Below are 54,371 nucleotides of genomic sequence, written 5' to 3' on the forward strand. Positions count from 1 at the left end.
TGAACGAGCCCCTTGAAACACAGGACACCGTTTCCCCCTTACCATAAGGGATAGGCAAACGACTGTGTTTATGACTACCAGCAAAGACAAAACCATCGAAGTGCTCGGCCAGGAGCGGCGTCGCCGCTGGAGCGTCGAGGAAAAACTGGCCATGGTGCGCGAGAGTCTCGAGCCCGGGCAAAGCGTCTCGGTGGTGGCCCGGCGCAACGGCATCAACCCCAACCAACTGTTCCACTGGCGCAAGCTCTACCAGGACGGCAGCCTCTCGGCGGTCAGTGCCGGTGAAGCGGTGGTGCCCGCCTCCGAGTTGGCCGATGCCCTCAAGCAGATCCGCGAACTGCAACGGATGCTGGGCAAGAAGACCATGGAGGCCGAGATCCTCAAGGAAGCGGTGGAGATCGCCCGCTCGCGAAAATGGATTGCGCACTCACCCTTGTTGCCGGGGGACGACCAGTGAAGGCGGTCAGTGAGAGTCTCGGTGTGGCGCGCTCGCAATTGACGGCTCGACTCAAACAACCCGCTCCAGGGCTGCGGCCTCGTCGGCGCCGAGCGTTCAACGATGTGACCTTGGTCGAGCAGATCCAGCAGGCAGTCGGCGCCCTGCCCAGCTATGGCTATCGTCGGATCTGGGGTCTGTTGCGTCGGCAGCATGAGCAACAGGCCCTGCCACCGGTCAACGTGAAGCGGGTTTACCGCGTCATGCGTGATCACGATCTGTTGCTGGAACGCCGTCGCAAGCAGCCGGGTGTGGCGCGGCGTCACGAAGGTCGTGTCGCCGTGGATACAAGCAACACCCGCTGGTGTTCGGATGGCTTCGAGTTCCGCTGCGAGGATGGTGACAAACTGCGCGTGACCTTCGCTCTGGACTGCTGCGACCGCGAAGCCATCAGTTGGGTGGCCAGCCCACACGGCTACAGTGGCGACGATGTCCGCGACGTGATGCTGGAAGCCGTCGAGCAACGCTTCGGTAGCGAGCTGCCTGCGTCGCCGGTGCAATGGCTGAGCGATAACGGCTCGGCCTATACCGCCGAACAGACCCGGGTCTTTGCCCGGCAGATCGGCCTGCTACCTCTGACAACACCGGTGTGCAGCCCACAGAGCAACGGGATGGCGGAGAGCTTCGTGAAGACCATGAAGCGCGACTATATCCGCCACATGCCCAAGCCCGATCGAGCGACGGCCCTGCGCAACCTGGCCATCGCCTTCGAGCATTACAACGAGGAACATCCGCACAGCGCACTGAACTACCGCTCACCTCGGGAGTTCAGACGCTTGGCTGAGGCATCAACTTAACGGGGTACCGGTGTCCGGTTTGATAGGGGCAAGTCCAGTCGGAGAGCTTTCTCCCTGACACCAAGTCCTTTGATATCAAGGGGCTACAGTCTAAATAAAGCACTTGTGCCTGGTTTGACCAGCTCAAATCGACCCGCTTGCGGGGGTGTGGTAAATCCCCGTCAGGGGGTAACTACGCCTCGAATCCGACCTCCAATGGTTGAAATTCGTTCGGTTAGGCGCATCAAAAGGCAATTCCCACCCTGGGGATTGTTTCAAGATATTTCATGCCTCAAGGGTGATAAAGCGACCCTTAGGGGCTGCTCCCACCCATAAAGGCCTCTGGATAACTTGCCCGTAACCACCGTCGCGAGATGTTGGAGGCACCAAGTCCAAGCACGGAGCGTGAGCTCCAGACCGCATTGCTCAACTCCGCTGATTCAGGGAGCACCGAGCCTGATGTGTACCCATCAGTTCACTGGATCGGCATGCTCCGGGGACCAACCTCGGGGTGTGAAGCCCGATCGACAATGTCTCTCCCTTCCTAGGGAACCGCGCCCCGGCAACGGGGAGCGCAAGATCGCCGAATTGCCCGGCTTTCTAGAGGCTAGTGACCAAACCCGCATGGCTAACACATGTGAACCGTCGTCAGAACCTTCGTCAGTATCTTCGGGCCAACGGCAATTAGGCCCCGGCCAAAATGGCAACGTAGTCGGTCAGCGCAGTAGGACGATGCGCTGCGGTACCACCGCACTACCGGGGGAAAGACGGAGCCTAAACGGGGAATTGATGCGATCTGGGGAACGTGGCAATCCCGACCACCCGCCTAACCAGCAGTAACGGCGGCAGGCTACCCGCAAGGGGCGCTGATGGGTGTGGGGAATAGGAGGGTGCAAGAAGCGAACGGCCGCCTGTAATGGGGGGCATACCAGCTGAAACATCGCTGGCAGGGGTCAACCCTGGCCGACGTGCACCTGGTCTACAAGTGCGATATCAACCGCTGATTCCAGCGTAACAACGACCCTAGGGGTGAACCGCCCCCTAGGGGCGGTCCGTCCTGAAGGTCTCATTACCACCAGGAGGACAGTATGAAAACGACGCCAGCTACACCGGTGAAGTCTGCGTCCTTCGACGGGACAGAGGAATGGCACAGTCTTGACTGGGCCAACATCCAAGTCTCTGTTCGGAAGACGCAGCTGAAAATCGCGCAGGCTACTGGGGAGGGTAATTGGCGCAGGGTTAAACGCCTGCAACGGTTACTGACCCACTCGTTTCACGGCCGCTGTTTAGCAGTGAGACGAGTCACGGAGAACCGGGGTCGCAAGACTCCGGGCGTAGATGGAGCAACATGGGCAACGCCCAGCGCCAAACTACGGGCTGTGATGAGTCTGTCCAAGAAAAGGGGATACAGGGCCCAACCGCTCCGGCGGGTGTGGATTCCCAAACCCGGCAAGGCGGAAAGGCGACCGCTAGGCATCCCGACTATGTTGGATCGTGCCATGCAAGCGCTGTATCTACTTGCCCTAGAACCTGTCGTCGAAAGCACCAGCGACCCGAGGAGTTATGGCTTCAGGCCAGATCGGGCAACCACTGATGCGATGGTAGAACTCTTTCATCTGCTGGCCACGCCAGTGGCTCCGACTTGGGTGATGGAAGGGGACATAAAAGGGTTCTTTGACAACATCAACCATGACTGGCTGATCAAAAACGTCCCCATGGACAAGATGATGCTCAGGAAATGGTTGAGGGCCGGGGTGGTCGACCGGAGACAATTCGCAGCTACAGAAGCCGGGACGCCACAGGGTGGGATCATCTCTCCCTGTCTGGCGAACGTCACTCTGAACGGTCTGGAAACTCAGCTGAAGCGCCACCTGGCACAAAAGCTTGGGGTCAAAAAGGCCGAGAAGACGAAGGTTCAGGTAGTGAGGTATGCGGACGACTTTGTCATCACTGCAGACTCGAAAGAGCTGCTGGAGGACGAGGTCCGACCTTGGGTAGAACAATTCCTAGCGGTTCGAGGGGTTGAGCTATCCAGGGAGAAAACGCACATCACACACATCCTGGACGGATTCGACTTCCTAGGGTGGAACTTCAGGAAGTACGTGCCGAAATCGCCCAAACGGAAGACCAAGCTGCTCATCAAGCCCTCAAGGAAAAACGCCTCGGCGTTCTACCGGAAAGTGAGCGAGATCGTTAGAGACAGCGGGGCGCTAACGCAGGACGCGCTAATCGGCCAGCTGAACCCGGTACTGAAGGGGTGGGCACAGTACCACTCCCAAGTAGTGGCAAAACGCACCTTCAGCAAGCTAGATCACATGATTCACTGGCGAATCTGGAGGTGGGCGAAGCGCAGGCATCCTAAGAAGTCCGCCAAATGGATTAAGAAGAAGTACTTCCACTACATAGGCGGTCAAAAATGGGTGTTTGCGCACCCCTATAAAAGTGGCAACGGGAAAACCGGCTACCGGCAGTTGTTCTTGCTGGCTAGCACGGAAATAAGGAGGGGTAAGCGTCTACCGCTGGCGTACCAGCCTTATGACGCTGAACAGGAGTTGAAGTGGGAGGATCTGCGAGTCAAACGGATGCAGTACAAACTGCAATACCGGGGACAAATTCTCAGGCTCTTCCAGCGACAACGCGGGGTTTGCGCCCTATGCGGTCACGCGGTCAGTAAGGAAACCGGCTGGCACGACCACCACGTCATCCGACGAGTGGACGGCGGCTCGGATAAGCCGAACAACCGCGTACTCCTGCACCCCAACTGCCACTCGCTGATCCACAGTCGGCGACAAGAGGTAACTCTGCTCTACAGCGGCTTATAGTGGTAAAGTCGCGCGCAACACTCCGTGCGTACCGGTCAAGCTTCTTGACTTCATGTAGGCTTGAGCCGTGTGCGGTTAAAGTCGCACGCACGGTTCTTAGGGGGCTCCGGACCAGGTAATGGTCCGGGGCTACCCGACTTCCCGGGGCGGCGAAGCTGGCCGGCATAGAGCCAGTACGGCCGCTCCCTTGAGATGCAATCGACTCATGTTTGGTTCCAACGACGACAAGAAAGCTCCGGCCCAGGCCGGGGAAAAGAAATCCTTGTTCGGCTGGCTGCGCAAAAAGCCCCAGGAAACCGCTCCCGTCGCTCCGGCGGAGCCGGTTGCTCCTGTCGAGGCAGAGACGCCGGCCGCACCTGCGCCCACGCCTGAAATTGTTCCGGTTGCCCAGCCTGTCGCTGAGCCCGTAACGGCTCCGACCCCGGCCCCCGAAGCGGCTCCGGTCGTAGCCGAGGTCCCGGCACCAGCACCAGCACCGGCACCGGCGCCCGCGCCTGTCGAAGTTTCCGCGCCCGCTCCGGTCGTGACCGAAGCGCCCGCTCCCGTGATTGCCGAGGCGCCGGTAGTCGCCGAGCCTGTCGCACCTGCACCTGCACCTGCACCTGCACCTGCACCTGCACCTGCACCTGCACCCGTGGCAGAACAGCCGGTGCCGGTTATCGCGCCCGCTCCTGCAGTCGAGCCGGCCCCCGTTCCCCCCGTCCAGACCGAGCCCGCCAAGGCCAGCTTCTTCTCCCGCCTCAAGCAGGGACTGTCGAAGACCAGCGCCAGCATTGGCGAAGGCATGGCCAGCCTGTTCCTCGGCCGCAAGGCCATCGACGACGACCTGCTGGATGAAATCGAGACCCGTCTCCTGACCGCCGACGTGGGTGTGGAAGCCACCACCGCCATCGTCCAGAGCCTGACCCAGAAGGTCGCGCGCAAGCAGTTGGCTGACGCCGACGCCCTCTACAAGGCCTTGCAGGACGAACTGGCGGCTCTGCTGCGTCCGGTCGAACAGCCGCTGAAGATCGAGAGCGGCAGCGCGCCCTACGTGATCCTCGTGGTCGGCGTGAACGGCGTCGGCAAGACCACCACCATCGGCAAGCTGGCCAAGAAGCTGCAGCTCGATGGCAAGAAGGTCATGCTGGCCGCCGGCGACACCTTCCGCGCCGCCGCGGTGGAGCAATTGCAGATCTGGGGCGAGCGCAACAACATCGCCGTGATCGCCCAGCACACCGGCGCGGATTCCGCGTCGGTAATCTTCGATGCCGTGCAGGCCGCCAAGGCCAGGGGCGTCGATGTGCTGATCGCCGACACCGCTGGCCGTCTGCACACCAAGGACAACCTCATGGAGGAGCTGAAGAAGGTGCGCCGCGTGATCGGCAAGCTGGACGAGACCGCTCCCCACGAAGTGCTGCTGGTGCTGGACGCCGGCACCGGCCAGAACGCGATCAACCAGGCCAAGCAGTTCCACCAGGCGGTCAACCTGTCCGGCCTGGCGCTGACCAAACTGGACGGCACCGCCAAGGGCGGGGTGATCTTCGCCCTGGCCAAGCAATTCAGCCTGCCGATCCGCTACATCGGTGTGGGTGAGGGCATCGACGACCTGCGTACCTTCGAAGCCGACGCCTTCGTCAAGGCCCTCTTCGCAGAGCGGGAGTCCGCATGATTCGATTCGAGCAGGTCGGCAAGCGCTATCCAAACGGCCATGTCGGCCTGCACGAACTGAGCTTCCGCGTACGCCGCGGCGAGTTCCTCTTCGTCACCGGCCATTCCGGTGCCGGCAAGAGCACCCTGTTGCGCCTGCTGCTGGCAATGGAGCGTCCCACCACCGGCAAGCTGCTGCTGGCCGGGCAGGACCTGTCGACCATCACCAACTCGCAGATCCCTTTCCTGCGCCGCCAGATCGGCGTCGTCTTCCAGAACCACCAGCTGCTGTTCGACCGCAGCGTGTTCGACAACGTCGCCCTGCCGCTGCAGATCCATGGCCTGTCCAAGCCGGAGATCGCCAAGCGCGTGAGCGTAGCGCTGGAGCGCGTATCCCTGGCCGACAAGGCCGAGCTTTATCCGGCCGACCTGTCCACCGGCCAGCAACAGCGCGTCGGCATTGCCCGCGCCGTCGTGCACCGTCCGGCCTTGCTGCTGGCTGACGAACCCACGGGTAACCTGGACCCGCGCCTGGCTGCCGAGATCATGGGTGTATTCGAGGACATCAATCGCTTGGGCACCACCGTCTTGATCGCCAGTCACGACCTCGCGCTGATTGCGCGTATGCGCCACCGTCTGCTCACCCTGCAACGTGGCCGCCTGATTGGCGACGGGGAGGCGGTCTGATGAGCGCCAAGCAGATGCCGCCGCCGAAGCCCGCCGAGCGTGTAGGGGCTTCTCCCCGGCACGTCGATTCGCCGGAGAAGGGCGACGACGGCCCGGATTTCAAAACCCTGCTGCATGCCTGGCTGGAGAGTCACCGCGCCAGCCTGGTCGACAGCCTGCGTCGCCTGGGTCGCCAGCCCGTCGGCAGCTTCTTCACTTGCCTGGTGATGGCGATCGCCCTCAGCCTGCCCATGGGTCTGTCCCTGCTCCTCAGCAACGTGGAGCGGCTGGGTGGGTCCTGGCAGCGTGCGGCGCAGATTTCCCTGTTCATGAAAATGGATGCCAGTGAGTCCCAGGGGCAGAAGCTACGGGACGAAATCGCCGGTATGCCGGATGTGGCCGAGGCCGAATGGATCAGTCGCGAGCAGGCATTGGCCGAGCTGCAGCAGCAATCCGGTCTGGGCGAGGCGCTCAAGGAGTTGCCGCAGAACCCGCTGCCCGGTGTGATCCTGGTGACCCCCAAGGAAGTCGACAAGGCGGCCCTTGAGGCCTTGCGTCAACGTCTGTCGGAAATGTCCGGCATCGAACAGGCGCAACTGGACCTGGTCTGGGTCGAGCGCCTGTCGGCGATCCTCAAGCTGGGCGAACGTTTCGTCTTCGGCCTGGCGGTGCTGCTGATCCTGGCCTTGCTGCTGGTCATCGGTAACACCATTCGTCTGCATATCGAGAACCGCCGCACCGAGATCGAGGTGATCAAGCTGGTGGGCGGTACCGATAGCTATGTGCGTCGTCCCTTCCTTTATATGGGCGCGCTCTACGGTACCGGTGCGGGCCTCCTGGCCTGGCTGGTGCTCGCCTATGGCCTGGACTGGCTGAACGATGCCGTCGTCCGTCTGGCCGGTCTCTACGGCAGCGACTTCGCGCTCGTGGGCGTACCACTAGCCGATGGTCTATCCCTGCTTCTGGGCGCTGTCCTGCTGGGCTACATTGGTGCCTGGCTGGCCGTCGCCCGTCATCTCAGTGAGCTGGCGCCGCGTTAGGACCCATCGGTTTTCGCGGGTGTTGCGAGGGGTGTAAGGAAACTTTTACACCCCCTTGCAGTCATATAGGCCAGTGCTACACTGCGCGAGCTTTAGTGAATCGGAGGATTCGCATGACCACTTCCCTGCAACCTGTCTATGCCCTGGCCCCCGGTGCGAACCTGGAGGCATACGTGCATGCGGTCAACGGCATCCCGCTGCTGACTGTCGAGCGGGAGCGCGAACTGGCCGAACGCCTCTTCTATGAACAAGATCTGGAAGCGGCACGGCAAATGGTGCTGGCGCACCTGCGCTTCGTCGTGCACATCGCCAAGAGTTATTCCGGCTACGGTCTGGCCCAGGCCGACCTGATCCAGGAAGGCAACGTCGGCCTGATGAAGGCCGTCAAGCGCTTCAACCCCGAAATGGGCGTGCGCCTGGTGTCCTTCGCTGTGCACTGGATCAAGGCCGAGATCCATGAATTCATCCTGCGCAACTGGCGAATCGTCAAGGTCGCCACCACCAAGGCGCAGCGCAAGCTGTTCTTCAACCTGCGCAGCCAGAAGAAGCGTCTGAGCTGGCTGAACAACGATGAAGTCCATGCAGTGGCCAACACCCTGGGTGTCGAGCCCCATGAAGTGCGCGAGATGGAAAGCCGGCTGACCGGCCAGGACATGGCGTTCGACCCGGCGGCTGATGCTGACGACGATGCTGCCTTCCAGGCACCGGCGCACTACCTGGAAGACCATCGCTACGACCCGGCGCGCCAGTTGGAGGAAGCGGATTGGAGCGACAGTTCCACCGCCAACCTGCATGAAGCACTGGATGGTCTGGACGATCGCAGCCGCGACATCCTCCACCAGCGTTGGCTGGCCGAGGAGAAGGCGACACTGCACGACCTGGCAGCCAAGTACAACGTCTCCGCCGAGCGCATTCGCCAGTTGGAGAAGAACGCCATGAACAAGCTCAAAGGCTTCATTCAGGCGTGACGCAGAAACCCGGGAAAGCCGCACTTCGGTGCGGCTTTTTTCTGTCTGGAGAAAACCCCCATGCCCATGTCGTCCCTGCGCACCAGCCACTGGCTGCTGTTCGCCTCGGTTGCCGTGCTGTTCTTTTCCCTGGCGCTGTGGATGAGCAATCAGTCGGACCGTGCCGAGCCGCTACCCTGGCTGCAGGACTGGCAAGAATCGGTGATCGTGCCCATGGCCGAAGGCGACCTGCCCCTGGAGAAATTGGCGGAGCTGGCGCCGGGGGAGCTCTGGTTGCAACCGCGTGCTGAAGGTCCGCGTCTGGTCTACCGCACCGAGCAGGAGCGGGAAGAGGGCGTCTGGCGCCTTGAGGGCGAGCTGGAGCTGAGCGATGGCGAACGCAACAGCCTGTCCAAGGCTCTGGGCGCAGGCACTGACGAGCAACCTCTGAGTGGCGAGATGCTGGAGCAGTTGGGTGGGCACCGGGTAGCCGTGCTGAACATGGTGCCCATGGCCGAAGTATCGGCCGCACGGCTGGCCGCCAGCATCGGGCCTCCCCGACTGCGCCTGCGCACCGGTGAGGGCGAGGCGTGGATCTATCCCCAGCAGGGGCTCAGCGCGCACCTGTTGGAAGGCAAGGTGCAGCTCCTGCACCTGGTGCCGCGCGAGGCAATGAAGAACTGATCGGTGGAGGGCAAGGCCGCGGCCCTGTAGGAGCGAGCTTGCTCGCGAAGTGGGGCGGCACGTTTCTTCGCCTGGCTCCTACGTTCAGAGCTGTTGCAAGTAGGTGCTGCCGCCGAGTTGACTCATTTGTCGGCGAATCCAGCCAGCGCGGGTTGCGACATAACCGCTTGGCCTGGAAGGACTCCATTTGCGCGGATTCGGTAGAACGGCGGCCAGCAAGGCTGCCTGCTGGCGGGACAGGCGGGCAGCATGGACGCCGAAATGCTGGCGGGCTGCGGCCTCGGCGCCGAACACGCCGTTGCCCCACTCGACGCTGTTCAGGTAGACCTCGAGGATTCGGTGCTTCGGCCAGAAAAATTCGATCAGCCCGGTGAACCAGACTTCCAGCCCCTTGCGGACCCAATTGCGGCCGGACCAGAGGAACAGGTTCTTCGCCACTTGCTGGCTGAGGGTGCTGGCGCCGCGGACCGAACCGCCGCGCTCGTTGTGCGCAAAGGCCTTGCGAATGGCGGGGATGTCGAACCCCCAGTGCTCGGCGAACTTCTGGTCTTCGGCGGCGATCACCGCGATTTTCAAGTCATTCGGCAATTCGTCCCAGGACACCCAGTCGCGCTTGACGTCGATCGGCTTGCCGTCGATCCACGACTCGATCTTGCGCTCCACCATCAGCATCGAGCCGGGCGGCGGCACCCAACGGAACAGGATCACCAGCAACACGGACGCCGCCGCGAACCAGAGCAGCAATTTGAACAGGCGGCGGCGAATGGTGCTGAACATGCTGGCTTGGCCCAGGGAAATTTGCGCGCCATTATAGCGGCCGTCCTTCCTCTGTCTGGAGTCCCCATGGAGCGTCTGTTCCTGCTGCTTTCCGCTTTCGCCGGTTTCACCGGGGTGGCCCTTGGCGCTTTTGCCGCCCACGGGCTGAAAAGCAGGCTGACGCCCGAGTACCTGGCGGTGTTCCAGACGGGTACCCACTACCAGTTGATCCATGCCCTGGCGCTGTTCGGCGTGGCCCTGCTGGCGCTGCATGCTCCCGGTCGACTGGTGAACCTGGCGGGCGGCTTCTTCGTCCTCGGTATCCTGCTGTTCTCCGGCAGCCTCTACCTGCTGACCCTCAGTGGAATCGGCAAGCTCGGCATCATCACGCCCTTCGGTGGCCTGGCCTTCCTCGCCGGCTGGCTGTGCCTGGGCCTTTCGGCCTGGAGCCTGGCGAGTCGTTAACTTGACCGTGGCGTCAAATTGCGGGACGAATGGCGCCCTTTTGCCTTGGTGCCGCGCGGCTATCGGGCTAGAATGCCGTCCCCTTTTCCAGTTGTGACTGATCCGTCATGCGTATTCAGTTGAACGGCGAATCCTTCGAGCTTCCCGATGGCCAGACCGTCGCGGACCTCATTTCCCGCCTGGACCTCGCCGGCCGCCGCGTCGCGGTCGAGCTCAATCTCGATATCGTGCCGCGCAGCCTGCACGCCGCCACCGCCCTGTGCGAAGGCGACCGCGTCGAGGTGGTTCACGCCATCGGCGGCGGCTAGTAGAGCGGGTTTCAACCTGCCCAGCCGCACCATCCGCAGCACCTGTTTCGCGTATCAAGCAATTCCCTCTGCCCGCCAGGAGTCCAGCATGAGCCAAACGCCGATCGACAAGCCCTTCACCCTCGCGGGCCGCACCTATGAATCGCGTCTGCTGGTGGGCACCGGCAAGTACAAGGACCTCGAAGAAACCCGCGTTGCCATCGAGGCTTCCGGCGCCGAGATCGTCACCGTGGCCGTGCGCCGTACCAACATCGGCCAGAACCCGGGCGAACCGAACCTGCTGGACGTGATTTCGCCGGACAAGTACACCATCCTGCCGAACACCGCCGGCTGCTATAACGCCGAGGAAGCCGTGCGCACCTGCCGCCTGGCCCGTGAGCTGCTGGATGGCCACAACCTGGTCAAGCTGGAAGTCCTGGCTGACCAGAAGACCCTCTTCCCCAACGTCGTCGAAACCCTCAAGGCTGCCGAGCAGCTGGTCAAGGACGGTTTCGACGTCATGGTCTACACCAGCGACGATCCCATCATCGCCCGCCAACTGGCCGAGATGGGCTGCATCGCCGTGATGCCCCTGGCCGGCCTCATCGGTTCGGGCATGGGTATCTGCAACCCCTGGAACCTGCGCATCATCCTCGAAGAAGCCAAGGTTCCGGTGCTGGTGGATGCCGGTGTGGGCACTGCTTCCGACGCCACCATCGCCATGGAACTGGGTTGCGAAGCCGTGCTGATGAACACCGCCATCGCCCACGCGCAGAACCCGGTCATGATGGCCGAGGCCATGAAGCACGCTATCGTTGCCGGTCGCCTCGCCTACCTGGCCGGGCGTATGCCGCGCAAACTCTACGCCAGCGCGTCGTCGCCGCTGGATGGTCTGATCCGCTGAGGGCCGATCACGGTCGCAAGATCGTGAGCAGGTTCTGTAAGTTTCACTAACAGGTTTTCGCAATGATTGAAGAACAGGGCTCGCCGGCTGCCGCCGACGAAACGCGCCACCACCGCACCATCAAGAGTTTCGTGATGCGTGCCGGGCGCATGACCGAAGGCCAGCAGCGTGGCCTCGACCAGGGCTGGCCGAAGTACGGCCTGGAACTGGCTGACGGTCCGCAGGATTTCGACGCCCTGTTCGGTCGCAGTGCACCGCGTACCTTCGAGATCGGCTTCGGCATGGGCCATGCCACCCTGGAGATGGCCGCCGCTGCGCCCGAGCAGGACTTCATCGGTGTCGAAGTGCACCGTCCGGGGGTTGGTGCCCTGCTGAATGGCGCCATGACCCAGGGCCTGTCCAATATCCGCGTATACAGCTGCGATGCGCTCGAAGTGCTGCGTGACTGCGTTGCGGATGCAAGCCTGGACCGCGTGCTGTTGTTCTTCCCCGATCCCTGGCACAAGTCCCGTCACCACAAGCGGCGGATCGTCCAGCTCGCGTTCGCCGAACTGGTGCGGCAGAAGCTCAAGGTCGGCGGTGTGCTGCATATGGCCACCGACTGGGAGCATTACGCCGAGCACATGCTGGAAGTCATGAGCGTTGCGCCGGGCTACCGCAACCTGGCCGAGGACGGCCGCTACGTTCCGCGCCCGGAAGAACGCCCCATCACCAAGTTCGAGCGCCGCGGCGAGCGTCTTGGCCATGGCGTCTGGGATCTCAAGTTCCAGCGCATCGATTGATCGGGCGCCGCGCTAGCGGCGCACCGGTACACCTGACTAGACCGGGCTAACCCGGCACCTCACCTGATCCGACGATAGCAACGCCTGCCCATTGAGCGGGCGGCATAAGAATAAGAGCGACGTAATGCCCATTACGTCGTGAGGAGAAGGCTGTGTTGTTGAGAACATTCGGATATCTGCTCCTGGCCGGCTGCGCCCTGCAAGCCCAGGCCAAAGTCGACGCTACCCAGGCCGCCCGTCTCGGGCAGGACCTCACGCCACTCGGCGGTGAGCGTGCCGGCAATGCCGCCGGCACCATCCCGGCCTGGGACGGTGGCCTGGCCACCCCGCCGGCTGGCTACCAGCCGGGCATGCACCACCCTGATCCCTATGCCGGTGAAGCCCCGCGCTTCGTTATCGACGGCAGCAACCTCGCCCAGTACGAGCAGATCCTGACGCCGGGGTACAAGGCCCTGCTGCAGGAGCATCCGGAGTACAAGCTGCGGGTCTTCCCGACCCATCGCAGTGCCGCGGCGCCGCAGCGCATCTATGACGCCACCCGCTCGAATGCCGTGAACGGTACGCTGATCGCCGGTGGCAACGGTGTCGAGGGCGTTGCGGCCGGCATTCCCTTCCCGGTTCCGGCGAGCGGCCTGGAAGCCATCTGGAACCACATCCTGCGTTATCGCGGCGAGCAGATTCACTTCACCACCAACCAGGCGGCGGTCCTGGCCAACGGTAGCTACAACCTGCTGAAGCTGGAACGGGACATCTACTTCGTCTACGGCCGCGACGGCATGACTCCGGGCAACCTGGAGAACACGCTGTTCTACTACAAGTACCGTGTCGTTGCTCCGGCCAAGCTGTCCGGTTCGGCACTGGTGGTTCAGGAAACCCTCGACCAGGTGCTGTCGATCCGCAAGGCCTGGCGCTTCAATCGCGGCGAACGGCGTGTCCGTCGTCTGCCGATGCTGGCGTACGACACCCTGCAGCCCGACACCAATGGCCTGGCCACGGCAGACGTGGTGGACTCCTACAACGGCGCGCCGGATCGTTACGAATGGCAGCTGCTCGGCAAGCAGGAAATGCTGGTGCCCTACAACAGCTACGCCGTGCACCAGAAGGGCATCCCCTACGAGCAGGTCCTCAAGTCCAGCTACGTGAACCCCGACCTGCTGCGTTACGAGCAACATCGTGTCTGGGTGGTGGAAGCGACCCTGCGCAAGGGCTTCACCCATCCCTACGCCAAGCGTCGTTTCTACCTGGACGAGGACAGCTGGCAGATTCTGGCCGTTGATCTCTATGACAAGGACGGGCGCCTGAGCGGCATGCAGGAAAGCCATCCGATCAGCTATTACGATGTACCGATGTTCGGCAGTACGCTGGAAACCATCTACGATTTCGTGGGCGATCGTTACTTCGTCGACGGTCTCGACAACAACGAACCCATGTATGATTTCAACGCCCCGCTCAGCCCGAGGGATTTCACACCCCAGGCGCTACGACGCGAAGGCAACTGATTCCGGCCTGCCTGGCCATCCCAGCCGCCCCTCGGGGCGGCTTTTTAATGGGCGGTAATTGGGTCGCACTGGTAGGGGCGATCTCAATCGCGAATTCATTCGCTCACAGGGCACGGCCTTGCCCTGCTTGGCGAATAAATTCGCCCCTACAGGACTGCGCCGACGGCGAGCCGAAAGTCACCCCTCGCCCTCTGGGAGAGGGGCCGGGGGAGAGGGTAGTTTCCGGCGGCTCGCCCATCCGTAAGGTGGTGCTAATTGATCAGCTCCGCTCCAGTCAGCGTCGCATCCGGCAGGGCCGGGGGTGCGGGGCTGATCTGCATGTACTTGATGCTTTCCCGTGGAATCAGCAGCAGGTCGCCGTCCACCTCGATGCTGAGAAACGGGGACTCCAGTTGGCGGCGCAAACCCCTGGCCACTTCGACCGGGTCGGCAGTTTGCTGGGGGAAACGCAGGGCCAGGCGCTGGCCGTCCTGGAAGTGCAGGTAGAGGTGCTTGATCGGTTTCATGGGCGTGCTCCCGGAGGTGGCGGCCGGGAGCCGCCGATCCTAGTTGCGATCGGCGATCACACCGATCACGAAGAAGACTAGTAGCAGGACAGGCGCCAGGGTGTAGTTGTTGAAGTAGCCCAGCCCTTTGGCCAGCCAGGGCGTCAGGTAGATCATCGCCAGGCCGTAACCCACCGCGCAGAGCAGGACGAAGAGCAGGGTGCGGAAGAGGAAGTTGAGGCTACCGATGCGCTGTTGTACCCAGGCGTTGAGGGCGGGCCCGAACAGCACCAGGACGGTGGCCATGATGGCCAGGGCAATATCGTGCAGGTGGCCGCGGCTCCAGCGCGAAAGGGTGGCGATCAGATCCAGTACGACTTCCATCCAGAGGGTCCTTGGCGAAATGGTTCGGGGGCAGACGATTCCAAATCCGTGGTGCGCCCGTCAAGGCAGGAAATGCTGCAGCAGGTCGTTGAGGAACAGCTGGCCTTCACGGGTGGCAACCAGGCGTTGCGGGTCCTTCAGCAGCAGGCCACGAGTCTCGGCTTCGCTGCGCGCTGCCGCCAGGGCGGCCAGCGGCATGCCGGTGCGCTGAGTGAACAGATCCGCGGGCACGCCGTCCGTGAGGCGCAGCACGTTCATGAGGAATTCGAAGGGCAGCTCGTCGTGGTCAAGGTGGCGTTCGCCGGCCTGGAAGCGCTTGGCGGAATCCAGATAGTCCTTCGGCAGGCGGGTTTTCCAGCTGCGGATGATGCGTCCTTCCGGGCTGCTCATCTTGGCGTGGGCGCCGGCGCCGATGCCAAGGAAGTCGCCGAAGCTCCAGTAGTTGAGGTTGTGCCGTGCGCGCTGGCTGTCGCGGGCGTAGGCCGACACCTCGTATTGCGCGTAACCCTGTTCGGCCAGCAGTGCCTGGCCCGCCTCCTGGATGTCCCAGAGGATGTCGTCCTCGGGCAGCTCCGGCGGCTGGTTCCAGAACACGGTGTTCGGCTCCATGGTCAGCTGGTACCAGGAGAGATGCGTCGGACCCTGGGCGATGGCCGTGCGCAGGTCTTCGAGAGCATCGTCCATGGACTGGTCCGGCAGGCCGTGCATCAGGTCCAGGTTGAAATTGTCGAACCCGGCTTTGCGTGCCATGTCCGCAGCGCGCACGGCTTCGTCGCCGTTGTGGATGCGCCCCAGGGCCTTGAGCTTGGCTTCCTGGAAGCTCTGCACGCCAATCGAGAGGCGGTTGATGCCGAGCTGCCGGTAGGCGGCGAATTTGGCCTGCTCGAAGGTGCCGGGGTTGGCTTCGAGCGTGATCTCGATGTCGCGGGCGAAGGGCACCCGCTGTTCGACGCCATCCAGCAACCGGCCAATGGCATTGGCGCTGAACAGGCTGGGTGTGCCGCCACCGAAGAAGATCGACGTCAGCGAGCGACCGTGGACATGGCCGAGGTCGTGGTCCAGGTCCGCCAGCAGGGCATCGATGTAGGCCTCTTCAGGCAGCTCGGAACCGGCGGCATGGGAGTTGAAGTCGCAGTAGGGGCACTTGCGCACGCACCAGGGAATATGGACATAGAGCGCCAGGGGCGGGAGCTGGAAGCCGATGGCCTGGTTTCCGGCCGCCGGGTGCGACGCTGTGCTTTTCATATCCCCAGCCGCTGCTTGAGCAGGGCCATGGCACGGGCGCGGTGGCTGAGCTGGTTCTTGTCGATGGGGGACAGTTCGGCGCTGGAGCAGCCGCATTCGGGAACCCAGAACAGCGGGTCGTAGCCGAAACCGTGCTCACCACGGGCTTCGAACAGGATGCTGCCGCGCCAGATGCCTTCACAGAGGATCGGCAGCGGGTCATCGGCATGGCGCATCAGGGCCAGGCTGCAGATGAATTGCGCGCCGCGTTCGGCCTCGGGGACATCGCGCAGGGCGTCGAGCAGCTTGGCGTTGTTCGCCGCGTCACCCTGGCCGTCCGCGTAGCGTGCCGAATAGATACCCGGTGCGCCGCCGAGGAAATCCACCGCCAGACCGGAGTCGTCGGCCAGTGCCGGCAGGCCGGATACCCTTGCCGCGTTGCGGGCCTTGAGAATGGCGTTCTCAACGAAGGACAGGCCGGTTTCTTCCGGCTCGACGTCGCTGAACTCGGCGATGGAGCGCACTTTCACGCTCTCGCCGAGCATGGCCTGGAGTTCCTTGAGTTTGCCGGCGTTGTGGCTGGCCAGCACCAGTTCGTTGAAGGGCATCATTCGTCGGGGAAGAATTCCTGGTCGAAGCTGAAGCTGTGGGCCGCTTCGTCTCCGCGTTGCACGTTGAGGGTGAAATTGAGCATTTCACGCTCGTTGAAGGGGAACTGCGCGAGGTAGTAGATGGCCTCGCCCTCGCTGATCTGCTTGAACTGCAGCGGCGTGACCTGGCCCAGCAGATTCTTCACCTGGCCACTGACCTGCGCGGTGCTGGCCTTGCCGGCCTTGAGCACGGCCACGTTGACCACGCCCTGGGTCTTGCTGCGGGTCAGGCCCACGGCGGCGGCGATGTCCGGCTGCAGGAAACTGGAGTTGAACGCGTTGTAGTGCACGTCCAGGTCGCCGAAGGTCTGCTTGCGCTCAGCGGCTGCCGGCAGCGCCAGGCAAAGGGCGAAAAGGAACAGGGCTAGACGACGCATGGTTTGCCTCCTTTGATTCAGACCGCGATGCGGTGATCCGTCAGGCTCGGACCGCTGACGCGATAGATACCGATCTCACCCAACAGATTAGGCCAAACACGGCTGGGCAGGTTGTGTCGGTGCTCGTTGTCCACGGCGAGCCGGTCGAGCACTTTCACCTGCATTTCGCGGCACAGTGCCTCGAAGTCCTTGAAGGTGCAGAAGTGGATGTTCGGCGTGTTGTACCAGGTGTAGGGCAGGAACTCCGAAACCGGCATGCGGCCGTAGCGCGCCAGGTACCAGCGGCAGCGCCAGTGGCCGAAGTTGGGGAAGGTGATGATGCATTCGCGACCGACCCGCAGCATTTCCTGGAGGATGCGGTCGGGGTAGTGCACGGCCTGCAGCGCCTGGGTCATCACCACGACGTCGAAGCTGTTGCTGGCGAAGTTGCCCAGGCCCTTGTCCAGGTCCTGTTCGATCACGTTCACGCCCCGGTCGATGCAGTGGGCGATGTTTTCCGGATCGATCTCCAGGCCATAGCCGCTGACCTGCTTGTTGTCGCGCAGCCAGGCCAGCAAATCGCCACGGCCGCAGCCGAGGTCGAGCACCCGGCTGCCGGCGGGAATCCAGTCCTGGATGATTTCTAGGTCGGCACGCATGGGTTACACCGCAATCCTGTTCATGTAGCTGCTGAAGGCCTGGAGGTAGCGCGGAATCGGCATGAGGAAGGCATCGTGGCCCTGGGGGGCGTCGATTTCCAGGTAGTTGACGTTCTTCCGCGCCGCCATGAGGGCGTCGACGATCTCCCGCGAACGGGCCGGGGAGAAGCGCCAGTCGGTAGTGAAGGACATCACGCAGAAGTCCGCCTTGGCGCCGGCCAGGGTGCGTGCCAGGTCGCCGTCATGGGCGGCGGCCGGGTCAAAGTAATCCAGCGCCTTGGTCATCAGCAGGTAGGTGTTGGCGTCGAAGCGTCCGGAGAACTCCTCGCCCTGATAGCGCAGGTAGCTTTCCACCTGGAATTCCACGCTGTGGAAGTCGTAGTTGAGCTTCTCGCTCTTCAGGCCACGGCCGAATTTCTCACCCATCGCGTCGTCCGACAGGTAGGTGATATGGCCGACCATGCGCGCCAGCATCAGGCCGCGCTTGGGGATCACGCCCTGATCCTTGAAGTGCCCACCGTGGAAGTCCGGGTCCGTAAGGATGGCCTGGCGCGCCACCTCGTTGAAGGCGATGTTTTGCGCGGAGAGCTTGGGCGCCGAGGCGATGGCCAGGCAGTGGCGCACGCGGTCCGGGTAGCTGATGGTCCATTGCAGGGCCTGCATGCCGCCCAGGCTGCCGCCTACGACGGCGGCCCATTGCTGAATGCCCAGGACATCGGCAAGGCGCGCCTGGCTGTTCACCCAGTCCTCCACCGTCATCACCGGGAAGTCGGCACCGAAGGGGGTGCCGGTGGCCGGGTTGATGCTGGCGGGGCCGGTGGAGCCGTTGCAGCCGCCGAGGTTGTTCAGGCTTACGACGAAGAATTTCAGGGTGTCGATGGGTTTGCCCGGACCGATGCAGCTGTCCCACCAGCCCGGCTTGCGGTCTTCCATGCTGTGGTAACCGGCAGCGTGGTGGTGGCCGGAGAGCGCATGGCAGATCAGCACTGCGTTGCTGTGGTCGGCGTTCAGCTCGCCGTAGGTTTCATAGACCAGTTCGTAGTCGGCGAGGCTGCGGCCGCAGGCCAGTGCCAGCGGTTCGCTGAAGCGCTGTACCTGGGGGCTGACCAGGCCGACGGAATCTGCGGGAATGGCGGTGGGCATCGCGACCCTGCTCTCAATCTGGGAAGGGCGCCAGTCTAAAGAGCGCCGCCCCCTGCGGCAAGCGCAGGGGGCGGCGGCTAAAGCGTTGAATAATCAGGTGCGGCGGGCGTTCAGGCGGACTCGCCGCCCTGCTGTTTGCGGGGGGGCACCGGCAGGTTGACCACCTTGCCCATGCGCTGCATCGGCGAGGGCAGGCGGAAGGTCCGCAGCATTTCATTGGCTTCGCTGATCTGCTGCTCCAGTTCCTCGGTGTAGCGCTCCAGTTGCTGGCCGCGCTGGCGGGTGAGCTGGGTTTCCTGGGCCAGGGCCTTCAGGCGCAGCATGTGGGTTTCCAGGAGCTGCTTGTGCTCCAGGGTGTGCTGCATCAGCGGCATCAGTGCGTCGCCGGCCCATTGCGCGACTTCCAGGCGCAGGCGCTGGTGCATGCCGATGACTTCCTGCACCAGGGTGTCGAAGAAGCGCTTGCCGAGCTGGCGTTGCTCGGTCAGCAGGGTCTTGGGATGCAGGCGGAACTGGTCGGCCTTCGAGCGCAGCTGGCCGAGCTCGCGAAGATAGCGCTGCACGTTGAACTGCGGGGCGTCGACCCCGTTCAGCGGGTTCTCTTCGTTATGCCGGCGGTAGATGGCCGCAACCATCTTGTTGGCCATTTCGGCCTCGTGTTCGAGGTTGTGCAGGTCAAGCGCGACGGAGCGGAAGAAGTGCAGGATGCTCTGGTTGATGCCGACGGTGGTCCAGCTGCCGGTGAGCTCGCGGCGCAGCCGCGCCAGGTGTTCTTCCAGGCGCTCCGTGCGGGCGGCGTTGCGCAGGGCGTCGCCCTGGCGCTTGAGCAGGCGCTGGTTGGTCTTCAGGCCGAGCAGGCGACGGTGATGCTGGGCGTGATCCTGCTTGGTGCGCGCGGTCAGCTCGAAAAGCATCTGACCGTTGTCCTGCTGGTGGCTGTCGAGCATCGATTGCTGCTCGCGCACCTTTTCCAGGCGCAGGTTGAGCACGTGCAGGCTGTTCTGCAGCAGGGTCATCATCTGGTGCGCCACGTGATCTTCGATCAGGCGCTCCTTCTGCGTGACGATCCGGTCGCAGAGCAGCTCTTCCAGTGCGCCGATCTGGCTGCGCTGGAGCAGCTCCCCATCGTTGCGCACCTTGGCCAGCAGCGCCTGCTTGGCCGACAGCGGCAGCACTTCATCGCTGCGGATGCCGAGCTGGCGGGCAGTGGTTTCCTGGATGCGGCGGATGGCGTTCTGCACGAAGCTCTCGCCGGCGAGGTCGTCCCAGAGCACATCGATCTTGTTCAGCACCGCGAACAGGTGGGACTGGGTGTCTTCGTCCAGCTGGCGGATGTGCTGTTGCCAGACGTCCATGTCGCTGGCGGTGACGCCGGTATCCGCCGAGAGCAGGAAGACGATGGCCTGCGCGGCGGGCAGCATCGACAGGGTCAGTTCCGGTTCGCTGCCGAGGGCGTTCAGGCCGGGAGTATCGAGGATGCGCAGGCCCTGGCGCAGCAGCGGATGATCGAAGTTGACCATGGCGTGGCGCCAGGCCGGCACCAGCACTTCGCCGGGGCGGCCGGTGGGGTCGAGCATGTCCGGGTGGAAGCCGAGCTGGATGGCCTGTTCCACCGGCATCGGCTTGGTCCGCGCCACCTGGGTGAAGGCCTGGATCATGTTGTCCGGGTCGCTCGGGTCCAGCGGGATGTTCACCCAGTGTCGGGGCGCACGCTTGAACTGGGAGACGCTGGCCTCGGCCATGCGCGACTCGATCGGCAGCAGGCGGATGTAGGAGCGTTCGGAGCGCGGGTCAAAGAACAGCTCGGTGGGGCACATGGTGGTGCGCCCGGCCTGGGACGGCAGCATGCGCTGGCCGAACTCGGAGAAGAACAGGCAGTTGATCAACTCGGTCTTGCCGCGGGAGAACTCGCCGACGAAGGCCAGGGTGATGTGGTCGGTGCGGAGCAGGCGCTGGGCACGTTCCAGCTTGGCGGAGAGCGCGTCCGAGTTCAGCCGGTTGTGTTCCAGCCAGCTTCTATAGCGGGTGATCTCCCGCAATAGCTCACGCTTCCAGGCGACGTAGGCGTCGACTTGCTGACTGAGACGCTCCATGCTCATTCAGGCTCTCCTCGCGAACACGCTTCCTGCGTTACGGGAATGGATGAAACTCGGGGTTGTCGCGACGACTGGTGGTCGCACCACGCCCGCCGGAGATCGCTTCCGGGGCGAGGTAAAGGCACAGTGCCAGCCTGTCATTGATCGGCATTATGCGCCTTGGGGAATGGCCGTCAATTGCCGGGCAGACGATGCCCGCCTTAAGGTCGGTCAGGGTTGCCGAGCGGTCAGTCCGGGCAGATCGGGAAGGGTTCGCGGGCGCTGGATGCGCACCCGCTTCTGCCGATTCAGTTCACCGCTTTCCAGGCTCACCTGGCTCTTGGCGACCCCGAAGGCCTCCGCCAGGAAGGCCATCAGATGGGCATTCGCCTTGCCTTCCACTGGAGGGGCGGTAAGGCGGATTTTCAGGCGCTCACCGTGCAGCCCGGCGAACTCATCACGGCTCGCCTTGGGCTGCAGATGGCAGTCGAGGATCAAGTCCTCGCCTGCCCAGCGGTACCAGGTCACAGGAACGGGCTGAGGATCTGCGGCATGCCAGTCATGGCGGCCAGATTGCCGATCACCAGCATGTCCAGCAGTTTCAGCGCGATGAACGCGAAGATCGGCGAGATATCCAGGCCGCCGAGGTTCGGTAGCAGCTTGCGGAACGGCATCAGCAGCGGTTCGCAGATCTGGTTCACCAACTGCGCGCCGGGGTTGTAGCTGCCCGGTGCGACCCAGGAAAGGATCACGCTGATGATCAGGGCGAAGAAGAACACCTTCAGGAACAGCGAGGTGACGCCGATGATGGACCAGATCAGCAGTTGCAGCAGGTAGCCGCCGACACCGTAGCCCATCAGGGTCAGGGTGATGATCATCAGCAGCAGCTGGACCAGGATGGCGAGCACCAGGGAGGCGAGGTCCAGCCCGCCGAATCCGGGGATGATCTTGCGCAGCGGGTTGAGCAGCGGCTTGGTGGCGCGCACCACGAACTGGCTCAGGGGGTTATAGAAGTCAGCGCGCACCAGCTGCAGGATGAAACGCAGCAGGACGATCAGCAGGTAGAGGCTGCCGAGGGTCTGAATCACGTAGATGGCGGCGGTGTTGAGTCCGGTCATCGAAAGCTCCTTATTGGCCCAGTTGTTCAGCCAGTTCGGCCGAACGCCGGTCGGCGGCGTTCAGGGCCTGTTGCACCAGGGCTTCGAAGCCGCCGGCCTGGAAAGTCTTGATCGCCGCTTCGGTGGTGCCATTGGGCGAGGTGACACGACGGCGCAGTTCGGCGGCGTCGACGTCGCTGGAAACTGCCATGCGCGCGGCGCCCAGGGCGGTTTGCAGAGTCAGTTGTTCGGCGGTGGCACGGGGCAGGCCGAGTTTTTCACCGGCGGCGGTCATCGCTTCCATCAGCAGGAAGAAGTAGGCCGGGCCGCTACCGGAAACGGCGGTCACGGCGTCGATCAGCTTTTCCTCTTCCAGCCAGAGCGCGATGCCCACGGCGGACAGCAGCTGCTCGGCCTGCTCACGCTGGGCTGTGCTGACTTCGGCGTTGGCGTACAGGCCGCTGACACCCTGGCGCAGCAATGCCGGGGTGTTGGGCATGCAGCGCACGATCGGGCGCGCGCCGAGCCAGGTGGACAGGCTGGCACAGGTGATGCCGGCGGCAATGGAAACCACCAGTTGGCCGTCCACGAGGCTGGGCGCAAGGGCCTGGCAAACGGCTTTCATGACTTGCGGCTTGGTCGCCAGAACTACCACGTCCGCACCTTTAACGGCGTCGGCGTTGCTTTCCACCACTTCTATACCGTGCTCGGCGGCGACTTTCGCGCGCTGCTCCGCACCGGGGTCGCTGGCGCGGATGTGGTCGGCGGCGACGCCCTGGGCGCGCAGGCCGCCGATCAGGCTGGCGGCCATGTTGCCGGCGCCGATGAATGCAATGCGGGGAGTGCTCATCAATGCTTCCTTATGAATGCGAGGGCTGGCCGTAATCGCGGGCGCCGAACAGCGCGGTGCCGATCCGCACCCAGGTGGCGCCTTCGGCGATGGCCGCTTCGAGGTCATGGCTCATGCCCATGGACAGGGTGTCCAGGGAGGGGTTCAGTGTCGCCTGCAACTGGCGCAGGCGGGCGAAGGCGGCGTGTTGCTCCGCCTGATCATCAGTCGGTTCCGGGATGGCCATCAGGCCGCGCAAGCGCAGGTTCGGCAGTTCGCTCACCGCGGCGGCCAGGGCCGGCAGTTCTTCGGGCGTGCAGCCGGACTTGCTGGCCTCGCCGCTGACGTTCACCTGCAGGCAGATGTTCAGCGGCGGCATCCCGGCGGGGCGCTGGGCGGAGAGGCGCTCGGCGATCTTCAGGCGGTCCACCGAGTGCACCCAGTGGAAATGTTCGGCAATGGATTTGGTCTTGTTCGACTGGATCGGGCCGATGAAATGCCAGGTCAGCGCGAGGTCAGTCAGCTCGGTTTGCTTGGTCAGGGCTTCCTGCAGGTAGTTTTCGCCGAAATCGACGATTCCTGCGGCGAACGCATCGCGGATCGCGACTGCGGGTTTGGTCTTGCTCACGGCCAGCAGGCCGATACTGGAAAATTCTCGCCCGGAGGCTTGCGCCGCCTCACGGATACGCGCGCGAACCTTTGCAATATTGTCTGCTATCGTGGACATTACCTGCGCTCTACAGCCCGGCCTGAGTGGGGTCTGCGGCATTCTAACTGCCGCTGAAAAATGTAGCGAGCGACGGCCAGGTCGGTCGGCTTCGACAGCCGCGAGCCCGGCGCAGTGATCATTCAGCGGTCTGCAAACCGTTTGCTTCGAATTGGGGAGCCCCATGGACATTACTGAGCTGCTTGCCTTCAGCGCCAAGCAGGGCGCTTCGGACCTGCATCTCTCGGCCGGCCTGCCACCCATGATTCGCGTCGATGGCGACGTGCGCCGGATCAACCTGCCGGCCCTGGACCACAAGCAGGTCCACGCGCTGATCTACGACATCATGAACGACAAGCAGCGCAAGGATTTCGAGGAGTTCCTCGAAACGGACTTCTCCTTCGAAGTTCCTGGCGTCGCACGTTTCCGGGTCAACGCCTTCAACCAGAACCGCGGCGCCGGCGCCGTGTTCCGGACCATTCCCTCCAAGGTACTGAGCATGGAAGACCTGGGAATGGGCGAGATCTTCAAGAAGATCTCCGACGTTCCCCGTGGCCTGGTGCTGGTCACCGGCCCCACCGGTTCGGGCAAATCCACCACCCTGGCGGCAATGCTCGACTACCTGAACAGCACCAAGTACCACCACATTCTCACCGTGGAAGACCCGATCGAATTCGTCCACGAGTCGAAGAAGTGCCTGATCAACCAGCGGGAAGTGCACCGCGATACGCTCGGTTTCAACGAAGCCCTGCGCTCGGCCCTGCGTGAAGACCCGGACATCATCCTGGTGGGCGAGATGCGCGACCTGGAAACCATCCGCCTGGCGCTGACCGCCGCGGAAACCGGTCACCTGGTCTTCGGCACCCTGCACACCACCTCCGCGGCCAAGACCATCGACCGGGTGGTCGACGTGTTCCCCGCAGAGGAAAAATCCATGGTCCGCTCCATGCTCTCCGAATCCCTGCAGTCGGTGATCTCCCAGACCCTGCTGAAGAAGATCGGCGGCGGCCGGGTGGCGGCCCACGAGATCATGATCGGCACGCCGGCCATCCGTAACCTGATCCGCGAAGACAAGGTGGCGCAGATGTATTCTGCGATCCAGACCGGCGGCTCGCTCGGCATGCAGACCCTCGACATGTGCCTCAAGGGGCTGGTCGCCAAGGGGCTGGTCAGCCGCGAGAGCGCGCGGGAAAAGGCCAAGAGCCCGGAAAACTTCTGATCCGCCTGAGCGGAGTCGCCCCCGAACAGCGAGAACGCCATGGAATTCGAGAAACTACTGCGCCTGATGGTGGAAAAAGGCGGTTCCGACCTCTTCGTCACGGCGGGTGTGCCGCCGTCGATGAAGGTCAATGGCAAGATCATGCCGGTGACCAAGAACCCCATGTCGCCGGAAATGACGCGGGAAACCGTGCTGGGCGTGATGAACGAACAGCAGCGCCGCGACTTCGCCGAGAACCACGAGTGCAACTTCGCCATCAGCGCGCGGGGCATCGGCCGTTTCCGCGTCAGCGCCTTCTACCAGCGCAACCTGGTAGGCATGGTGCTGCGTCGGATCGAGACCACCATCCCCACCATCGACGAACTGAAGCTGCCGGAAATCCTCAAGAAGCTGTCGCTGACCAAGCGCGGCCTGGTGCTCTTCGTGGGCGCCACCGGTACCGGTAAGTCCACCTCGCTGGCGGCGATGATCGGCCACCGCAACAGGAACAGCAGCGGCCACATCATTTCCATCGAAGACCCGATCGAATTCATCCACCAGCACCAGAGCTGCATCGTTACCCAGCGTGAAGTGGGCATCGACACCGAGTCCTTCGAAGTGGCTCTGAAGAACACCCTGCGCCAGGCGCCGGACGTGATCCTGATCGGCGAGGTGCGGACCCGCGAGACCATGGATCACGCCGTCGCCTTCGCCGAAACCGGTCACCTGTGCCTGGCCACCCTGCACGCCAACAACGCCAACCAGGCGCTGGACCGCATCATCAACTTCTTCCCCGCCGACCGGCAGCAGCAGGTGTGGATGGACCTGTCGCTGAACCTCAAGGCCATCGTCGCCCAGCAACTGGTGCCGACCCCCGATGGCAAGGGCCGTCGCGCGGTGATCGAAGTGCTGCTGAATACGCCGCTGGCCGCCGACCTGATCCGCAAGGGTGAGGTCCACGAGCTCAAGGGCCTGATGAAGCGTTCTACCGAACACGGCATGCAGACCTTTGACCAGGCGCTCTATCACCTCTATTCCCAGGGCGAGATCACCTATGAAGATGCGCTGCTCTACGCCGACTCGGCGAACGACCTGCGCCTGATGATCAAGCTCGGCTCCGAGACCGATGGCGAGCACCTGCAACACATGAGCGACGGCCTGTCGCTGCAGGTGACCGAAGAAGACCCGGGGCGCCGCTTCCGTTAAGCTCGCACGATTGAAAAAGCCCGCCTAAGCGGGCTTCTTCTTGACCGGATACATCACCCCTGCAGGAGGCAGCATGAACACCCGTCAGGACACCCACAGCAAGGTCATCGGCTACCTGCTCTGGATCTTCGGATTCCTCGGTTCCCATCGTTTCTACTACGGCAAACCGGTGACCGGGACCATCTGGTTCTTCACCCTGGGCCTGTTCTTCATCGGCTGGATCATCGACCTGTTCCTGATCCCCTCCATGGACCGCGAGGCCGCCCTGCGCTTCAACTCAGGCCAGTACGACTACAACGTCGCCTGGATTCTGTTGACCTTCCTCGGCGTCTTCGGCGTGCATCGCATGTACCAGGGCAAGTGGATCAGCGGCATCCTCTACCTGCTGACTGGCGGCTTCTTCCTGCTCGGCGTGCTTTACGACTTCTGGACCCTGAACACCCAGGTTTCGGTGCTCAACGCCCGCTAAGCCAGTCCTTATCCTTGTGGGGGCGAATTCATTCGCTAACCGGACCGCCAGGTCCGGCCTGCAAGCCTTGCCGGGGACGCTGCGCGTCCCTTCGCGAATGAATTCGCCCCCACAAGATCAATTCCCCTCGGCCTGACCCCTTCGTCGGAACCCATGGCGGCACCTCGCCTTGCAGCCTATGTTCCAGCGTGGGGCGTCCGCTTCGCCCCCCTGCCTGGTCGCGCAAGGAGGTGACGCCATGAACAGTGTCAAAGATGTTCGTCCCGCAGTTCTCGACCTGATCGGCAACACTCCGCTGGTGCGGGTCACCCGCTTCGATACCGGCCCCTGCACGCTCTTCCTCAAGCTCGAATCCCAGAATCCCGGCGGTTCCATCAAGGACCGCATCGGCATCGCCATGATCAACAGTGCCGAGCGTGACGGCCGGCTGAAGCCTGGCGGCACCATAGTCGAAGCGACTGCCGGCAATACCGGCCTGGGCCTGGCGCTGGTGGGGCGCGCCAAGGGCTACCGGGTGGTGTTGGTGGTGCCGGACAAGATGTCCACCGAAAAAGTGCTGCACCTGAAGGCCATGGGGGCCGAGGTGCATATCACCCGCTCGGACGTCGGCAAGGGTCATCCGGAGTACTACCAGGACCTGGCCGGTCGGCTCGCTGCGCAGATTCCCGACGCCTTCTTCGCCGACCAGTTCAACAACCCGGCCAACCCGCTGGCGCACGAGTGCACCACCGGCCCGGAAATCTGGCAGCAGACCGGCCAGGATGTGGACGCCATCGTCGTCGGTGTCGGCTCGGCGGGCACCTTGACCGGCCTGACCCGCTACTTCCGCCGGGTACAGCCCGACCTGGAAATGGTCCTGGCCGATCCGGTGGGGTCCATCGTTGCCGAGTACACCCGCAGCGGCACCCTCGGCACACCCGGTTCCTGGGCGGTGGAGGGCATAGGCGAAGACTTCATCCCGGGGATTGCCGATCTCTCCAGCGTGGGGCGTGCCTACTCCATCAGCGACGAGGAAAGCTTCGGCCACGCCCGCGAACTGCTGCGCAACGAAGGCATCCTCGGCGGGTCGTCCACCGGCACGCTGCTGGCCGCCGCACTGCGCTATTGCCGCGAACAGAAGGCACCCAAGCGGGTGGTCAGCTTCGTCTGCGACACTGGCACCCGCTACCTCTCGAAGATCTACAACGACCAGTGGATGACCGACCAGGGCTTGCTGGCGCGCAAGCGCTACGGCGACCTGCGGGACATTGTCGCGCGGCGCTTCGAAGACGGCCGGGTGATCAGCGTCGGCCCGGACGACACCCTGCTCACTGCCTTCCAGCGCATGCGCCTGGCCGATGTCTCGCAGCTGCCGGTGCTCCGGGATGGGCACCTGGTGGGTGTGGTGGACGAGTCCGACATCCTGCTCGGTGTGCATGCCGATGCCACGCACTTCCGCCAGCCGGTGGCCAGCGTCATGACCGCTAGCCTGGAGACGCTGGCGCCCGATGCCAGCCTGGCGGAGCTGCAGGCCGAACTCGACCGCGGGCTGGTCGCCATCATCGCCGACGCGTCCGGCTTCCACGGCCTGATCACCCGTTCCGATCTGCTCAACCACCTGCGGAGGACCCTTGCATGAGCCAGCAGGACGACGCCGAAGCGCGCGCCTTCGCCACCCGCGTGATCCACGCCGGCCAGGCGCCCGATCCGTCCACCGGCGCGATCATGCCGCCGATCTACGCCAACTCCACCTATGCCCAGGAAAGCCCCGGCGTGCACAAGGGGCTGGACTACGGCCGCTCCCACAACCCCACCCGCTGGGCGCTGGAGCGCTGCGTCGCGGACCTCGAGGGCGGTGCACAGGCCTTTGCCTTCGCCTCGGGCCTGGCGGCGATCTCTACGGTGCTGGAGCTGCTCGACAGCGGGTCGCACATCGTCGCCAGCAACGATCTCTACGGCGGCACCTTCCGCCTGTTCGAGCGGGTACGCCGCGTCAGCGCCGGGCATCGCTTCAGCTTCGTCGACTTCAGTGATATCGGCGCAATTCGTGCGGCGATCCAGGACGACACGCGCATGCTCTGGGTGGAAACCCCGAGCAACCCGCTATTGCGCCTGGCCGACCTCGAAGCCATCGCGGAGCTGTGCCAGGGCCGGGACATCATCCTGGTGGCGGACAACACCTTCGCCAGTCCCTGGGTGCAGCGGCCCCTGGAACTCGGCTTCGACCTGGTGGTGCATTCCACCACCAAGTACCTCAATGGCCACTCCGATGTGATCGGCGGGATCGCCATCGTTTCCAGCGACAGCCGCTGCGACCCGTTGCGCGAGCGCCTGGGGTTCCTGCAGAACGCCGTGGGTGCCATCGCCGGGCCCTTCGATGCGTTCCTCACCCTGCGCGGGGTGAAGACGCTCGCCCTGCGCATGGAGCGCCACTGCCACAACGCCCAGGAACTGGCCTACTGGCTGGAGCAGCAGCCGCAGGTGGCGCGGGTCTACTACCCCGGCCTGCAATCCCATCCCCAGCACGCCCTGGCTCGGCGGCAGATGCAGGGTTACGGCGGCATGATCTCCCTCGACCTGCGCGCCGACCTGGCGGGCACCCGGCGCTTCCTCGAAGCGGTGCGCATCTTCACCCTGGCCGAAAGCCTGGGTGGCGTGGAGAGCCTGATCGAGCACCCGGCGATCATGACCCATGCCAGCATTCCGGCGGAGATTCGCGCGGAGCTGGGCATTGGCGATTCGCTGGTGCGGTTGTCGGTGGGGGTGGAAGACGTGGAAGACTTGCGCGCAGATTTGGGGCAGGCGTTGGGGAGGGTTTGAGGGCGTAAATGCTCAGATCGGGCAGCGTCGTGAGGTGGAATATCTCCCCCTCTCCCCAGCCCTCTCCCTCATGGAGAGGGGGCATTTCCGCGCAGGCAGGCCGGTCCTGAGTCACCCCTCTCCCTTCAGGGAGAGGGGCCGGGGGAGAGGGCCTCAGTCGCCCGGTTTCAACACCAGCGTCTCCTGGCTATTCGCCTTCACCTCATCCTCGGCGAAGTGCATCGGCACGTACTCCCCGCGCATGTACGGCTCGGCCTGGTCCTTGTAGTGACGGTCGAAGGGCACGCCGCTCTGGCCCACCGGGTTGATGCCCAGGGCATGTTCGGCGTCGGCCAGGTCGACCAGGCGGCGCGTCGAGGGACCGTGGAACACTTCCCAGGGCGCCGGGCCGACGCGGTGGGACAGGTTGTTGGGCACTTCGTGGCCACCCGGAGCGGCGAAGGGGCCGACATTGAACAGCAGGTTCAGCGGCTTCTGCTGACCCAGCGGATGGGCATGGGTCAGGGTATGGCCCTTGCCCCACTGCCATTTCGAGCTGTCATCACCCAGGGTCTTCTTCAGGTGTGCCAGGCTGGCCTGCCAGGCGGTCTTGACCACCTCCGCGCGGCTTTCCTTCTGCGGCGTATCGCGCTTGTCCCACCAGGGCGAGGCCGGGTCGCTGGCCAGGCGCGGCAGGGCGGAGTCCAGGATGCGCGTCTGCAGCAGGTTGTCGAAGAAGGAGTCGCCCAGCTCGTCGCGCATCAGTGCATTGGCCAGTTCATAGGTGAGCTGGTTGAACAGGGTGGCGGCGGTGGACTCCAGCGGGTGGTCGCCTTGCCAGTTGGCGAGCTGCTCCACCAGGGCGCGCTCGGCATCATCGCTGGCGGCCGCGCGCAGGTCGTCGAGGATCGGCGCGAGCAGGCGCGGACCATAGCCGGTGGCGGTATCCAGTTGCAGTGCCTGGCTGTTCTGCACATCCCACTTCACGCCCGGCTCGGCCAGGCGCTGGTTCAGGCGCACGCCGCGATCCGGCAGGTTGTAGTAGCCGGGAATGGCCACGCCGGTCGGCGACAGCGGTTGGTAGTTGGCCGACACGATGAAGCCGCGCTCCGGGTTCTCTTCGTGGGGGTTGGCGCTGAAGGGCAGGTAACCGGGCTTGTCGGCTTCGCCGGTGCTGCCGTCGAGGATGAAATAGGGATTCACGCCCTCCGGGCGCTGCGGCAGTTTTGCCGACGCCCACCAGCCGATGTCGCCGCTGGCGTTGGCCCAGATGACGTTGAGGCCGGGCGAGTGGATCTTCTCGGCGGCGGCACGGGCCTTGTCCAGGCTGTCGGCGCGGTTGAGCTGGTAGAAGGCGTCGAGGATCGGGTTCTCGGTTTCCAGGAAGGCCCACCACATGGCGATCGGCGTCTTGCCGGCCGCCGCACCCAGCGCGTCGTTGATGATCGGGCCGTGGGGCGAGCGGCGCAGCGTCAGTTTCACCGGCTCGCCATCCTTGACCTGTATGGTTTCCTCGCGGCTTTCCAGATTCACCCACTGGCCCTGGTACCAGACCTGGTTCGGGTTGTCCGGGTTGCTCTTTTCAGCGATCAGGTCGAGATCGTCGTTCTGGAACATGGTCAGGCTCCAGGCGAACTGGCGGTTGTGCCCGAGGGAGGCGACCGGGTTCAGCGCCTGATGGTGGCCATAGAGCTCGAAGCCCGGGTAGCTCAGCTGCGCCTCGTACCAAACCGCCGGAACGGCGAAGCGGATATGCGGGTCGCCAGCCAGCAGCGGCTTGCCGCTGGCGGTGTGGGTGCCAGCAACCGCCCAGGCGTTGCTGCCCTCGAACTGCGGCAGGCCGGCTTCGACCAGCGCCTGCTGGCTGAGCTGGGCAAGGCGGTTGAGATCCTGCCAGTCGCCCTGGGCGAGCGGCTGCCCGATCACGCCTTCGGGGTGCCAGTCGAGATCGAAGGCCTTCAGATAGTCGGCGCCCAGTTCGTCACGCACATAGGTGATGGCCGGCTCGGTGCGGAACGCAGCGGCGAAGCTGTAGGCCATGTAGCCGGCGACAGAGAGGGTGTCGGCGATGGTAAAGGGGCGTTTCTCGATGCCCAGCAAGTCGAATTCCACTGGCGCCGGGCGGCTGTCCTGGTACTGGTTGATGCCGTCGAGGTAGGCCTGCAGGGCCTTGGTGGCCGGGCTGTCCTTGTTGATCTTGCTGGCGTACGCGTCGGCGTGGGCGCGAATCCCCAGGGTGCGGAACAGGCGGTCGGTGTCCACCAGGCGGGCGCCGAGGATTTCGGCCAGTTCGCCACGGGCGAGGCGGCGCAGCATTTCCATCTGGAACAGGCGGTCCTGGGCATGGACGAAGCCCAGCGCGCGGTACATGTCGGCTTCGTTGGCGGCCTGGATATGGGGTACGCCGCGCTCGTCGTAGCGAACGGTCACCGGCGCCTGGAGGTGGGCCATGGCAAGCTCGCCGTCGCGCACGGGCTTCTTGCTCTCGCTGTACCAGGTGGCGCCGCCAGCGGCCGCCGCGATGACCACGGCCAGGACAGTCAGGGTGCGTTTCATGCACGAAATTCCTTGTTGTTTTGGTCGCGGCATTCTCCCCAAGGCAGGATTGGCAGGCATTGACCAAATACGCGCGAACTGAAAGTCTTCGGTCAATTTCGAGGAATCGCCATGTCCGCCACCGAGCCAGACGCCGCCCCCTTCGTCCCGCTGACCCACTCCGCCACCTTGCGCCGCCTGCTTTACGAGGCGCTGTCGGAACTCGGCCTGGACCCGGGCCGGGTCTACCTCGGCGTCAACCAGCACCGACGCCGAGGTCCACCGCCAGTGGACGGCCGCCTGCGCCATGACGATGCGCCGCAGTTCTGGCTGGCCGCCGACTCGTTGGTCGGCGACCCCGATATCGGATTGCATCTGGGCGAGGTCATGAAGCCGCGCCTGCTCGACGTGGTGGGCTATCTGCTGCTAGCCAGCCGTGACCTGGGCGAGGCGTTGGCGAGTTTCCTGCGCTTCCAGCACATCCTGTCCGGCGGCTTCGTTGCCCAGCTGCATGTGGAAGGCGCTGTGGCACGCCTGGTGATCGACCTCAACTACCTGGGCTTCTCTTCCCTGCGCCAGCAGATGGAATGCCTGGCGCTGCTCTTCATCAAGCTGCTGGGCTTCATCACCGATGGCGAATTCCGCCTGGATGGCGTGCAGTTCCGCCATGCCCGCCCGGCGCGAGTGAGCGAGCACCAGCGGCTGTTCGGCCTGCTGCCGGTTTTCGGCCGTGAGCATGACGCCCTGCTGTTCCCGGCGGCCCTGCTGAAGCGTCCGTCGCGCACCGCCAATCCGGAGCTGCACCAGCTGCTTTGGCAGCACGCCGAGGCGCAGATGGACGCGCTGGTGGGCAACGACCTGCTGAATCGCCTGCGCTACCTGCTGGGTGTTCGCCTAGGCAAGGCAGATTGCTCGCTGGAAGCCTGCGCGGCGGAACTGGGATTCAGCGCTGGCGGCTTGCAGCGAGCGCTGGCCGGGCAGGGCAGCAACCTGCGGCGGGTACGTGAGTCGGTGCAGCAGGCGCGCGCCATCGAACTGTTGCAGGAGGGCCGAACCATGCGCGAGGTCGCTCGGGATTGCGGGTTCTCCGAGCTGTCGCCTTTCTACCGGGCCTTTCGCCGTTGGTACGGAATGCCGCCGGAGGCCTGGCGGGCGCGTCTCGGAGTCGGCTAGGTCGGCTCGCGCCAGGCGCAGAAGCAGCCTGCCGCCAGGGTGCTGCTGGCACTCACCGGGCGGTTGTCGATCAAGGCTTCGAGAATCGGTTCGATGAAGCTATTGGCCGAGTTGCACACCGCGCCCTCGCTATAGGGGCCGAAGTAGGCCAGGCGGCCGTCGCGGTCCCAGATGCCCACCGCGGGCACCGCCGGCAACTGCTCGGAACCGGGCATCGTGGCCAGCGGCTGCAGGGCTTCCAGGCCCGGAGGAAGCTGGCCTTTGCTACCGGGTTTTTGCACCGCATGGAAGGTCACGCCCTGGGGCGCGAAGCGCTGGATCAATTCCGCAAGGTGCTGCTGGTTGCCGGCGTTGCAAGGGCAGGCCGGGTCCCAGAAGTGCACCAGGCGGATGGGGCCGGGGCCGGCCAGTTCGGCTGGCAAGCGCAGCTGCTCGCCGGAGAACACCGTCGCCTGGCTATTGAAGGGGCGCACATAGCGCGACTCGTACCAGCGCAGGGCCAGCAGGATGGCGCCGACGCAGGCGAGGAGGGCGAGGGCGGTAATCAGGGTCTTGGGATTGAGTGCACGCATGATCAAGGGCCTGTGCGGGGCGCGTAGCTTGCCACGTTGCGCCGGGCAGCAGAATATCGGCAGCCGGTCAGGGCCCCGTACGGTCCTGTGGACAGAATTGCCTCCTCCAGGGAAAGCCCGATGCCAGACCCGTTCCAGCCCGATCTCCTGCGCCCGTTGTTGCGACCCTTGGCCGCAGGCGCCGCTGACCTGCGTCAGACCCTGACCTATCGGGCCTTCTACCGGCTGGACTTCGCCGCGCGCCATCCTGGCGTTCAGGCACGTCTGGGCTGCGTCGAGGCGGCCGGGTATTCACTGGTGACCCAGCTCTGGCTGCCGCCCGAGCCGCGCGCCAGCCTGGTGATGCTGCACGGCTACTACGACCACATGGGGCTTTACGGCCATCTGGTGGATTGGGCGCTCGGCATGGGGTTCGCGGTGATCGCCTGCGACCTGCCCGGCCATGGGCTGTCCAGCGGAACGCGGGCCAGCATCGGTGATTTCGCCGAGTATCAGGCCACCCTCCAGGCCTTGCTGGGCGAGGCGGCGGCGCTGGACTTGCCGCAGCCTTGGCATCTGGCCGGGCAGAGCACCGGTGGTGGCATCCTGCTGGACTACCTGCTCACCGGCACGCCACGCCCGGAGCTGGGCGAGACCCTGCTGTTCGCGCCGCTGGTGCGGCCGCGCGCCTGGGGTTGGTCGAAGTTCAGCTACCAGTTGATGCGGCACTTCGTCGAAAGCATTCCCCGTCGTTTCAGCGTCAATTCCAGCGATGCCGAGTTCATCGAGTTCGTTCACCACAAGGACCCGTTGCAGCCGCAAACCCTGCCCACAGCCTGGGTCGGGGCCCTGGCGCGCTGGGTTCCGCGAATCGAGAAGGCGCAACGCAGCCGTCGCCGCCCGCTGGTGATCCAGGGAGATGGCGACATGACGGTGGACTGGCGGCACAACCTCGCGGTGCTGGCGGAGAAGTTCGATCAGCCGGACGTGCTGATGCTGGAAGGGGCCGGGCATCATCTGGTGAACGAAGCGCCGGCCTATCGGGAGCGGTACTTTGGCTTCTTGCGCGAACGCCTGGGCTGACGCCACACCTACGTAGGATGGGTGGAGCGGAGCGATACCCATGCTGTCTTTCGCTGGGTATCGCAGGCGCTACGAGGCGCTCACTCTGCGAGTCGGTTCAGAGCCCCTGCTGGGCTGAGGCGTCCTGGCCCACGGCAAGGCCCGCGCGCACGGCGGCCAGGGCGGCCTGGTAGTAGGCCTTGCCGTCGGTGGATTCGGCAAAGGTGACGAACTCTTCCAGCTCCGGGTCGGAGAGGCCGCGATAGACGTAAAGCAGGGTGTTATCCAGGTCATTGCCGATCTGTTCCATCAGGCGCTGGCGCTGGCCATCGATCATGCCTTGCGCCTGGCCGCCACCGAGCAGGCCGGGAAGCATCTGGCTCAGGCTGTCGGCAGCGACGCCGGCCAACGCCAGGCTGACTTCCGCGCCAGCTTCGCGCGCCGGCAGGGCTTGCGCCAGGTGGCCGATCAGCAGGCGGCGGGTGGCTTCGGCCTCGATGCGCGGCAGGCCGTTGGCATGCATCGCCAACTGGTCGCGGCGGGTGGCCAGGGTTTCCGCAGCGATGATCTTCTTGCCCAGCGGCGACTGGAAGAAGGCCAGTGCCGGACGAGGGTCCTGTAGCTGGCTACGCAGCGCAACCTGGGCGCGTTGGTCGATGGCCTGGGGCTGGAAACGACGGTTGCTGTTTTCCACCAGTGCCTGGTAGACCGCCGGCGGCAAAGTCTTCTGGTAACGCTGCTGGGCTGCTGTCAGGGCGTCGTTGAAATGCGCGCGCTGCTCCGGCCAGCCAGCCACCTGGTAGAGGCTGGCGTGGTCGTCGGCCAGGGCGGGCAAACCGAAGAGGAGGAGGGTGACGGCGAAGAGCAGGCGCATGGAGTCTCCTTGATGACGCAGTCCGCTGTTCGTATCGGACCCACGCGTACGGCATCGGTTCGGCGGGCAAGGCGGTGGCGGCGGGTGGGCGTTGCGGGGCTGAGCGTGCGGCTATTCTCAGCGGACTCGGGCTTTATTGTCGAGGTGTCGGAATCTTCATCAGTGCATGTAGGTAATTTCCTGCTCGCTGGTAGAATTCCGGGATCATGTCGCTACCCTCAGATCACCCCGTGCTCACCCCGATCGCCAACGACCTGGCCAGCCAGGGCTGGTCCCACCAATGCCTGATATTGCCTGCCGACCTCACCGGTGCCCTGGCTGATGAATGCCGCGCTCGCGGAGCAGCGGGCGCGCTCGCGCCTGCGTCCATCGGCCGTGGAGACGGGCAGCAGGTTCGCGAAGGGGTGCGCGGCGACCGTATCCAGTGGCTGGAACCCGGCCAGTCGGCCGCCAGCGATGCCTATCTGACGTTGATGGACGAGTTGCGCCAGTTGCTCAACCGTGAGCTCTACCTGGGCCTGGAAGATTTCGAATGCCACTTCGCCTGCTATCCGCCCGGGGCCTTCTACCAGAAGCACCTGGACCGTTTCCGCGACGATGACCGCCGCGCCGTGTCGGTGGTGGCCTATCTGAACGCCGACTGGCAGCCGGAGCAGGGCGGTGAATTGCGCCTGTACCTGGCGCAAGGGGAACGGGATGTGCTGCCCGAGGGCGGCAGCCTGGTGGTGTTCCTGTCCGCTGATGTGCCCCACGAGGTCCTGCCGGCGAGCCGCGAGCGGCTGTCCCTCACCGGGTGGTTCCGACGCCGCGGCGGCCCGCTCTGAAACCGGCGGCCGTCAGTGGCCCCAGACCCGGAAATTGCCGCGGAGGTCGGTGATATCGCGAATTTCCAGACTGCCGATCCGGCTTTCGCCGATGTGCATGTCGGCGGCGACCCGTACGCGGATGCGCTGGGCGGGAATGCCACTGCCCTGGAGCTGATCATTGATGGTGGTGAGGTCGGGCAGTTCCAGGCGGAGTTGCTGGGTACCGGTTGAGTTCTTCACCACGTCGACTTTCAGGGTGGGCTGGTCGACGCCGAAGATCGGCAGGGTGAGGCCGAGCTGCGCAGCGCCCAGGGGAAAGCTGCCGCCGGCACCATTGGGGCAATCGCCGGGCTTGAGACAGCCGTTGTCGATACGCACATTGCGCAAGGACAGGCTGCCGCCATCGTCGTTCCAGCTGATGCTGTCGATGCGCGCCATGACGTCCAGGCGCAGGTTGATTCCCGCCTGGCCGCTGATTTCGCTGAGGGCCTGGTTATCCAGGGATTCGAGGGCGGCCTGGCTGGTACCGCTGAGCAGGGCGGTGCCGCAAGCCAGTGCGAGGCGCAGGTTGTGGGTTGTTCTGGGCATGGCACGCTCCTGTGCAGGTTGCGCGCAGTCTGGAGGGGCGCAGGCGCTACAGCCAGTGGCACGGGGCGCTTCCCGCCGAAGGATGGGGAAGCTCGTCGCCTGCCTCCGAGAACGGCTTGGCAGTTAACGGGCCAAGGCCCTACCTTCGATCAGGCACCGATTCGCGCGGGCGCCACAGGTGTTACCCGGGGTGACTACGACTGTCCCCCTCTGGAGATGAAGATGCAGAAGATCCTGGTCAGCCGTTGCCTGCTCGGGCAGAAGGTCCGTTATGACGGCGGCGCCCACGGCCCGTTCGACCTGTTGGAGCGCTGGCAGGCGGAGGGGCGCATCGTGCCGCTATGCCCGGAAGTGGCCGGCGGTCTGCCGACGCCCCGTGCACCGGCCGAGATCGCTGGCGGCCGCGGCAGCGCCGTGCTGGACGGCGAACTGCCGGTGCTCACCGACGACGGCCAGGACGTGACCGACGAGTTCGTTGCCGGTGCGCGCATTGCCCTGGACCTGGTGGCGCGCAACGGAATCCGTATCGCGCTGCTCAAGGCCCGCAGCCCTTCGTGTGGCAATCGGGAGAACTACGACGGCAGTTTCAGCGGCACTCGTGTCGCCGGCGAAGGCGTGACCGCCGCAGCCCTGCGCCGCACCGGTGTCGAGGTCTTCAGCGAAGAGGAGCTGGCCCAGGCCGCTGCGCGCCTGACCGAACTGGACGAAGACTGACCTTAGCGCTTGGCGGCAGCCGGTGGTTGGCTCAGGTCCTTGCCCAGCCATTGCGTCGATAGCGCGCCGAGCTTGCCATCGCTGCGCAGCTTGGTCAGCGCGCGGTTGAGGGTATCGCGGAAGGCAGGATTGCCTTTCTGGAAGGGAATCGTCATGGGTTGCGCCAGATTGCCCTCGGTCTCGCTCACGGGAAAGACGTAGGGTTCGCTGAACTCCAGGGTCTGCTCGCCCTCTGCGGGTGCCGCGACCCGGTCCAGGGCGATGTCATAGCGGCCGCTCTGCAAGCCTTCGAGCATCTTGCCGTCGTCGTCCACGACGAATTCCGCATCCACATTCATTTCCGCCGCCAGGGCGCGCCCCAGGGCAACGTCGAAGCCGGTCAGCTTGTCGTTCTCCCGGTAGCTGTAGGGCGGATTGTTTTCCTCCAGGGCGATGCGCAGGCTGCCGCGTTCCCAGACATCATCGAGCAATTCGGCCTGGGCCAGCGGGCTCAGCAGGGCGAACAGGGTGGGCAGGCAGTAAAGCAGACGCATGGGGGACTTCCTCGATTCGTTATGGTTTTTCCGCTGGCGCAGATACGGCGCCTTGCTCGGACAGCAGGTGAACCTAACTGGTTGCATAGGGTCTGGTATCTGGCTCACAAAACATGGAGATGTGTAATGAGGACTTTGTCTTTCCTGAGCCTTGGCGCCCTGCTGCTTGGCGCCGCCACCGCCACTCTGGCCGCTGTTCCACGGACTCCGGCGCCCGAAGGCGCGCAGGTGTACTTCATCGAGCCGGCTAACGGTGCCATTGTTGGTCAGACCTTTACCGTGAAGTTCGGTCTCAAGGGCATGGGCGTCGCGCCGGCTGGCGTGGACGTGCCCGCAACCGGCCACCACCATCTGTTGATCGGCCTCGCTGAACAGCCGGAAATGGACAGGCCGCTGCCCATGACCGACAGCATCCGCCACTTCGGCAAGGGCCAGACCGAAACCCAGGTCACCCTGCCGCCCGGCAAGCACACCCTGCAACTGCTGGTGGGGGACAAGAACCACGTGCCGCTGGAGCCGCCGGTGATCTCGCAATCCATCACCGTGACGGTCAAGTAAAGACGCTGGAAACGAAAAAGGGAGGCCGAGGCCTCCCTTTTTCATGTCCTGCACACTTCCGTCAGGGGATCGCGAGCTAGAGCGAGACAAGGCGGAAAGGGCCGAGGAGAGCAGAGTTTACGACTGTAAATGAGCATCTCCGAGGCTCTTTCCAACGCAGTATCGCCGACGCGCAGCAGCCCCTGTCTTAGAAGAGGACGCGGCTGCGGATCGTTCCATTCACGTGCTGAAGTTTTTCCAGCGCGAGGTCCGAGTACTCGGCATCGACGTCGATCACCACGTAGCCGACTTTCTCGTCGGTCTGCAGGTACTGGCCGGAGATGTTGATGCCGTTGTCGGCGAACACCTTGTTGATCTCACTCATCACGCCCGGCACGTTCTCGTGGATGTGCAGCAGACGGTGCTTGCCCGGGTGAGACGGCAGGGCCACTTCCGGGAAGTTCACGGACGATACCGAGGTACCGTTGTCGCTGTACTTCACCAGCTTCTCGGCCACTTCCAGCCCGATGTTGGCCTGGGCCTCGGCAGTGGAGCCGCCGATGTGCGGGGTCAGGATCACGCGGTCCAGGCCACGCAGCGGGCTCTCGAACTCTTCGTCGTTGGACTTGGGTTCGACCGGGAACACGTCGATGGCGGCGCCGATCAGGTGCTCGTCCTTGATGGCGGCGGCCAGGTGATCCAGCTCGACCACGGTGCCGCGTGCGGCGTTGATCAGGATGCCGCCCTTCTTGATGGCGCGGATTTCCTTCTCACCGATCATCCACTGGGTGGACGGCAGCTCGGGTACGTGCAGGGAGACGATGTCGGACATGCCCAGCAGCTCGTGCAGGTTGCCCACCTGGGTGGCGTTACCCAGCGGCAGCTTGGTCACGGTGTCATAGAAGAACACCTGCATGCCCAGGGCCTCGGCCAGCACGGAGAGCTGGGTGCCGATGGAACCGTAGCCGATGATACCCAGCTTCTTGCCGCGGATTTCGAAGGAGTTGGCTGCGGACTTGATCCAGCCGCCGCGGTGGCAGGAGGCATTTTTCTCCGGAATGCCGCGCAGCAACAGGATGGCCTGGGCCAGCACCAGCTCGGCGACCGAACGGGTGTTGGAATAAGGAGCGTTGAATACGGCGATGCCTCGCTCGCGGGCGGCACTGAGGTTGACCTGGTTGGTGCCGATGCAGAAGCAGCCGACGGCGATGAGCTTCTTGGCGCAGTCGAACACCTCGTCGGTGAGCTGGGTGCGCGAGCGAATGCCGATGAAATGCACGTCGGCGATCTTTTCCTTCAGTTCGTCACCCGAGAGTGCGCCCTTGAGGTACTCGATGTTGGTGTAACCGGCGGCCTTCAGGGTGTCCACGGCGTTCTGGTGGACGCCTTCGAGGAGAAGGAACTTGATCTTGCTCTTTTCGAGAGAGGTCTTGCTCATCTGCGTACCTATGTATCCCGGTAAAAATGTCAGAAGCGGGCCGTGGGGGAGCGCGGGCTGCTACCCGGAATATCGGCTGGAGCGCACGATTCACGGGGTGCGTATGCTAGCATGATCTCCTTTTTCCTTGCTCGGTTGCGACCTGAAACGTTCTCAGGGCGACCATGAATGATTTGAGAGTTTCGCTGATGACCAACGCTGCCCTGATCGAAGAGCTGAAGACCCTGGTTGAACCCGGCAAGGTACTGACCGATGCCGCTTCCCTGGACGCCTACGGCAAGGACTGGACCAAGCATTTCGCTCCCGCGCCCAGCGCCATCGTGTTTCCCAAGAGCATCGAGCAGGTTCAGGCCATCGTTCGCTGGGCCAACCAGCACAAGGTGGCGCTGGTGCCGTCCGGCGGTCGTACCGGCCTTTCCGCCGCGGCCGTAGCAGCCAATGGCGAAGTGGTCGTCGCTTTCGATTACATGAACCAGATCCTCGAATTCAACGAGTTCGACCGCACCGTGGTCTGCCAGCCGGGCGTGATCACCGAGCAGCTGCAGAACTTCGCCGAGGAAAAGGGCCTGTACTACCCGGTGGACTTCGCGTCCGCCGGTTCCAGCCAGCTTGGTGGCAACATCGGCACCAATGCCGGCGGGATCAAGGTGATTCGCTACGGCATGACCCGTAACTGGGTGGCCGGTCTGAAAGTGGTCACTGGCGCCGGCGACCTGCTGGAGCTGAACAAGGACCTGATCAAGAACGCCACCGGCTACGACATGCGACAGCTGTTCATCGGCGCCGAAGGCACCCTGGGCTTCGTGGTCGAAGCCACCATGCGCCTGGACCGCGCGCCGAAGAACCTCACCGCCATGGTGCTGGGTTCGCCGGACCTGGATTCCATCATGTCGGTGCTGCACGCCTTCCAGAGCAAGCTGGACCTCACCGCCTTCGAGTTCTTCTCCGACAAGGCCATGGCCAAGGTCCTAGCCCGTGGTGACGTGCCGGCACCCTTCGAGACCGAGTGCCCGTTCTATGCGCTGCTGGAGTTCGAGGCTGCCAGCGAAGAAATCGCCAACGACGCCCTGGCCACCTTCGAGCACTGCGTCGAGCAGGGCTGGGTGCTGGATGGCGTGATGAGCCAGAGCGAGCAGCAGCTGCAGAACCTGTGGAAGCTGCGCGAGTACATCTCCGAGACCATCTCCCACTGGACGCCGTACAAGAACGATATTTCGGTCACCGTTTCCAAGGTGCCGGCCTTCCTGCACGACATCGACGCCATCGTCGAAGCCAATTATCCGGACTTCGAAGTGGTCTGGTTCGGCCACATCGGCGACGGCAACCTGCACCTGAACATCCTCAAGCCGGACAACCTGTCCAAGGACGAGTTCTTCGCCAAGTGCGCCACCGTGAACAAGTGGGTGTTCGAGACCGTGCAGAAGTACAACGGCTCGATCTCCGCCGAGCACGGCGTGGGCATGACCAAGCGCGATTACCTCGGCTACAGCCGTTCGGAGCCGGAAATCGCCGTGATGAAGGCGATCAAGGCGGTATTTGATCCCAACGGGATCATGAACCCCGGAAAGATTTTCAACTGAAAGCTACTGCGCTCGGCCATGCTGCGTTGAGTTCAGGCTCGGAATGCTCATTTACAACAGTAAACTCCGCTTCCTCGCCTGAACTCGCCTTGCCTGGCCTTCGCTCGTGACGCTTTCGGCATTGCGTTCAACAGGAGTCGGTAAATGAGCTACCAGCACCATTACGTCGATGGCACTCCGATCCACTTTTCCCTGGGCAAGGTGGTCTGTGTCGGCCGCAACTACGCCGAACACGCCAAGGAATTGAACAACCCCGTGCCGACCGAACCGCTGCTGTTCATCAAGCCAGGCTCCTGCACGGTGCCGCTGGCCGGCGGCTTCAGCATTCCCCAGGACCGGGGCGCAGTGCACTACGAGGCGGAAATCGCCGTACTGATCGGCAAGCCGCTGTCTCGCCATCCCGATGCGGAAGAAGTGCGCGACGCCATCTCCGGTTTCGCTCCGGCCCTGGACCTGACCCTGCGCGACGTACAGGCGAAGCTCAAGGAGAAGGGCCTGCCCTGGGAAATCGCCAAGAGCTTCGACGGCGCCTGTGTACTGGCGCCCTTCGTTCCGGGCGATGCCCCGGAGAGCCTGGACGACATCGGCATCCGCCTGACCATCAACGGTGAAGTCCGCCAGGACGGCAACAGCCGCGACATGCTCAATGCCATCCTGCCGCTGATCCAGCACATGGCCGGCCACTTCAGCCTGCAGCCGGGCGATGTCATCCTCACCGGCACGCCGGTGGGCGTCGGCCCGCTGAACCAGGGCGACGAGCTCGTGCTGGAGCTGGTAGGGCACAGTCGCTTCGAAAGCCGGGTCATCTGACCCAGCCGACCGCCGGTCGGGGTTTCACGGAACTTTCACTGGCATTTGGCTATCTATTGCCGACCCTTTTTTCGAGTAGTGCCTGATGCCGCGCCGCCTCCTGTCGTTCGTTAGCCGTCGCCGACTGATACTGGGCCTGGTCGCCATTGCCGCCGGCGCCACCGCGCTGACCCGGTACATGCACTGGGATGACCGTGCCCTGGTGTGGGTCGGCGAGCAGCAGGCGAGTCAGGAACAGCGCGCCGCCAGCATCTGGCTGCCGGGCTACAAGGCCGTGCTGCAGGGCAAGCCCCTGGCCGGTCTGGAGAACGACGAAACCTCCGACCTGGCCTACAACCCCGTTACCGGGACCCTGTTCACCGTCACCGGCAAGTCGCCCACCCTGGTGGAGCTGAGCCGTGAGGGCGAGGTGCTGCGCAAGATTCCGCTGAAGGGCTTTTCCAACCCAGAAGGCGTGGCCGTACTCGAAGGCGGCCATGTGGCGGTGACCGACGAGCGCCGCCGTACGCTGTCGATCTTCGAACTGGACCCGCAAACCCGTGAACTGAGCGCCGATGCGACGAACGAGTTCGACCTCGGCTTCCCGGACTCGGGCAACAAGGGCTTCGAAGGCATCGCCTGGGACCCGGTCAACGGCCAGTTGATCCTCGGCAAGGAGCGTGGCCCCGTCGCCCTGTTCAGTCTGGGCAGCGATGGCAACGAGACCCTTGGCGAAGCGCTGCGTCCGTTACCCAGCTACGGCCTGGGCATGCGCAACCTTTCGGCGTTGAGCATCGACCCGCGCACCGGCCATCTACTGGTGCTCTCGGCCCAGTCCAATCTGCTGCTGGAACTGAATGAACAGGGCGACCCGGTCAGCTTCATCAGCCTGCTCGGCGGCATGAACGGCCTGGACAGCCGTATTCCCCGAGCCGAAGGCGTGGCGATGGACGAAAGCGGTGACATCTACGTCGTCAGCGAGCCCAACCTGTTCTACGTATTCCGCAAGAACCTGGTCGCCAGCGCCGATCGGGGCTGACGCGCGCTGCAGGGTGCGCCGTTAAGCTTCGCTTAAGGCGCATTTAAGCCTCGTTTCAGCCAGCCGCCTTAGCCTGATCCCGTCATCTACACACACACGGGATCATCTCCATGAAAGCCAAATACCTCGCTCTGCTGGCCGTACCGCTGTTCTCCACCGCCGTCATGGCCAACAGCTACACCGGCCCGGGCGCAAATGCCCAGATCAGCACCGTCGCCGCCGCCCTCGAAGCCACTGATGATGCTCCGGTGGTGCTGAAGGGACAGATCGTTCGCCGCATCAAGGGCGATATCTACGAGTTCAAGGACGCCACCGGCACCATGAAGGTGGAAATCGACGATGAAGACTGGCCGCCGATGTCCATCGACGACAAGGCCACGGTCAAGCTGACCGGCGAAGTGGACCGCGACCTGATGGGCCGCGAAGTGGATGTGGAGTTCGTTGAGCGGGTGAACTGATAAAAACTCCCCTCTCCCGCTTGCGGGAGAGGGGCTGGGGGAGAGGGTCGGTGGACTGGATTGGCTGCGATGCCGAATTCGGGCTCCATTTCCCTCTCCCCAGCCCTCTCCCTTAAGAGGAGAGGGAGCCAGTTTGGACCTTCACGCCACGCTATCGAACCCCTGCAGCACATTGATCGCGTTGATGCCGATCTCCTCCACCGCATAACCCCCTTCCATCACGAACAGCGTCTGCAGGCCGAGCTTGCCGATGATCTCGCCCATGCGCAGGTAATCCGGGCTGTCCAGCTTGAACTGCGAAATCGGGTCTTCCTTGAACGTATCCACACCCAGTGAAACCACCAGCGCGTCCGGGGCGTATTCGGCGATCTGCCGGCAGGCGTCGGCGAGGGCCAGGCTCCAGACGGACCAGTCGATGCCCGAAGCCAGCGGGTAGTTGAAGTTGAAGCCTGCTCCCGCACCCACGCCTTTCTCGTCGGCGAAGCCCAGGTAGTAGGGGTACTCGAAGCGCGGGTCGCCGTGGATCGAGGTGAAGAGCACGTCGGCGCGGTCGTAGAAGATGTCCTGGGTACCGTTGCCGTGGTGGTAGTCCACGTCCAGCACTGCGACCCGCTTGGCGCCGGCATCCAGCATGGCCTGCACGGCAATGGCCGCGTTGTTCAGGTAGCAGTAGCCGCCCATGTAGTCGGCGGCAGCGTGGTGGCCCGGCGGGCGGCACAGGGAGAAGATGCCGCGGGCACCCTTGCGCAGCTCGGCTTGGCCGCTGAGGGCGACGTTGGCCGAACTGGTGATGGCCTGCCAGGTGCCGGCGGTGATGGGCGCACCGGCATCGAAGGAGTAGTAGCCCAGGCGCCCGTCGATGTCGGTGGGTTCCACCTGGCGCAGACGCCGGGTCGGCCAGGCGATGGGCAGCATATCGTGGCTGCGGCCCTTGGCCTGCCAATCGCTCCAGGCCGTCTTCAGGAAGTTCACGAACCCCTCGCTGTGCACCCGCAGGATGGGCGACAGGCCGAAATCGCTCGGCGCCTGGATGGCACCCAGGTTCACCGCCTTGGCACGGTCCAGCACCATATCGGCGCGGCTCGGTTTCTCGAAGCAGGGGGTGAACTGGCCCCCGATCAGCTCGTGCTTGCCGTGGTGCAGGTGGTGGTCGTCGGAATAGATCGTCAGCATCAGCGTCTCCTTTCGGCTAGCGGTTCATCGGGTCATTCGAATTCGGAGAATTGCACATGCGGTGCCTTGCGGCGGAAACCGCTGGTCTGCACGGCGAGGTAGGCCACGCCAACGGCAAACCAGCCGAGTCCGATGGCCAGGGTCAGGCCCGAGAGGCTGGTCCAGAGCCAGGCGATCAGGGCGAAGCCAATGGCCGGGATCAGGCCATAGCGCAACAGGTCACCCGACTGGCGCGGACGGCCGTCGAACAGGTGAGTGCGGATCACCGCCAGGTTCACGGCGGAGAAGGCCACCAGGGCGCCGAAGCTGATCATCGAAGCGAGGGTAGCGAGGTCGATCACCACCGCCAGCAGCGACACGGCCGAGACGATCAGGATGGCGGTGGTCGGGGTCTGGAAGCGCCCGGACAACGTGCCGAACAGGCTGCGCGGAAGAATGCCGTCGCGACCCATGCTGTAGAGGATGCGGGACACCGAGGCCTGGGAAGCCAGGGCCGAACCGACGGAGCCGGCGACATAGATGGCGGTGAAGAAGGCAGCGAGGAACTGCCCGCCGGCCTTCAGCATCACTTCGTTCGCAGCGGCGTCCACGTCCTGGAAGACGCTACCGGGGAATACCAGCTGGGAAACCAGCGCCAGGATGAAGAACAGCGCACCGGCGATCAGGGTGGTAATGACGATGGCGCGCGGGATGTCACGCCGCGGATCGCGGGCTTCCTCGGCCAGGGTCGAAACCGCGTCGAAACCGAGGAAGGACAGGCAGAGTACTGCCGCACCGGCCATCAGCGGTGCCAGGCCGGGCTGGCTGCCGTCGCCAACGAATGGCGCGGTGAAATCGATCGGTGCGCCGAACAGGCTCTTGCCGGCCATGGCCAGGAACACCACGACGAACACCACTTGGGCGGCCACGATCAGGTTGCTCATGCTCGACACCGAATTGATGCCGCGAACGTTCAGCGCGGTGACCAGGGCAATGGCGCTGACCACGAAGACCCACGCCGGTACTTCGGGGAAGGCCACGTTGAGGAACAGGCCGATCACCAGGTAGTTGATCATCGGCAGGAACAGGTAATCCAGCAGCAGCGACCAGCCGGTGAGGAAGCCCGCGCCGGCACCGAAGCTCAGGCTGGTATAGGAGTACGCCGAGCCGGCGATGGGGTAGCGGCGGACCATGAAGCTGTACGACAGGGCGGTGAAGATCATCGCCAGCAGGGTCACCACGTAGGCCAGGGCGGTGCGGCCGCCAGTCATCTGCGTGACCACGCCGTAGGTGGTGAAGATGGTCAGCGGCACCATGTAGACCAGGCCGAAGAACACCAGGGCGGGCAGCCCGAGTATCCGGCGCAGGGCGGTTCCCTGGGCGCTGTGGGTGAATTCGTTGGGCAGGCTGCCGCTGTTTTCGAGGCTGGCGGACGGGGTGGGCATTTATTCTTCTCTCCAATCTACTGCGCGCCGCTGGGCGGCGCCTGGGTCGCTATGCGAGCCATCCATGCGCGTGCGAGGCCGGGTCCGTTGCGCATCCGGCTGTGCGCGAGCAGTCAGTAAGGGTGGAGTTGCGGGGTCCGCAGGACGAAGTGGTGGAGCGTGGTTCGAGGCGCAAGTGCACGGGACATCGTTGTATCTCTCTAGCCATTTTTCTTGTTGATTCAGCGCCGCCATGGGGCGCCTGCTAGTGGCATGCAGTTCGATTCTGTCAGCGCCCGGCAGGCCGCAGAACCCCGCAAAGGGTCAAAAAGGGATCGAAGTGGCCAATATGACTGGCCGACTTGGCCTGTGGCTTGGCTGTAGGAGCGAGCTTGCTCGCGAATCGGACCGCGCCGAAGCCTTTCGCGAGCAAGCTCGCTCCTACGTGGGGGACCTACGGTTGGGCCAACTCACTTCTTCAGCTTGGTCCACACCTTGCTGCGCAGGCTCAGGGCCTTGGGCGAGCAGAGTTTGAAGGTGCGCAGGCGATCGAGCTTGTCCTGCGGGGTGTTGATGGCCGGGTCGTCGAACAGTTCCTTCTCCATGAACTTGTCCGAGCCTTCGATGGCGTTGTTGTACTTGGCGAAGTTGGACGCGGCGGCGATGTTCTCCGGCAGCATCATCCAGTTGATGAAGGCGTGGGCCTCCTCGACGTTCACCGCGTCCTTGGGAATCACGAGGTTGTCGATGAAGACGTGGATGCCTTCCTTCGGATACACGTAGACCAGGCTATCGCGCTGGGCGTGGGCGCGGTGGAAGGCGCCGTTCCATTGCATGTGCATGGCGACTTCGCCGGCGGCCATGCGCTCGATGGTGCCATCGCTGTTGTACATCGCCAGGAGCGGCTTCTGCGCCAGCAGGAGGTCCTGGATCTTCTTCGCTTCCTTCGGGTCCTCGGTGCACTGGTCGATGGACAGGTAGTGGGAGGCGGCGATGTACAGGTCTTCGATGGAGTTCAGTGCGACCACCTTGCCTTTCAGTTCGGCCGGTGGCTCGAAGAAGGGTTTCCAGCTCTCATCCAGCTTGCCGCCCGGCACCTGCTTGCTGTCGTAGCTGTAGCCGGTGGTGCCCCACAGGTAAGGCACGCTGTAGTCGTGGCCGGGGTCGAAGTCGAGCGTCTGGAAGTTGGCCTTGAGGTTCTTCAGGTTGGGCAGCTTGCTCTTGTCGAGTTTCTGCAGCAGTCCGTCGCCGGCCATGATCTGGATGAAGCTGTCGGACGGCACCACCACGTCGTAGGCACCGCCACCGGCCTTGAGCTTGGCCAACAGGGTCTCGTTGCTGTCGTAGGCATCCAGGGTGGCCTTGATGCCGGTGTCCTTCTCGAACTTCTTCAACAGCTCCGGCGGGTAGTAGTCCGACCAGTTGGCAAAGTGCAGGGTCCCTGCCGCCTGGGCCGAGCCGGCAAGGCCGGAGGCGAGCAGTACGGCAAGCGCGAGCGGGGTACGACGGGTCATGGTCAAGCTCCTTGCTGGTCGAGGACGGGTCAGCGCTTGCGCTGCCCGACGTAGTAGGACAATGCAACGAAAGCTATGGAAATCACGAGGATGATCGAGGAGATCGCGTTGATCTTCGGCGAAATGCCCATCCTGATCGAACTGAAGATGTACACCGGCAGGGTGGTGGCCCCGGCCCCGGCGACGAAGTAGGTGATGACGAAGTCGTCCATGGAAATGATGAAGGCGAGCATCGCGCCGGAAAGGATGCCGGGCATCAGCAGCGGGAAGGTCACCTTCCAGAAGGCTTTCCAGGGCGAGGCGTAGAGGTCGGCAGCGGCTTCGGCCAGGCGCGGGTCCATGCCTTCCAGGCGGGCGCGGATCGGCAGGTAGGCGAAGGGAATGCAGAACACCACGTGGGCGATGAGGATGGTGAACAGCGAGAGCTTCAGGCCGATGAAGGCGAAGAACATCAGGGTGGCCACCGCCGTGACGATCTCCGGCACCAGCAGCGGCAGGCCGAGTACTCCGCTCATCAGCGTCTGACCACGGAAGGCGCGGCCGCGCATGCCCAGGGCGGCGAGGGTGGCCAGGGCGGTGGCGATCAGGGTGGCGAAGGTGGCGACGATCAGCGAGTTCTTCGCCGCCCGGACGATTTCCGGGTCGTTGGCGACCACCGAGTACCACTTGAGGCTGAAGCTTTCCCAGATGGTCGCCGATTGTCCGCCGTTGAAGCTCAGCGCCACCAGCACCAGGATCGGCACATAGAGGAAGGCGAAGAACAGCCAGGCGGTGGGCCGTACGCCGGTGAATCGCCAGAGCGGGTTCTGCATGTTCATGGGTGGCCTCCGCCGGCGGCCTGCTTGAAGCGCAGGCTGTAAAGCAGCATCGCCAGCAGCACGAAGCCGAGCAGGGCGAAGGACAGCGCCGCGCCCAGCGGCCAGTTGTGGGATGCGCCGAACTGCAGCTGGATCAGGTTGCCGATCATCAACGACTTACCGCCCCCTAGCAGCTCGGGAATGATGTAGTTGCCCAGCGACGGGATGAACACCAGGATCGCGCCGGCGACGATGCCCGGCATGGCCAGCGGCACGATGATCCGGCGCAGGGCCTGGAAGCGGTTGGCGCCGAGGTCGAAGGCGGCTTCCACCAGGCGCCAGTCGAGCTTTTCGAGGCTGGTGTAGATGGGCAGCACCATGAACGGCAGGAAGGTGTAGAGCAGGCCGATCACCACCGCCACATCGGTGTAGAGCAGACCCAGGGCGCCGTCCGAGAGCCCGAACACGCCGAGGCCGCTGTCCACCAGGCCGCCATTGCGCAGCAGCAGGATCCACGCGTAGACGCGCACCAGCAGGTTGGTCCAGAAGGGCACGGTGACCAGGAACAGCAGCAGGTTGCGTTTGCGCTCGCTCTGCAGTGCCAGGTAGAGCGCAGTGGGGAAGCCGATCAGCAGGCAGCCGACCGTGGTCAGCACTGACAGCCAGAATGAGCGCTGGAAAATCTGCAGATAGTCGGTGTTGAACACCAGGCTGTCGTCCAGGTCGCGCTCGTAGAGGAAGTTGATGTAGGCCTCAAGCGAGTACTGGTCCCACTTCACGCCGCCGTAGTCGCCTGGAGCCAGGATCGACACCAGGAACATGATGCCCAGCGGCAGCACCAGGAACACCAGCAGGGCGAGCATGGCCGGGCTGGTCAGCGCCAGTCGACGCTGCAGCTGGCGGCGCTCCGCCTGGGCGCGCAGGGTGCTCATTCGACCAGTACCCGAATGGCTTCGCCGGGTACCTGTACCCGCACCTTTTCGCCGGCTGAATAGACGTTCAGCGCCCCATTGCGGTTCTGCTGGCGCACACGGAAGCCACTCTGCCCGGCGATGTTGAGGTGGTACACGGTATCGGTACCGACGTAGACCACATTCTCGATTTCGCCGGCCAGGTTGCCCTGTTCGTCGAGGCAGGTGCGCTCCGGGCGGATCGCCAGGGTCACGGCGCCACGACGGGGGCTGTAGGCGCTGAGCAACTGGCCGTCGGGCAGCAGGATGCCGCGCTCCAGGGCTTCGCCTTCGAGGAAGTTGGTCTCGCCGATGAAGTCCGCCACCGTGCGGTTCAGCGGTGCTTCGTAGATTTCCGTCGGGGTGCCGACCTGGAGAATGCGGCCCTTGCTCATCACCGCGATGCGGTCGGACATGGTCAGGGCTTCTTCCTGGTCGTGGGTGACGAAGATGAAGGTGATGCCGGTCTCGTGCTGCAGGCGCTTGAGCTCGATCTGCATATCCTTGCGCAGCTTCTGGTCCAGCGCCGAAAGCGATTCGTCCAGCAGCAGCACCTTGGGCTTGTTGGCCAGGGCACGGGCGAGGGCGATGCGTTGCTGCTGGCCACCGGAAAGCTGGTCGGCGCGGCGTTTGCCCACATCCGGCAGCTTTACCAGTTCCAGCATGCGCTGCACCGTCTGCTCGATGTCGCTGCGGGAGAGTCCGCGCATCTCCAGGCCGAAGGCGATGTTCTGCGCCACGGTCATGTGCGGGAACAGGGCGTAGCTCTGGAACACGGTGTTGACCGGGCGGCGGAACGGCGGAAGGCCCTGCATGGGCTCGCCGTACAGGCGGATGGCACCAGAGCTGGGTTGCTCGAAGCCCGCGATGAGCCGCAAGAGGGTGGTCTTGCCGCAGCCGGATGGGCCGAGGAGGGTGAAGAACTCGTTGGCGCGGATTTCCAGGGAAACATCGTCGAGGGCCTTCACGCCCTGCCCCGGATCACCGAACTCCATGCACACACGTTCGACGCTGATCGCGCTAGTCATGCTGATCACAAGCTCTAAGGGTTTGTTCTTATTGGGCTTTTCTTTTTTCGCTGGTGAAGCGGCCCTTGTTTGTCGCGATTCTGTCAGCAGCCTAGTAGGTGCAGAACGATAGATCAGGTCAAAAGGGGATATTTTCGGCCAATTTGTAAAGGGTGATTAAGGTTGCGAAGAGGCGGGAAGGAGCCTGTGGGGGCGAATTCATTCGCGAAGGGCGGCGGAGCTGCCCCAGAGGTCGTAGGGCAGACCTGCGGTCTGCTTGGCGAATGAATTCGCCCCCACAATGGCCCCTGCAGGCCTAACGTCGATACAGACTCGGCGATTGCCCACTCCAGCGTTGGAAGGCATGTCGGAAGCTCGCCGTTTCGCTGTAGCCGAGCTGTTCGGCGATCAGGTAGATGGGCAGGTCGGTCTGCACCAGCAGCTGGCGCGCCTTGTCGTAGCGCACTTCGTCCAGCAGGCGCTGGAAGCTGGTGTTCAGCTGCCGCAAGTGGCGGCGCAGGGTGCGTTCGGAGCGATGCAACTGGCGCGCGACGCTATCGAGATCGCAGGCATCGCGCAGGTTGCCGGCCAGGTGTTGGCGGATCTGGTCGAGCACGTCATGGCGGCTGTTGAGTTGGGCGTCCAGTTTCAGGCATTGCTGCAGGCCATAGTGGCAAGTCACCGGGTCCGCCAGGGGCAGGGTGCGGTCGAGCAGGGCAGCGTCGAAGCAGAGCGCATTGCGCGAGGCGCCGAATTCCACCGGGCAACCAAGCATCTGTTCATAGATGGCGGCGTGCAGCGGCGGGCGATAGGACAGGTAGACCCGGAGAGGGCGAATGCTGGTACCGAGCAGGTCCTGCAGCACGGTGAGCAGCGAGGTCAGGCATAGCTCGCTGTTGAACACGGTCAGCTCCGGTGCGTAGCGGTAGCCGACTGCGACGAGGCGCGCCTCGTCGCGGTCCTCCTCAAGGCTCAGCTTGAAGTAGGTCCCCAGCAATGCTGACTGGCCGAGGGCGATGGTCAGGGCATCGCGCAAGGTGCGGCTGGCGAGCATGGTGTAGCCGAGCATGCCGTAGGCGGATACGTGCATGCGCAGGCCGAGGGACAGGCCCAGGGCGGGATCGCGGGTGCTGGCCAGGGCATTGGCGAAGACGCGCAACTCCTGGGCATGCGAGATCAATTTGTCGGGGGTGTCGAGATCGGCGCAGCAGACGCCACTGCCATCCAGCAGGACCCTGCGGTCGGTGCCGCTGCTGGCCAATGTGGCCACGGCCAGGGCGATGGTGTGCAAGGTGGTGAGTGCGCGTTCTTCCGGTAGCAGCGCGGTGGCCATGTCCGTCCCCTTTTGTAACGTCCTTCCAGCATGTGCGCAGGCTTTAAGCTTCAATTCAGGTAGAAGTCCGGTGCGCTCTGTATCCTTCGCCGCGTCCTGAATCCCCGAGTCCTGATCGATGCGTTCATTCCTGACCCCGTGGCGCCTGGTCACCACGCTCCTGGTGCTGCTGCTGGTGCTGCTCGGAATTGCCGCCCAGCAGTTCCGGCTGTTCGAGCGCGGCCTGTTTGCACTGCAAGAATGGCGCCACGCCTCCGAATGGCGGGAACGATCCCTCTGGCTCCCGGACTATCAGGTGGCCATCGAGGCCAAGCCCATCGAGGGCCTGTCGGACGATGTCTCCGCGCTGACTTACGACCCTGACCGGCACAGCCTCTTCACCGTCACCAACCAGCGTCCTGAAATCATCGAACTGTCCCTGGACGGGCACCTGATCCGCCGCATCCAGTTGGTGGGGTTTGGCGACCCCGAGGCCATCGAGTACATCAGCAAGGGCGTCTACGTGATCACCGACGAGCGCCTGCAGCGCCTCATCAAGGTACGTGTCGATGAAAACACCACCTCCATCGATGCCAGCGAGTCGCAGCAGTTGTCCCTGGGTATCGGCCTTTCGGGTAACAAGGGCTTCGAGGGACTGGCCTACGATTCCGTGGGGCAGCGCCTGTTCGTGGCCAAGGAGCGCGATCCGGTGCGCATCTACGAGATCCACGGTTTCCCCCACACCAACCCGGACAAGCCCTTCGCGGTGCACGTGGTGGACGACCCGAAGCGTGATGCCCGGCTCTTCCTGCGTGACCTTTCCAGCCTGCAATACGAGGAGCGCAGCGGCCATTTGCTGGCGCTGTCGGACGAGTCTCGGCTGGTGCTGGAGCTGAACGCCGATGGCCGCCCGATCAGCACGCTTTCGCTGCTGCGCGGCATGCACGGCCTGCAGCGGGGGGTGCCGCAGGCCGAGGGGGTGGCCATGGATAACGACGGCAACCTCTATCTGGTCAGCGAGCCGAACCTGTTCTACGTGTTCCGCAAACAGGCGAGCGACTGATCAGCTTTCGTCGTTGAGGGTGGCGCCGGGGGCATGGTTTCTGACCGAGTCGATGCCTGCGCTGGCGCTGGAGGCGCTGGCGTACATCTGGCTCTGGCCGATGACCTGGCCGTTGGTGGCCTTGAGCACGAAGTAGAACTTGCCGTTGCTGGCGGTCTTGCTTTCGAAGGCGCCGTCGCGAGCGGCGTTCTTGCGCACAGACTCGATACCGTTCAAGGCTGAATCCTTGGCCTTGTACAGCTCGCTGGTGAGGATGGTTTCGCCGTTGCCGGCGTTCAGGTTGAAGTGGAACTGGCCATCGTTGGCTTTCTTCAGGTGGAAATTCCCAGCCATGGGGCACCTCCTAGTTCGTGGCATTGGACGGCGCCGAACGACGCCGTAGCCAACAAATCTAGACGGTTTCCCGCAGGCCGGGAGTCCGGTCAGGCGGTCAGGCTCCGGACGCCATCCTTGGTGCCGAGCAGCAGAAGGTCTGCCGGGCGGGCGGCGAACAGGCCGTTGGTGACCACGCCGACGATGTTGTTGATCTGCTCTTCGAGCTGTACCGGGCTGTCGATCTGCAGGTTGTACACATCGAGGATGATGTTGCCGTTGTCGGTCAGCACGCCTTCGCGGTAGACCGGGTCACCGCCCAGCTTCACCAGTTGGCGAGCCACATGGCTGCGGGCCATGGGGATGACTTCCACCGGCAGCGGGAAGGTGCCGAGCAGCGGAACCAGCTTGCTCTCGTCGGCGATGCAGATGAAGGTCTTGGCCACCGCCGCGACGATCTTCTCGCGGGTCAGGGCTGCGCCGCCGCCCTTGATCAGTTCGAGGCGCTCATTGCTCTCGTCGGCACCGTCGACATAGAACTCCAGGTCGCTGACACCGTTCAGGTCGTAGACCGGGATGCCGTGACCCTTCAGACGCTGGGCGGTGGCTTCGGAGCTGGCCACGGCGCCGTCGAAGGCCATCTTGTGCTGGGCCAGCAGGTCGATGAAGAAGTTGGCGGTGGAGCCGGTGCCGACGCCGACGATGCTCTTTTCACCGAGCTTGGGAAGGATGAAGTCGATGGCGGCCTGGGCGACGGCCTGCTTGAGCTGGTCCTGGGTCATGCTGTGGAGGTCCGATAGGAGGAGTGTCGAGGGCGCGAATTATAGCCGGTCGCCGGGGCAAAACCCCGCATTCTCTGTGGTCGCCCGACGAATCCCTGCGGTAGACTCGGTCCTCCCGTGAAATGCCCGCCAGTGAAGCCGCGATGCTCGAAGAATACGTGAAGAAGACCCTGACCTCGCGCGTCTACGACGTCGCCGTGGAAACCCCGCTGCAGCCCGCCCGCCAGCTCACCGAGCGCCTCGGCAACCAGATACTGCTCAAGCGCGAGGACCTGCAACCGGTCTATTCCTTCAAGATTCGCGGCGCCTACAACAAGATCGCCCAGCTCTCCCGCGAGGAACTGAATCGCGGGGTGGTCACCGCATCGG

Annotated in this window: 56 protein-coding genes (1 of these 56 running past the window's edge); 28 read left to right on the forward strand and 28 right to left on the reverse strand. The window is 64.0% G+C overall.

Features of this window, described 5'->3' with window-relative positions; genetic code table 11:
* The first annotated feature begins 70 nt into the window (after nt 1-70).
* The 7 genes from E8E95_RS03470 (at nt 71) to E8E95_RS03500 (ending at nt 9,060) form a co-directional block, all read left to right on the forward strand.
* A protein-coding gene (locus E8E95_RS03470) for an IS3 family transposase (RefSeq protein ID WP_280347810.1) occupies nt 71-1,293 on the forward strand; the annotation gives its coding sequence in 2 pieces (ribosomal slippage) (nt 71-416 and nt 416-1,293; 1,224 coding nt in all).
* A 1,067-nt stretch (nt 1,294-2,360) separates the two neighbouring features.
* The gene (gene ltrA / locus E8E95_RS03475; protein ID WP_280348128.1) at nt 2,361-4,094 is read left to right on the forward strand and encodes a group II intron reverse transcriptase/maturase; all 1,734 of its coding nucleotides are present in this window, start codon (nt 2,361-2,363) and stop codon (nt 4,092-4,094) included.
* A gap of 205 nt (nt 4,095-4,299) precedes the next feature.
* On the forward strand, nt 4,300-5,745 hold the full coding sequence (gene ftsY / locus E8E95_RS03480) for a signal recognition particle-docking protein FtsY (protein ID WP_280348130.1): 1,446 nt from the start codon (nt 4,300-4,302) through the stop codon (nt 5,743-5,745).
* Complete coding sequence (ftsE, locus tag E8E95_RS03485; protein WP_016490212.1) at nt 5,742-6,410, forward strand: cell division ATP-binding protein FtsE; 669 nt, start codon at nt 5,742-5,744, stop codon at nt 6,408-6,410. Before ftsY ends, ftsE begins: the two co-directional genes overlap by 4 nt.
* Complete coding sequence (ftsX, locus tag E8E95_RS03490; RefSeq protein WP_077524132.1) at nt 6,410-7,429, forward strand: permease-like cell division protein FtsX; 1,020 nt, start codon at nt 6,410-6,412, stop codon at nt 7,427-7,429. Before ftsE ends, ftsX begins: the two co-directional genes overlap by 1 nt.
* Nucleotides 7,430-7,542: 113 nt before the next feature.
* Nucleotides 7,543-8,397 (forward strand): RNA polymerase sigma factor RpoH, encoded by an 855-nt coding sequence (gene rpoH, locus E8E95_RS03495; RefSeq protein ID WP_077524133.1) that lies wholly within the window; start codon nt 7,543-7,545, stop codon nt 8,395-8,397.
* Nucleotides 8,398-8,457: 60 nt separating this feature from the next.
* Complete coding sequence (locus E8E95_RS03500) at nt 8,458-9,060, forward strand: hypothetical protein (protein WP_280348135.1); 603 nt, start codon at nt 8,458-8,460, stop codon at nt 9,058-9,060.
* 84 nt (nt 9,061-9,144) lie between these two features.
* Here E8E95_RS03500 and mtgA read toward each other — a convergent pair whose 3' ends face one another.
* Nucleotides 9,145-9,837 carry a monofunctional biosynthetic peptidoglycan transglycosylase gene (gene mtgA, locus E8E95_RS03505; protein WP_280348136.1) on the reverse strand — a complete coding sequence of 231 codons (693 nt, stop codon included), beginning with the start codon at nt 9,835-9,837 and terminating at the stop codon, nt 9,145-9,147.
* Between the two features lie 66 nt (nt 9,838-9,903).
* On the opposite strand from mtgA, the gene E8E95_RS03510 reads away from it, so the two are divergent.
* From E8E95_RS03510 to E8E95_RS03530, 5 genes are all read left to right on the forward strand, one after another.
* Nucleotides 9,904-10,281 carry a DUF423 domain-containing protein gene (locus E8E95_RS03510; protein ID WP_280348138.1) on the forward strand — a complete coding sequence of 126 codons (378 nt, stop codon included), beginning with the start codon at nt 9,904-9,906 and terminating at the stop codon, nt 10,279-10,281.
* Between the two features lie 107 nt (nt 10,282-10,388).
* Nucleotides 10,389-10,589, forward strand: a complete 201-nt coding sequence (gene thiS / locus E8E95_RS03515) for a sulfur carrier protein ThiS (protein WP_280348140.1) — start codon at nt 10,389-10,391, stop codon at nt 10,587-10,589.
* Nucleotides 10,590-10,677: 88 nt separating this feature from the next.
* A complete protein-coding gene (locus tag E8E95_RS03520; RefSeq protein ID WP_077524138.1) occupies nt 10,678-11,472 on the forward strand; it encodes a thiazole synthase in 795 nt (264 codons plus the stop codon).
* A 62-nt stretch (nt 11,473-11,534) separates the two neighbouring features.
* Entirely contained in the window at nt 11,535-12,254 is a 720-nt protein-coding gene (gene trmB / locus E8E95_RS03525; protein ID WP_280348143.1) for a tRNA (guanosine(46)-N7)-methyltransferase TrmB, read from the forward strand.
* Between the two features lie 155 nt (nt 12,255-12,409).
* The gene (locus E8E95_RS03530; protein WP_280348145.1) at nt 12,410-13,753 is read left to right on the forward strand and encodes a DUF1329 domain-containing protein; all 1,344 of its coding nucleotides are present in this window, start codon (nt 12,410-12,412) and stop codon (nt 13,751-13,753) included.
* Between the two features lie 251 nt (nt 13,754-14,004).
* Here E8E95_RS03530 and E8E95_RS03535 read toward each other — a convergent pair whose 3' ends face one another.
* The 12 genes from E8E95_RS03535 to E8E95_RS03590 form a co-directional block, all read right to left on the reverse strand.
* On the reverse strand, nt 14,005-14,259 hold the full coding sequence (locus tag E8E95_RS03535) for a hypothetical protein (RefSeq protein ID WP_179058531.1): 255 nt from the start codon (nt 14,257-14,259) through the stop codon (nt 14,005-14,007).
* 39 nt (nt 14,260-14,298) lie between these two features.
* Nucleotides 14,299-14,622 carry a DUF3392 domain-containing protein gene (locus tag E8E95_RS03540; RefSeq protein ID WP_120653596.1) on the reverse strand — a complete coding sequence of 108 codons (324 nt, stop codon included), beginning with the start codon at nt 14,620-14,622 and terminating at the stop codon, nt 14,299-14,301.
* A 60-nt stretch (nt 14,623-14,682) separates the two neighbouring features.
* Nucleotides 14,683-15,867 (reverse strand): radical SAM family heme chaperone HemW, encoded by a 1,185-nt coding sequence (hemW, locus tag E8E95_RS03545; RefSeq protein WP_280348148.1) that lies wholly within the window; start codon nt 15,865-15,867, stop codon nt 14,683-14,685.
* A complete protein-coding gene (gene rdgB / locus E8E95_RS03550; protein WP_280348150.1) occupies nt 15,864-16,457 on the reverse strand; it encodes an RdgB/HAM1 family non-canonical purine NTP pyrophosphatase in 594 nt (197 codons plus the stop codon). The genes hemW and rdgB overlap by 4 nt, the downstream gene beginning before the upstream one ends.
* On the reverse strand, nt 16,454-16,873 hold the full coding sequence (locus tag E8E95_RS03555) for a DUF4426 domain-containing protein (protein WP_077524144.1): 420 nt from the start codon (nt 16,871-16,873) through the stop codon (nt 16,454-16,456). The genes rdgB and E8E95_RS03555 overlap by 4 nt, the downstream gene beginning before the upstream one ends.
* A gap of 17 nt (nt 16,874-16,890) precedes the next feature.
* Nucleotides 16,891-17,511: a methionine biosynthesis protein MetW gene (gene metW / locus E8E95_RS03560; protein ID WP_280348153.1), complete on the reverse strand. Its 621-nt coding sequence runs from the start codon at nt 17,509-17,511 to the stop codon at nt 16,891-16,893.
* A gap of 3 nt (nt 17,512-17,514) precedes the next feature.
* Complete coding sequence (locus E8E95_RS03565) at nt 17,515-18,654, reverse strand: homoserine O-acetyltransferase (RefSeq protein ID WP_280348155.1); 1,140 nt, start codon at nt 18,652-18,654, stop codon at nt 17,515-17,517.
* 110 nt (nt 18,655-18,764) lie between these two features.
* A complete protein-coding gene (locus E8E95_RS03570) occupies nt 18,765-20,753 on the reverse strand; it encodes a dynamin-like GTPase family protein (protein WP_280348156.1) in 1,989 nt (662 codons plus the stop codon).
* 207 nt (nt 20,754-20,960) lie between these two features.
* Nucleotides 20,961-21,257, reverse strand: coding sequence for a DUF167 domain-containing protein (locus tag E8E95_RS03575; RefSeq protein ID WP_280348157.1), 297 nt, complete (start codon nt 21,255-21,257; stop codon nt 20,961-20,963).
* Nucleotides 21,254-21,847: a YggT family protein gene (locus E8E95_RS03580; protein WP_179058523.1), complete on the reverse strand. Its 594-nt coding sequence runs from the start codon at nt 21,845-21,847 to the stop codon at nt 21,254-21,256. The genes E8E95_RS03575 and E8E95_RS03580 overlap by 4 nt, the downstream gene beginning before the upstream one ends.
* A gap of 10 nt (nt 21,848-21,857) precedes the next feature.
* Complete coding sequence (gene proC / locus E8E95_RS03585) at nt 21,858-22,676, reverse strand: pyrroline-5-carboxylate reductase (RefSeq protein ID WP_280348160.1); 819 nt, start codon at nt 22,674-22,676, stop codon at nt 21,858-21,860.
* Between the two features lie 10 nt (nt 22,677-22,686).
* Entirely contained in the window at nt 22,687-23,382 is a 696-nt protein-coding gene (locus tag E8E95_RS03590) for a YggS family pyridoxal phosphate-dependent enzyme (protein ID WP_280348162.1), read from the reverse strand.
* A 163-nt stretch (nt 23,383-23,545) separates the two neighbouring features.
* Between E8E95_RS03590 and pilT the strand changes: the two genes are divergently transcribed.
* The 5 genes from pilT to E8E95_RS03615 all read left to right on the forward strand — a co-directional run bounded on the left by pilT (nt 23,546) and on the right by E8E95_RS03615 (nt 29,033).
* Nucleotides 23,546-24,580, forward strand: a complete 1,035-nt coding sequence (gene pilT / locus E8E95_RS03595) for a type IV pilus twitching motility protein PilT (RefSeq protein WP_028629028.1) — start codon at nt 23,546-23,548, stop codon at nt 24,578-24,580.
* A 39-nt stretch (nt 24,581-24,619) separates the two neighbouring features.
* Nucleotides 24,620-25,765, forward strand: a complete 1,146-nt coding sequence (locus tag E8E95_RS03600) for a PilT/PilU family type 4a pilus ATPase (RefSeq protein ID WP_280348164.1) — start codon at nt 24,620-24,622, stop codon at nt 25,763-25,765.
* A 73-nt stretch (nt 25,766-25,838) separates the two neighbouring features.
* Entirely contained in the window at nt 25,839-26,234 is a 396-nt protein-coding gene (locus tag E8E95_RS03605) for a TM2 domain-containing protein (RefSeq protein ID WP_179058519.1), read from the forward strand.
* A gap of 238 nt (nt 26,235-26,472) precedes the next feature.
* Nucleotides 26,473-27,852, forward strand: coding sequence for a pyridoxal-phosphate dependent enzyme (locus E8E95_RS03610; RefSeq protein ID WP_280348166.1), 1,380 nt, complete (start codon nt 26,473-26,475; stop codon nt 27,850-27,852).
* Entirely contained in the window at nt 27,849-29,033 is a 1,185-nt protein-coding gene (locus E8E95_RS03615) for a PLP-dependent aspartate aminotransferase family protein (RefSeq protein WP_280348168.1), read from the forward strand. The genes E8E95_RS03610 and E8E95_RS03615 overlap by 4 nt, the downstream gene beginning before the upstream one ends.
* A gap of 153 nt (nt 29,034-29,186) precedes the next feature.
* Here the strand turns inward: E8E95_RS03615 and E8E95_RS03620 are convergent, their stop codons facing one another.
* On the reverse strand, nt 29,187-31,568 hold the full coding sequence (locus E8E95_RS03620; RefSeq protein ID WP_280348169.1) for a penicillin acylase family protein: 2,382 nt from the start codon (nt 31,566-31,568) through the stop codon (nt 29,187-29,189).
* A gap of 111 nt (nt 31,569-31,679) precedes the next feature.
* Here E8E95_RS03620 and E8E95_RS03625 point away from each other — a divergent pair, with 111 nt between their 5' ends.
* On the forward strand, nt 31,680-32,720 hold the full coding sequence (locus E8E95_RS03625) for an AraC family transcriptional regulator (RefSeq protein WP_280348171.1): 1,041 nt from the start codon (nt 31,680-31,682) through the stop codon (nt 32,718-32,720).
* Here the strand turns inward: E8E95_RS03625 and E8E95_RS03630 are convergent.
* Entirely contained in the window at nt 32,717-33,292 is a 576-nt protein-coding gene (locus E8E95_RS03630; RefSeq protein WP_280348172.1) for a DUF6436 domain-containing protein, read from the reverse strand. The two genes, E8E95_RS03625 and E8E95_RS03630, sit on opposite strands and share 4 nt — an antisense overlap.
* 120 nt (nt 33,293-33,412) lie before the next feature.
* Here E8E95_RS03630 and E8E95_RS03635 point away from each other — a divergent pair, with 120 nt between their 5' ends.
* Entirely contained in the window at nt 33,413-34,354 is a 942-nt protein-coding gene (locus tag E8E95_RS03635) for an alpha/beta hydrolase (RefSeq protein WP_280348173.1), read from the forward strand.
* Nucleotides 34,355-34,451: 97 nt separating this feature from the next.
* Here E8E95_RS03635 and E8E95_RS03640 read toward each other — a convergent pair whose 3' ends face one another.
* Nucleotides 34,452-35,207 carry a DUF2059 domain-containing protein gene (locus E8E95_RS03640; RefSeq protein ID WP_280348174.1) on the reverse strand — a complete coding sequence of 252 codons (756 nt, stop codon included), beginning with the start codon at nt 35,205-35,207 and terminating at the stop codon, nt 34,452-34,454.
* A 206-nt stretch (nt 35,208-35,413) separates the two neighbouring features.
* Between E8E95_RS03640 and E8E95_RS03645 the strand changes: the two genes are divergently transcribed.
* Nucleotides 35,414-36,031: a 2OG-Fe(II) oxygenase gene (locus E8E95_RS03645; RefSeq protein WP_280348175.1), complete on the forward strand. Its 618-nt coding sequence runs from the start codon at nt 35,414-35,416 to the stop codon at nt 36,029-36,031.
* 12 nt (nt 36,032-36,043) lie between these two features.
* Here E8E95_RS03645 and E8E95_RS03650 read toward each other — a convergent pair whose 3' ends face one another.
* Nucleotides 36,044-36,601 carry a DUF6160 family protein gene (locus E8E95_RS03650; protein WP_280348176.1) on the reverse strand — a complete coding sequence of 186 codons (558 nt, stop codon included), beginning with the start codon at nt 36,599-36,601 and terminating at the stop codon, nt 36,044-36,046.
* Between the two features lie 222 nt (nt 36,602-36,823).
* On the opposite strand from E8E95_RS03650, the gene E8E95_RS03655 reads away from it, so the two are divergent.
* The gene (locus E8E95_RS03655; RefSeq protein ID WP_280348178.1) at nt 36,824-37,315 is read left to right on the forward strand and encodes a DUF523 domain-containing protein; all 492 of its coding nucleotides are present in this window, start codon (nt 36,824-36,826) and stop codon (nt 37,313-37,315) included.
* A 2-nt stretch (nt 37,316-37,317) separates the two neighbouring features.
* Here E8E95_RS03655 and E8E95_RS03660 read toward each other — a convergent pair whose 3' ends face one another.
* Nucleotides 37,318-37,848 (reverse strand): transporter substrate-binding domain-containing protein, encoded by a 531-nt coding sequence (locus tag E8E95_RS03660; RefSeq protein WP_280348180.1) that lies wholly within the window; start codon nt 37,846-37,848, stop codon nt 37,318-37,320.
* Nucleotides 37,849-37,974: 126 nt separating this feature from the next.
* Between E8E95_RS03660 and E8E95_RS03665 the strand changes: the two genes are divergently transcribed.
* Entirely contained in the window at nt 37,975-38,406 is a 432-nt protein-coding gene (locus tag E8E95_RS03665; RefSeq protein WP_280348181.1) for a DUF4399 domain-containing protein, read from the forward strand.
* Nucleotides 38,407-38,593: 187 nt separating this feature from the next.
* Here E8E95_RS03665 and serA read toward each other — a convergent pair whose 3' ends face one another.
* Nucleotides 38,594-39,823: a phosphoglycerate dehydrogenase gene (serA, locus tag E8E95_RS03670; protein WP_280348183.1), complete on the reverse strand. Its 1,230-nt coding sequence runs from the start codon at nt 39,821-39,823 to the stop codon at nt 38,594-38,596.
* A gap of 188 nt (nt 39,824-40,011) precedes the next feature.
* Between serA and E8E95_RS03675 the strand changes: the two genes are divergently transcribed.
* The 4 genes from E8E95_RS03675 to E8E95_RS03690 all read left to right on the forward strand — a co-directional run bounded on the left by E8E95_RS03675 (nt 40,012) and on the right by E8E95_RS03690 (nt 43,689).
* The gene (locus E8E95_RS03675) at nt 40,012-41,403 is read left to right on the forward strand and encodes an FAD-binding oxidoreductase (RefSeq protein ID WP_280348185.1); all 1,392 of its coding nucleotides are present in this window, start codon (nt 40,012-40,014) and stop codon (nt 41,401-41,403) included.
* Nucleotides 41,404-41,547: 144 nt separating this feature from the next.
* Nucleotides 41,548-42,213, forward strand: a complete 666-nt coding sequence (locus E8E95_RS03680; RefSeq protein WP_280348187.1) for a fumarylacetoacetate hydrolase family protein — start codon at nt 41,548-41,550, stop codon at nt 42,211-42,213.
* Between the two features lie 85 nt (nt 42,214-42,298).
* The gene (locus E8E95_RS03685) at nt 42,299-43,231 is read left to right on the forward strand and encodes an SdiA-regulated domain-containing protein (RefSeq protein WP_280348189.1); all 933 of its coding nucleotides are present in this window, start codon (nt 42,299-42,301) and stop codon (nt 43,229-43,231) included.
* Between the two features lie 110 nt (nt 43,232-43,341).
* A complete protein-coding gene (locus E8E95_RS03690) occupies nt 43,342-43,689 on the forward strand; it encodes a NirD/YgiW/YdeI family stress tolerance protein (protein ID WP_077524170.1) in 348 nt (115 codons plus the stop codon).
* Nucleotides 43,690-43,830: 141 nt separating this feature from the next.
* Here the strand turns inward: E8E95_RS03690 and E8E95_RS03695 are convergent, their stop codons facing one another.
* From E8E95_RS03695 to E8E95_RS03725, 7 genes are all read right to left on the reverse strand, one after another.
* A complete protein-coding gene (locus E8E95_RS03695; RefSeq protein WP_280348191.1) occupies nt 43,831-44,862 on the reverse strand; it encodes a histone deacetylase family protein in 1,032 nt (343 codons plus the stop codon).
* A 32-nt stretch (nt 44,863-44,894) separates the two neighbouring features.
* Nucleotides 44,895-46,286: an APC family permease gene (locus E8E95_RS03700; RefSeq protein ID WP_280348193.1), complete on the reverse strand. Its 1,392-nt coding sequence runs from the start codon at nt 46,284-46,286 to the stop codon at nt 44,895-44,897.
* Between the two features lie 449 nt (nt 46,287-46,735).
* Nucleotides 46,736-47,779 carry an extracellular solute-binding protein gene (locus E8E95_RS03705; protein ID WP_280348195.1) on the reverse strand — a complete coding sequence of 348 codons (1,044 nt, stop codon included), beginning with the start codon at nt 47,777-47,779 and terminating at the stop codon, nt 46,736-46,738.
* A gap of 29 nt (nt 47,780-47,808) precedes the next feature.
* Nucleotides 47,809-48,597, reverse strand: coding sequence for an ABC transporter permease (locus tag E8E95_RS03710; protein ID WP_280348197.1), 789 nt, complete (start codon nt 48,595-48,597; stop codon nt 47,809-47,811).
* On the reverse strand, nt 48,594-49,508 hold the full coding sequence (locus E8E95_RS03715) for an ABC transporter permease (protein WP_179058497.1): 915 nt from the start codon (nt 49,506-49,508) through the stop codon (nt 48,594-48,596). The genes E8E95_RS03710 and E8E95_RS03715 overlap by 4 nt, the downstream gene beginning before the upstream one ends.
* Nucleotides 49,505-50,554 (reverse strand): ABC transporter ATP-binding protein, encoded by a 1,050-nt coding sequence (locus E8E95_RS03720; RefSeq protein WP_179058496.1) that lies wholly within the window; start codon nt 50,552-50,554, stop codon nt 49,505-49,507. Before E8E95_RS03720 ends, E8E95_RS03715 begins: the two co-directional genes overlap by 4 nt.
* Nucleotides 50,555-50,849: 295 nt before the next feature.
* Nucleotides 50,850-51,866, reverse strand: coding sequence for an AraC family transcriptional regulator (locus E8E95_RS03725; RefSeq protein ID WP_280348200.1), 1,017 nt, complete (start codon nt 51,864-51,866; stop codon nt 50,850-50,852).
* A gap of 118 nt (nt 51,867-51,984) precedes the next feature.
* Here E8E95_RS03725 and E8E95_RS03730 point away from each other — a divergent pair, with 118 nt between their 5' ends.
* Nucleotides 51,985-52,908: an SdiA-regulated domain-containing protein gene (locus tag E8E95_RS03730; RefSeq protein ID WP_280348202.1), complete on the forward strand. Its 924-nt coding sequence runs from the start codon at nt 51,985-51,987 to the stop codon at nt 52,906-52,908.
* Here the strand turns inward: E8E95_RS03730 and E8E95_RS03735 are convergent, their stop codons facing one another.
* Together E8E95_RS03735 and rpiA are read right to left on the reverse strand one after the other, a co-directional pair.
* Nucleotides 52,909-53,241 (reverse strand): YegP family protein, encoded by a 333-nt coding sequence (locus E8E95_RS03735; RefSeq protein WP_280348204.1) that lies wholly within the window; start codon nt 53,239-53,241, stop codon nt 52,909-52,911.
* A gap of 89 nt (nt 53,242-53,330) precedes the next feature.
* The gene (gene rpiA, locus E8E95_RS03740) at nt 53,331-54,002 is read right to left on the reverse strand and encodes a ribose-5-phosphate isomerase RpiA (RefSeq protein WP_077524179.1); all 672 of its coding nucleotides are present in this window, start codon (nt 54,000-54,002) and stop codon (nt 53,331-53,333) included.
* Between the two features lie 143 nt (nt 54,003-54,145).
* On the opposite strand from rpiA, the gene ilvA reads away from it, so the two are divergent.
* On the forward strand, nt 54,146-54,371 hold the 5' end (the start) of the coding sequence (ilvA, locus tag E8E95_RS03745; protein ID WP_280348206.1) for a threonine ammonia-lyase, biosynthetic. The gene runs 1,289 nt beyond the window's last position; only the first 226 of its 1,515 coding nucleotides appear in the window; the start codon lies at nt 54,146-54,148; the stop codon falls past the right edge of the window.

This window comes from Pseudomonas sp. BN414 (assembly GCF_029871275.1).
Taxonomy (GTDB): Bacteria; Pseudomonadota; Gammaproteobacteria; order Pseudomonadales; family Pseudomonadaceae; genus Metapseudomonas; species Metapseudomonas resinovorans_C.

What these genes read in the sequence shown, in the direction of transcription:
- proC (WP_280348160.1), bottom strand. Translation starts at nt 22,676, where the DNA reads ATGAGCACTCCCCGCATTGCATTCATCGGCGCCGGCAACATGGCCGCC.
- E8E95_RS03715 (WP_179058497.1), bottom strand. Translation starts at nt 49,508, where the DNA reads ATGAGCACCCTGCGCGCCCAGGCGGAGCGCCGCCAGCTGCAGCGTCGA.
- E8E95_RS03635 (WP_280348173.1), top strand. Translation starts at nt 33,413, where the DNA reads ATGCCAGACCCGTTCCAGCCCGATCTCCTGCGCCCGTTGTTGCGACCC.
- E8E95_RS03705 (WP_280348195.1), bottom strand. Translation starts at nt 47,779, where the DNA reads ATGACCCGTCGTACCCCGCTCGCGCTTGCCGTACTGCTCGCCTCCGGC.
- E8E95_RS03720 (WP_179058496.1), bottom strand. Translation starts at nt 50,554, where the DNA reads ATGACTAGCGCGATCAGCGTCGAACGTGTGTGCATGGAGTTCGGTGAT.
- E8E95_RS03615 (WP_280348168.1), top strand. Translation starts at nt 27,849, where the DNA reads ATGAGCCAGCAGGACGACGCCGAAGCGCGCGCCTTCGCCACCCGCGTG.
- rpiA (WP_077524179.1), bottom strand. Translation starts at nt 54,002, where the DNA reads ATGACCCAGGACCAGCTCAAGCAGGCCGTCGCCCAGGCCGCCATCGAC.
- E8E95_RS03610 (WP_280348166.1), top strand. Translation starts at nt 26,473, where the DNA reads ATGAACAGTGTCAAAGATGTTCGTCCCGCAGTTCTCGACCTGATCGGC.
- E8E95_RS03600 (WP_280348164.1), top strand. Translation starts at nt 24,620, where the DNA reads ATGGAATTCGAGAAACTACTGCGCCTGATGGTGGAAAAAGGCGGTTCC.
- thiS (WP_280348140.1), top strand. Translation starts at nt 10,389, where the DNA reads ATGCGTATTCAGTTGAACGGCGAATCCTTCGAGCTTCCCGATGGCCAG.
- E8E95_RS03620 (WP_280348169.1), bottom strand. Translation starts at nt 31,568, where the DNA reads ATGAAACGCACCCTGACTGTCCTGGCCGTGGTCATCGCGGCGGCCGCT.
- rpoH (WP_077524133.1), top strand. Translation starts at nt 7,543, where the DNA reads ATGACCACTTCCCTGCAACCTGTCTATGCCCTGGCCCCCGGTGCGAAC.
- ltrA (WP_280348128.1), top strand. Translation starts at nt 2,361, where the DNA reads ATGAAAACGACGCCAGCTACACCGGTGAAGTCTGCGTCCTTCGACGGG.
- E8E95_RS03695 (WP_280348191.1), bottom strand. Translation starts at nt 44,862, where the DNA reads ATGCTGACGATCTATTCCGACGACCACCACCTGCACCACGGCAAGCAC.
- E8E95_RS03555 (WP_077524144.1), bottom strand. Translation starts at nt 16,873, where the DNA reads ATGCGTCGTCTAGCCCTGTTCCTTTTCGCCCTTTGCCTGGCGCTGCCG.
- rdgB (WP_280348150.1), bottom strand. Translation starts at nt 16,457, where the DNA reads ATGATGCCCTTCAACGAACTGGTGCTGGCCAGCCACAACGCCGGCAAA.
- pilT (WP_028629028.1), top strand. Translation starts at nt 23,546, where the DNA reads ATGGACATTACTGAGCTGCTTGCCTTCAGCGCCAAGCAGGGCGCTTCG.
- E8E95_RS03540 (WP_120653596.1), bottom strand. Translation starts at nt 14,622, where the DNA reads ATGGAAGTCGTACTGGATCTGATCGCCACCCTTTCGCGCTGGAGCCGC.
- mtgA (WP_280348136.1), bottom strand. Translation starts at nt 9,837, where the DNA reads ATGTTCAGCACCATTCGCCGCCGCCTGTTCAAATTGCTGCTCTGGTTC.
- E8E95_RS03680 (WP_280348187.1), top strand. Translation starts at nt 41,548, where the DNA reads ATGAGCTACCAGCACCATTACGTCGATGGCACTCCGATCCACTTTTCC.
- E8E95_RS03690 (WP_077524170.1), top strand. Translation starts at nt 43,342, where the DNA reads ATGAAAGCCAAATACCTCGCTCTGCTGGCCGTACCGCTGTTCTCCACC.
- E8E95_RS03640 (WP_280348174.1), bottom strand. Translation starts at nt 35,207, where the DNA reads ATGCGCCTGCTCTTCGCCGTCACCCTCCTCCTCTTCGGTTTGCCCGCC.
- E8E95_RS03510 (WP_280348138.1), top strand. Translation starts at nt 9,904, where the DNA reads ATGGAGCGTCTGTTCCTGCTGCTTTCCGCTTTCGCCGGTTTCACCGGG.
- E8E95_RS03630 (WP_280348172.1), bottom strand. Translation starts at nt 33,292, where the DNA reads ATGCGTGCACTCAATCCCAAGACCCTGATTACCGCCCTCGCCCTCCTC.
- E8E95_RS03625 (WP_280348171.1), top strand. Translation starts at nt 31,680, where the DNA reads ATGTCCGCCACCGAGCCAGACGCCGCCCCCTTCGTCCCGCTGACCCAC.
- E8E95_RS03685 (WP_280348189.1), top strand. Translation starts at nt 42,299, where the DNA reads ATGCCGCGCCGCCTCCTGTCGTTCGTTAGCCGTCGCCGACTGATACTG.
- ftsE (WP_016490212.1), top strand. Translation starts at nt 5,742, where the DNA reads ATGATTCGATTCGAGCAGGTCGGCAAGCGCTATCCAAACGGCCATGTC.
- E8E95_RS03590 (WP_280348162.1), bottom strand. Translation starts at nt 23,382, where the DNA reads ATGTCCACGATAGCAGACAATATTGCAAAGGTTCGCGCGCGTATCCGT.
- E8E95_RS03570 (WP_280348156.1), bottom strand. Translation starts at nt 20,753, where the DNA reads ATGAGCATGGAGCGTCTCAGTCAGCAAGTCGACGCCTACGTCGCCTGG.
- hemW (WP_280348148.1), bottom strand. Translation starts at nt 15,867, where the DNA reads ATGAAAAGCACAGCGTCGCACCCGGCGGCCGGAAACCAGGCCATCGGC.
- ftsY (WP_280348130.1), top strand. Translation starts at nt 4,300, where the DNA reads ATGTTTGGTTCCAACGACGACAAGAAAGCTCCGGCCCAGGCCGGGGAA.
- serA (WP_280348183.1), bottom strand. Translation starts at nt 39,823, where the DNA reads ATGAGCAAGACCTCTCTCGAAAAGAGCAAGATCAAGTTCCTTCTCCTC.
- E8E95_RS03650 (WP_280348176.1), bottom strand. Translation starts at nt 36,601, where the DNA reads ATGCCCAGAACAACCCACAACCTGCGCCTCGCACTGGCTTGCGGCACC.
- E8E95_RS03655 (WP_280348178.1), top strand. Translation starts at nt 36,824, where the DNA reads ATGCAGAAGATCCTGGTCAGCCGTTGCCTGCTCGGGCAGAAGGTCCGT.
- E8E95_RS03660 (WP_280348180.1), bottom strand. Translation starts at nt 37,848, where the DNA reads ATGCGTCTGCTTTACTGCCTGCCCACCCTGTTCGCCCTGCTGAGCCCG.
- E8E95_RS03735 (WP_280348204.1), bottom strand. Translation starts at nt 53,241, where the DNA reads ATGGCTGGGAATTTCCACCTGAAGAAAGCCAACGATGGCCAGTTCCAC.
- E8E95_RS03535 (WP_179058531.1), bottom strand. Translation starts at nt 14,259, where the DNA reads ATGAAACCGATCAAGCACCTCTACCTGCACTTCCAGGACGGCCAGCGC.
- E8E95_RS03675 (WP_280348185.1), top strand. Translation starts at nt 40,012, where the DNA reads ATGACCAACGCTGCCCTGATCGAAGAGCTGAAGACCCTGGTTGAACCC.
- metW (WP_280348153.1), bottom strand. Translation starts at nt 17,511, where the DNA reads ATGCGTGCCGACCTAGAAATCATCCAGGACTGGATTCCCGCCGGCAGC.
- E8E95_RS03700 (WP_280348193.1), bottom strand. Translation starts at nt 46,286, where the DNA reads ATGCCCACCCCGTCCGCCAGCCTCGAAAACAGCGGCAGCCTGCCCAAC.
- E8E95_RS03520 (WP_077524138.1), top strand. Translation starts at nt 10,678, where the DNA reads ATGAGCCAAACGCCGATCGACAAGCCCTTCACCCTCGCGGGCCGCACC.
- E8E95_RS03665 (WP_280348181.1), top strand. Translation starts at nt 37,975, where the DNA reads ATGAGGACTTTGTCTTTCCTGAGCCTTGGCGCCCTGCTGCTTGGCGCC.
- E8E95_RS03645 (WP_280348175.1), top strand. Translation starts at nt 35,414, where the DNA reads ATGTCGCTACCCTCAGATCACCCCGTGCTCACCCCGATCGCCAACGAC.
- trmB (WP_280348143.1), top strand. Translation starts at nt 11,535, where the DNA reads ATGATTGAAGAACAGGGCTCGCCGGCTGCCGCCGACGAAACGCGCCAC.
- E8E95_RS03730 (WP_280348202.1), top strand. Translation starts at nt 51,985, where the DNA reads ATGCGTTCATTCCTGACCCCGTGGCGCCTGGTCACCACGCTCCTGGTG.
- E8E95_RS03710 (WP_280348197.1), bottom strand. Translation starts at nt 48,597, where the DNA reads ATGAACATGCAGAACCCGCTCTGGCGATTCACCGGCGTACGGCCCACC.
- E8E95_RS03565 (WP_280348155.1), bottom strand. Translation starts at nt 18,654, where the DNA reads ATGCCCACCGCCATTCCCGCAGATTCCGTCGGCCTGGTCAGCCCCCAG.
- E8E95_RS03725 (WP_280348200.1), bottom strand. Translation starts at nt 51,866, where the DNA reads ATGGCCACCGCGCTGCTACCGGAAGAACGCGCACTCACCACCTTGCAC.
- E8E95_RS03580 (WP_179058523.1), bottom strand. Translation starts at nt 21,847, where the DNA reads ATGACCGGACTCAACACCGCCGCCATCTACGTGATTCAGACCCTCGGC.
- E8E95_RS03605 (WP_179058519.1), top strand. Translation starts at nt 25,839, where the DNA reads ATGAACACCCGTCAGGACACCCACAGCAAGGTCATCGGCTACCTGCTC.
- ftsX (WP_077524132.1), top strand. Translation starts at nt 6,410, where the DNA reads ATGAGCGCCAAGCAGATGCCGCCGCCGAAGCCCGCCGAGCGTGTAGGG.
- E8E95_RS03500 (WP_280348135.1), top strand. Translation starts at nt 8,458, where the DNA reads ATGCCCATGTCGTCCCTGCGCACCAGCCACTGGCTGCTGTTCGCCTCG.